The sequence below is a fragment of the Planctobacterium sp. AWH2_060 genome, assembly GCF_056158425.1.
The window spans coordinates 1384112-1441782 of the sequence record NZ_JBSWTG010000001.1 but is presented as its reverse complement, the minus strand read 5'-3'; the positions used below and the strand labels follow the sequence as shown (position 1 = coordinate 1441782).

At 45.0% G+C, this 57671-nt stretch carries 51 protein-coding genes (2 of these 51 running past the window's edge); 27 read left to right on the top strand and 24 right to left on the bottom strand.

Annotated elements, in window-relative coordinates:
* The 3 genes from fadR to ACXAD8_RS06320 form a co-directional block, all read left to right on the top strand.
* Positions 1-646 carry the 3' portion of a fatty acid metabolism transcriptional regulator FadR gene (gene fadR / locus ACXAD8_RS06330; RefSeq protein WP_475226275.1) on the top strand. 80 nt of this gene lie to the left of the window's left edge, so 646 of the gene's 726 nt are visible here — the last part of the coding sequence; its start codon lies off the left edge, out of view; the stop codon is at positions 644-646.
* Between the two features lie 224 nt (positions 647-870).
* Positions 871-1224, top strand: a complete 354-nt coding sequence (locus ACXAD8_RS06325) for a phasin-related domain-containing protein (RefSeq protein WP_475226273.1) — start codon at positions 871-873, stop codon at positions 1222-1224.
* A 68-nt stretch (positions 1225-1292) separates the two neighbouring features.
* Positions 1293-1835: a hypothetical protein gene (locus ACXAD8_RS06320; RefSeq protein ID WP_475226270.1), complete on the top strand. Its 543-nt coding sequence runs from the start codon at positions 1293-1295 to the stop codon at positions 1833-1835.
* Positions 1836-2177: 342 nt separating this feature from the next.
* Here the strand turns inward: ACXAD8_RS06320 and ACXAD8_RS06315 are convergent, their stop codons facing one another.
* From ACXAD8_RS06315 to ACXAD8_RS06305, 3 genes are all read right to left on the bottom strand, one after another.
* The gene (locus ACXAD8_RS06315; RefSeq protein WP_475226268.1) at positions 2178-3161 is read right to left on the bottom strand and encodes a transposase; all 984 of its coding nucleotides are present in this window, start codon (positions 3159-3161) and stop codon (positions 2178-2180) included.
* Positions 3162-3395: 234 nt separating this feature from the next.
* The gene (locus ACXAD8_RS06310) at positions 3396-6569 is read right to left on the bottom strand and encodes an efflux RND transporter permease subunit (protein ID WP_475226266.1); all 3174 of its coding nucleotides are present in this window, start codon (positions 6567-6569) and stop codon (positions 3396-3398) included.
* A 1-nt stretch (position 6570) separates the two neighbouring features.
* Complete coding sequence (locus tag ACXAD8_RS06305) at positions 6571-7809, bottom strand: efflux RND transporter periplasmic adaptor subunit (protein WP_475226263.1); 1239 nt, start codon at positions 7807-7809, stop codon at positions 6571-6573.
* Between the two features lie 125 nt (positions 7810-7934).
* Between ACXAD8_RS06305 and ACXAD8_RS06300 the strand changes: the two genes are divergently transcribed.
* Positions 7935-8888, top strand: a complete 954-nt coding sequence (locus ACXAD8_RS06300) for a LysR family transcriptional regulator (RefSeq protein ID WP_475226261.1) — start codon at positions 7935-7937, stop codon at positions 8886-8888.
* A 14-nt stretch (positions 8889-8902) separates the two neighbouring features.
* Here ACXAD8_RS06300 and ACXAD8_RS06295 read toward each other — a convergent pair whose 3' ends face one another.
* Positions 8903-10381: a DUF3336 domain-containing protein gene (locus tag ACXAD8_RS06295; protein ID WP_475226258.1), complete on the bottom strand. Its 1479-nt coding sequence runs from the start codon at positions 10379-10381 to the stop codon at positions 8903-8905.
* A 293-nt stretch (positions 10382-10674) separates the two neighbouring features.
* On the opposite strand from ACXAD8_RS06295, the gene ACXAD8_RS06290 reads away from it, so the two are divergent.
* The gene (locus tag ACXAD8_RS06290; protein WP_475226255.1) at positions 10675-11859 is read left to right on the top strand and encodes a DUF445 domain-containing protein; all 1185 of its coding nucleotides are present in this window, start codon (positions 10675-10677) and stop codon (positions 11857-11859) included.
* 88 nt (positions 11860-11947) lie between these two features.
* On the opposite strand, the gene ACXAD8_RS06285 is transcribed toward ACXAD8_RS06290, so the two are convergent.
* Both ACXAD8_RS06285 and ACXAD8_RS06280 read right to left on the bottom strand, forming a co-directional pair.
* Positions 11948-13465: an FAD-binding domain-containing protein gene (locus ACXAD8_RS06285; protein ID WP_475226253.1), complete on the bottom strand. Its 1518-nt coding sequence runs from the start codon at positions 13463-13465 to the stop codon at positions 11948-11950.
* Positions 13458-14798, bottom strand: a complete 1341-nt coding sequence (locus ACXAD8_RS06280) for a DASH family cryptochrome (protein WP_475226250.1) — start codon at positions 14796-14798, stop codon at positions 13458-13460. Before ACXAD8_RS06280 ends, ACXAD8_RS06285 begins: the two co-directional genes overlap by 8 nt.
* A gap of 140 nt (positions 14799-14938) precedes the next feature.
* On the opposite strand from ACXAD8_RS06280, the gene ACXAD8_RS06275 reads away from it, so the two are divergent.
* The 6 genes from ACXAD8_RS06275 to ACXAD8_RS06250 all read left to right on the top strand — a co-directional run bounded on the left by ACXAD8_RS06275 (position 14939) and on the right by ACXAD8_RS06250 (position 24335).
* The gene (locus tag ACXAD8_RS06275) at positions 14939-16363 is read left to right on the top strand and encodes a cryptochrome/photolyase family protein (RefSeq protein ID WP_475226247.1); all 1425 of its coding nucleotides are present in this window, start codon (positions 14939-14941) and stop codon (positions 16361-16363) included.
* Between the two features lie 2 nt (positions 16364-16365).
* The gene (locus ACXAD8_RS06270) at positions 16366-17931 is read left to right on the top strand and encodes a cryptochrome/photolyase family protein (protein WP_475226245.1); all 1566 of its coding nucleotides are present in this window, start codon (positions 16366-16368) and stop codon (positions 17929-17931) included.
* A gap of 9 nt (positions 17932-17940) precedes the next feature.
* Positions 17941-18090, top strand: a complete 150-nt coding sequence (locus ACXAD8_RS06265) for a DUF2256 domain-containing protein (protein WP_475226243.1) — start codon at positions 17941-17943, stop codon at positions 18088-18090.
* A 69-nt stretch (positions 18091-18159) separates the two neighbouring features.
* Positions 18160-19698, top strand: coding sequence for a methyl-accepting chemotaxis protein (locus tag ACXAD8_RS06260; protein ID WP_475226240.1), 1539 nt, complete (start codon positions 18160-18162; stop codon positions 19696-19698).
* Between the two features lie 190 nt (positions 19699-19888).
* Positions 19889-22987 carry an FG-GAP repeat domain-containing protein gene (locus tag ACXAD8_RS06255; RefSeq protein WP_475226238.1) on the top strand — a complete coding sequence of 1033 codons (3099 nt, stop codon included), beginning with the start codon at positions 19889-19891 and terminating at the stop codon, positions 22985-22987.
* A 220-nt stretch (positions 22988-23207) separates the two neighbouring features.
* The gene (locus tag ACXAD8_RS06250; RefSeq protein ID WP_475226236.1) at positions 23208-24335 is read left to right on the top strand and encodes an alpha/beta hydrolase-fold protein; all 1128 of its coding nucleotides are present in this window, start codon (positions 23208-23210) and stop codon (positions 24333-24335) included.
* 14 nt (positions 24336-24349) lie between these two features.
* Here the strand turns inward: ACXAD8_RS06250 and ACXAD8_RS06245 are convergent, their stop codons facing one another.
* Positions 24350-25114, bottom strand: a complete 765-nt coding sequence (locus ACXAD8_RS06245) for a ParA family protein (protein ID WP_475226234.1) — start codon at positions 25112-25114, stop codon at positions 24350-24352.
* Positions 25115-25414: 300 nt separating this feature from the next.
* On the opposite strand from ACXAD8_RS06245, the gene ACXAD8_RS06240 reads away from it, so the two are divergent.
* The 5 genes from ACXAD8_RS06240 (at position 25415) to ACXAD8_RS06220 (ending at position 29284) form a co-directional block, all read left to right on the top strand.
* Positions 25415-26044, top strand: coding sequence for a TetR/AcrR family transcriptional regulator (locus ACXAD8_RS06240; RefSeq protein ID WP_475226231.1), 630 nt, complete (start codon positions 25415-25417; stop codon positions 26042-26044).
* An 86-nt stretch (positions 26045-26130) separates the two neighbouring features.
* Positions 26131-27630, top strand: a complete 1500-nt coding sequence (locus ACXAD8_RS06235) for a wax ester/triacylglycerol synthase domain-containing protein (RefSeq protein WP_475226229.1) — start codon at positions 26131-26133, stop codon at positions 27628-27630.
* A gap of 555 nt (positions 27631-28185) precedes the next feature.
* A complete protein-coding gene (locus tag ACXAD8_RS06230) occupies positions 28186-28452 on the top strand; it encodes a hypothetical protein (protein ID WP_475226226.1) in 267 nt (88 codons plus the stop codon).
* Between the two features lie 218 nt (positions 28453-28670).
* Entirely contained in the window at positions 28671-29093 is a 423-nt protein-coding gene (locus ACXAD8_RS06225) for a hypothetical protein (RefSeq protein WP_475226224.1), read from the top strand.
* Positions 29090-29284 (top strand): helix-turn-helix transcriptional regulator, encoded by a 195-nt coding sequence (locus tag ACXAD8_RS06220; protein ID WP_475226221.1) that lies wholly within the window; start codon positions 29090-29092, stop codon positions 29282-29284. Before ACXAD8_RS06225 ends, ACXAD8_RS06220 begins: the two co-directional genes overlap by 4 nt.
* Here ACXAD8_RS06220 and ACXAD8_RS06215 read toward each other — a convergent pair.
* The 3 genes from ACXAD8_RS06215 to ACXAD8_RS06205 all read right to left on the bottom strand — a co-directional run bounded on the left by ACXAD8_RS06215 (position 29253) and on the right by ACXAD8_RS06205 (position 31631).
* Positions 29253-30203 (bottom strand): hypothetical protein, encoded by a 951-nt coding sequence (locus ACXAD8_RS06215; RefSeq protein WP_475226218.1) that lies wholly within the window; start codon positions 30201-30203, stop codon positions 29253-29255. The two genes, ACXAD8_RS06220 and ACXAD8_RS06215, sit on opposite strands and share 32 nt — an antisense overlap.
* 59 nt (positions 30204-30262) lie before the next feature.
* On the bottom strand, positions 30263-30769 hold the full coding sequence (locus tag ACXAD8_RS06210; RefSeq protein WP_475226215.1) for a Csu type fimbrial protein: 507 nt from the start codon (positions 30767-30769) through the stop codon (positions 30263-30265).
* Positions 30770-30899: 130 nt separating this feature from the next.
* Entirely contained in the window at positions 30900-31631 is a 732-nt protein-coding gene (locus ACXAD8_RS06205; RefSeq protein WP_475226213.1) for a YceB family lipoprotein, read from the bottom strand.
* Between the two features lie 135 nt (positions 31632-31766).
* Between ACXAD8_RS06205 and ACXAD8_RS06200 the strand changes: the two genes are divergently transcribed.
* From ACXAD8_RS06200 to ACXAD8_RS06190, 3 genes are all read left to right on the top strand, one after another.
* Positions 31767-32309 carry a GNAT family N-acetyltransferase gene (locus tag ACXAD8_RS06200; protein ID WP_475226210.1) on the top strand — a complete coding sequence of 181 codons (543 nt, stop codon included), beginning with the start codon at positions 31767-31769 and terminating at the stop codon, positions 32307-32309.
* A 249-nt stretch (positions 32310-32558) separates the two neighbouring features.
* Positions 32559-33404 carry a M23 family metallopeptidase gene (locus tag ACXAD8_RS06195; protein ID WP_475226208.1) on the top strand — a complete coding sequence of 282 codons (846 nt, stop codon included), beginning with the start codon at positions 32559-32561 and terminating at the stop codon, positions 33402-33404.
* A 76-nt stretch (positions 33405-33480) separates the two neighbouring features.
* Complete coding sequence (locus tag ACXAD8_RS06190) at positions 33481-34791, top strand: M20/M25/M40 family metallo-hydrolase (protein WP_475226205.1); 1311 nt, start codon at positions 33481-33483, stop codon at positions 34789-34791.
* Between the two features lie 54 nt (positions 34792-34845).
* Here ACXAD8_RS06190 and ACXAD8_RS06185 read toward each other — a convergent pair whose 3' ends face one another.
* The 4 genes from ACXAD8_RS06185 to ACXAD8_RS06170 form a co-directional block, all read right to left on the bottom strand.
* Positions 34846-35181, bottom strand: a complete 336-nt coding sequence (locus ACXAD8_RS06185) for a hypothetical protein (RefSeq protein WP_475226202.1) — start codon at positions 35179-35181, stop codon at positions 34846-34848.
* A 3-nt stretch (positions 35182-35184) separates the two neighbouring features.
* Positions 35185-35445 (bottom strand): hypothetical protein, encoded by a 261-nt coding sequence (locus ACXAD8_RS06180; RefSeq protein ID WP_475226200.1) that lies wholly within the window; start codon positions 35443-35445, stop codon positions 35185-35187.
* 142 nt (positions 35446-35587) lie between these two features.
* Positions 35588-36421: an MOSC domain-containing protein gene (locus ACXAD8_RS06175; RefSeq protein WP_475226198.1), complete on the bottom strand. Its 834-nt coding sequence runs from the start codon at positions 36419-36421 to the stop codon at positions 35588-35590.
* A 78-nt stretch (positions 36422-36499) separates the two neighbouring features.
* Entirely contained in the window at positions 36500-37465 is a 966-nt protein-coding gene (locus tag ACXAD8_RS06170) for a GlxA family transcriptional regulator (RefSeq protein WP_475226195.1), read from the bottom strand.
* Positions 37466-37660: 195 nt separating this feature from the next.
* Here ACXAD8_RS06170 and ACXAD8_RS06165 point away from each other — a divergent pair, with 195 nt between their 5' ends.
* The 4 genes from ACXAD8_RS06165 to def all read left to right on the top strand — a co-directional run bounded on the left by ACXAD8_RS06165 (position 37661) and on the right by def (position 42920).
* On the top strand, positions 37661-38590 hold the full coding sequence (locus tag ACXAD8_RS06165; RefSeq protein WP_475226193.1) for a homoserine O-succinyltransferase: 930 nt from the start codon (positions 37661-37663) through the stop codon (positions 38588-38590).
* A gap of 75 nt (positions 38591-38665) precedes the next feature.
* Positions 38666-39715, top strand: coding sequence for a homocysteine S-methyltransferase family protein (locus tag ACXAD8_RS06160; protein WP_475226190.1), 1050 nt, complete (start codon positions 38666-38668; stop codon positions 39713-39715).
* Positions 39716-39741: 26 nt separating this feature from the next.
* Entirely contained in the window at positions 39742-42363 is a 2622-nt protein-coding gene (gene metH / locus ACXAD8_RS06155; RefSeq protein WP_475226187.1) for a methionine synthase, read from the top strand.
* 11 nt (positions 42364-42374) lie between these two features.
* Positions 42375-42920, top strand: coding sequence for a peptide deformylase (gene def / locus ACXAD8_RS06150; RefSeq protein WP_475226185.1), 546 nt, complete (start codon positions 42375-42377; stop codon positions 42918-42920).
* Between the two features lie 15 nt (positions 42921-42935).
* On the opposite strand, the gene ACXAD8_RS06145 is transcribed toward def, so the two are convergent.
* Positions 42936-44018 (bottom strand): bile acid:sodium symporter family protein, encoded by a 1083-nt coding sequence (locus ACXAD8_RS06145; protein ID WP_475226183.1) that lies wholly within the window; start codon positions 44016-44018, stop codon positions 42936-42938.
* Between the two features lie 68 nt (positions 44019-44086).
* Here ACXAD8_RS06145 and ACXAD8_RS06140 point away from each other — a divergent pair, with 68 nt between their 5' ends.
* Positions 44087-44584 (top strand): WbuC family cupin fold metalloprotein, encoded by a 498-nt coding sequence (locus tag ACXAD8_RS06140; protein WP_475226180.1) that lies wholly within the window; start codon positions 44087-44089, stop codon positions 44582-44584.
* Positions 44585-44851: 267 nt separating this feature from the next.
* Here the strand turns inward: ACXAD8_RS06140 and ctlX are convergent, their stop codons facing one another.
* Positions 44852-45775, bottom strand: coding sequence for a citrulline utilization hydrolase CtlX (ctlX, locus tag ACXAD8_RS06135; protein WP_475226177.1), 924 nt, complete (start codon positions 45773-45775; stop codon positions 44852-44854).
* Between the two features lie 168 nt (positions 45776-45943).
* Here ctlX and ACXAD8_RS06130 point away from each other — a divergent pair, with 168 nt between their 5' ends.
* On the top strand, positions 45944-46390 hold the full coding sequence (locus ACXAD8_RS06130; RefSeq protein ID WP_475226175.1) for an Lrp/AsnC family transcriptional regulator: 447 nt from the start codon (positions 45944-45946) through the stop codon (positions 46388-46390).
* A 307-nt stretch (positions 46391-46697) separates the two neighbouring features.
* On the opposite strand, the gene ACXAD8_RS06125 is transcribed toward ACXAD8_RS06130, so the two are convergent.
* The 7 genes from ACXAD8_RS06125 to ACXAD8_RS06095 form a co-directional block, all read right to left on the bottom strand.
* Positions 46698-47555 carry a D-amino acid aminotransferase gene (locus ACXAD8_RS06125; protein WP_475226172.1) on the bottom strand — a complete coding sequence of 286 codons (858 nt, stop codon included), beginning with the start codon at positions 47553-47555 and terminating at the stop codon, positions 46698-46700.
* 75 nt (positions 47556-47630) lie between these two features.
* The gene (locus ACXAD8_RS06120) at positions 47631-48587 is read right to left on the bottom strand and encodes a 5-oxoprolinase subunit C family protein (RefSeq protein WP_475226169.1); all 957 of its coding nucleotides are present in this window, start codon (positions 48585-48587) and stop codon (positions 47631-47633) included.
* Positions 48577-49290: a 5-oxoprolinase subunit PxpB gene (gene pxpB, locus ACXAD8_RS06115; protein WP_475226167.1), complete on the bottom strand. Its 714-nt coding sequence runs from the start codon at positions 49288-49290 to the stop codon at positions 48577-48579. The genes ACXAD8_RS06120 and pxpB overlap by 11 nt, the downstream gene beginning before the upstream one ends.
* Positions 49287-50018, bottom strand: a complete 732-nt coding sequence (locus tag ACXAD8_RS06110) for a 5-oxoprolinase subunit PxpA (protein ID WP_475232893.1) — start codon at positions 50016-50018, stop codon at positions 49287-49289. Before ACXAD8_RS06110 ends, pxpB begins: the two co-directional genes overlap by 4 nt.
* An 11-nt stretch (positions 50019-50029) precedes the next feature.
* Positions 50030-50821, bottom strand: coding sequence for a putative hydro-lyase (locus ACXAD8_RS06105; protein WP_475226164.1), 792 nt, complete (start codon positions 50819-50821; stop codon positions 50030-50032).
* A 51-nt stretch (positions 50822-50872) separates the two neighbouring features.
* Entirely contained in the window at positions 50873-51718 is an 846-nt protein-coding gene (locus ACXAD8_RS06100; protein WP_475226162.1) for a glutamate cyclase domain-containing protein, read from the bottom strand.
* Between the two features lie 40 nt (positions 51719-51758).
* Positions 51759-52967, bottom strand: coding sequence for an acyltransferase family protein (locus ACXAD8_RS06095; protein WP_475226159.1), 1209 nt, complete (start codon positions 52965-52967; stop codon positions 51759-51761).
* Between the two features lie 238 nt (positions 52968-53205).
* Between ACXAD8_RS06095 and ACXAD8_RS06090 the strand changes: the two genes are divergently transcribed.
* Both ACXAD8_RS06090 and ACXAD8_RS06085 read left to right on the top strand, forming a co-directional pair.
* Entirely contained in the window at positions 53206-54183 is a 978-nt protein-coding gene (locus ACXAD8_RS06090; protein WP_475226157.1) for a DUF1852 domain-containing protein, read from the top strand.
* Positions 54184-54203: 20 nt separating this feature from the next.
* Entirely contained in the window at positions 54204-55238 is a 1035-nt protein-coding gene (locus ACXAD8_RS06085; RefSeq protein ID WP_475226154.1) for a methionine synthase, read from the top strand.
* 107 nt (positions 55239-55345) lie between these two features.
* Here ACXAD8_RS06085 and ACXAD8_RS06080 read toward each other — a convergent pair whose 3' ends face one another.
* Positions 55346-57671, bottom strand: the end of a protein-coding gene (locus ACXAD8_RS06080; protein WP_475226151.1) for an FG-GAP-like repeat-containing protein. The gene runs 2498 nt beyond the window's last position; the window shows 2326 of its 4824 coding nt (coding positions 2499-4824); its start codon lies off the right edge, out of view; it ends in the stop codon at positions 55346-55348.

Sequence of the window (57671 nt, the reverse complement as noted above, 5' to 3'; positions counted from 1 at the left end):
AGGCACGATTTTGCCAGCTGAAAGAGAGTTATCCGAGTTAATTGGTGTTACCCGAACAACCTTGAGAGAGGTTTTACAACGTTTGGCCAGAGATGGTTGGTTGACGATACAACACGGTAAACCAACTCGCGTTAATGATTTTTGGGAGACTTGCGGTCTCAACATTCTGGAAGCCCTGGCGAGACTTAATGAAGATGGGATCCCTAAACTGGTTGATGATTTGTTGGCCGCAAGAACTAACGTCACTAATCTGTTTATTCGTTCTGCCATCAAAAATGCCAGTGACAAGGTCGTGGCGTTACTAGAACCCCATTTGCGTAAATCAGAAGAGATTATGGCCGGAGACGGTAAATCGTTCGCGATATTGGATTATCAATTAACACATGATCTGGCATTAGCGTCAGACAATAAAGTATATGTGTTGATGATGAATGGCTTTAAAGGCTTATATTCTCGTATCGGTGGCTTTTACTTTGACAGACCCGAAGCACGTGAAATTGCCTTAAATTACTATTCACAGTTATTGGAGTTGGCCAAAAAGTCTGATTTTGAAGGCGTTCCTGCTGTGGTCCGTCAATACGGTATTGATAGTGGTAAGTTATGGGCCGAAGTTCGTAACGACCTGCCAGCCGGATTGGTGGATTAAATACTCATTTCTGCCTAAAACTCTCTCTGAGTTTTAGGCATTGCTTTCTAAACCACTTCTTTATACTTTTCCTGCATTAATTTAATTCTCTATTAAATTGTTAAAAATCATACAGTTAAAGTGTTTTAAGCCCTTTTTTGGGGTTTAGTATGCGATTTCTAAATTATGTCCTTAAACTGTGCAACATCAAATAACGAATCAACCACAAACTGAGGATTCAACAAATGACTAAACTTGAAAACATCAAATCAAAAGTAAACGACGCTGAAGAATTTGCACGCAAAATCTGGTTAGCAGGTTTGGGCGCTTATGGTAAGAGCCTGGATGAAGTTCAAAGCAACTTCGAAAAAATGAACACCGAAGCTACTAAAGTTTTCGACGACCTGGTAAACAAGGGCGAAGCTTTAGAAACTGAAGCTAAAGGTAAGTTCAAAGAAAAAGCAAACATCGAAGCTCGTGTTGCTGAAGTTCGTAAGAAGTTAGGTTTGGACAAGCAAACTGACGAAGACAAGATTGCTGAACTGTCTGCAAAGATCGACGCTTTGACTGACGTAGTTGCTAAGCTGTCTGCTAAGTAATTAAATTTCCTGGCAGAGGCGCTGCCTCTGCCACATCTGTTTTGCTTACCCAAAGACGGGAGTGTTTCATGAGTACTGTTAAGAACGTAGAGAAGGCTGGCCGTCAGTTTTGGTTAGCGGGATTAGGGGCGTGTATTGTTAGTAAAGAATACGCAGTTAAGAAAATGGACGAGTTGTTCGAAGGCACAAATACGCTGGTAAACGGTGTACTTGCTAAGGGCGCGACAATTGAAGGCGATTTGAAAACTAAATTTCAATCTGGTTTTCAGCAAGACGAGAAAATTCTCGAACTGCGTGAAAAACTGGGCCTTAATAAGGAATCTAAACAGGACAAGATTGCACGTTTAGCTGCGAAGGTTGACGCATTAACTGAGATCGTAGCGACGCTGTCTGTTAAAACTGAACAGGCGAAAAAAGCCGCTGCAAATCAGGCAAGTGATACTCAGGGCGCTGCTGCACCTGCATCGAAACCTGCTGCAAAACGCACTACAACACGTAAACCCAGAACAACCACTGCTAAGTCAACGTCTTCGACTCCAGCTGCAAAACCAGCTACACGTCGCACAACTGCAAAGAAGACAACGACAAATAGCAAAACAGACACCGAGTAGTAGATTATCCATTTGCTCATTGTGGATAATTCCTGCAACCCTCCCAACGCGGAGGGTTTTTTATTTTTCCTAATCAAGACACCCATCTTTTTAACAAGACACCCATTATAATTTGAACGAGACTGCCATCAGAAGCAGGCAAAATGTATTCACGGTCTTTGGTATGGCTTTGTGATTTGCGGAGAATATAAGTGAGACTTAGCTTTAATGCTTGGATAGCAGGATGAGATAATTGAAAGGTTGTAGGTTTAGTTGATTTTTAAGTCCCAATATAATCCTCAAGGCGACGTTGCCCCTTACAAAAACGTAATACTAAAACCACACCTATTTTTCTTATGGCGTTCAGCCAAATAGCCTTATCGCGGTGTTTTTATCCCTGAGTCGTTTTAATTTATGTCGATGCCCGTAAGCTTCCAGGTAGGACTCACTACCTGCGGCATGGTGAAAACAGTCCTCAAATTGAGTAGTGAGTTCTCGCCACTGTTCCGGTTTGAGGTTGAGACGCTGCAAAATGGCGGGGGTTGCTTCTTCAATAAATCCCTTTTTATCATGCTGTATAACACGGCCGGTGCTATCCACCAGCTCCAGATAGTCGGTTAAATGAAACGGCAAACTATGGCGCATTTCTTCTTTAAAATTGCCAGCCAGCGCTGTTAGATATTTGGGACTTTTACCAGCTTTAGCAGCATTTATTCGATACTGAATACTGGTGTGGTTCGACTGTTCCGGTGTTTTAGCTATTCCGGCTCTGATAGGGTTTAAATCCACATAAGCCATGCAGGCTGTTAGGGCAGCTTCATCCAGCAAGGCTTGTGACTTGAAGCGGCCTTCCCAGAATCTGCCGGTACACTCATCTTCTTTATTTGCTTCACGGGCAATATATTCATTCAAGGAGCGCATAAACCAACTGACATCGGTTAGACGATGTCGCCAAACATCTGCCGTCTCAACAAGGGTGAGCAGTTGTGATTCAGGCATATTTAGTCGCTGTTCAGGGTGCATGTATTGATGACTCAGCAAAGTGCCTTTATGCAACCGATGCCAACGGTGAATCACTTCCTCGGTATCCCAACTGTCAGATAAATCTTTATTAATGTGCAATACCAGATGGGTGTGATTGCTCATCACCGCATAGGCACATACATCTATGGCGAAAATTTGAGATAAAAAGTGAATACGATCCTGCACCCACTGCCGACGATGTTCATAACTCTTGCCGGTTAACTGGTCTTCACCGCACAAATATGCGCGGCGCACACAACGAGAAACACAATGATAATAGGGCGTATCTTCAAGGCAAACTTGTGCCTTCCTGGCTTTTGGCATTTGGACTCTTCCTGAGTCTGATTAACAGAACTCTACTTTTGCACAATCCTGTTAGTTTGAAAACTGTACTGAAGTACAGTTTTGGTGGCTGTCCATATAATTCAATATAATTTCTGTGGAAGAGCGTATAAAATTAGTTTGATTGGGAATGATATTGTCAAAAGTGGAACCACCCGCTGCTCCGTTGAGGAGATAGGGGTGCGAGCAACAGGGGTTCCAAAAAATTTTTAAGGCTTATATTGCGGGATTTACCTGTTCCGGAGCATCAACAACGGGCTCTGGATCGGCTTTTTTACGCCTTACCAGCTTGTAAAATACCGGGGTTAGTATCAAACCAAATAGTGTAACGCCGATCATGCCAGAGAATACCGCTACACCCATTGCCTGACGCATTTCTGCACCCGCTCCGGTAGAGAGTACCATTGGCAGGACACCCATGATAAAAGCGATGGAAGTCATTAAGATTGGACGCAAACGCAATCTACCTGCTTCTTTAATGGCCTGCATTGTTGTCAGGCCGCGGTCTTCTAACTCCTTCGCAAACTCCACGATAAGGATGGCGTTTTTAGTGGCTAAGCCCACCAATACGATAAATCCAATTTGCGTAAAGATATTATTATCACCACCCGAAATAATCACCCCGGTCATGGCTGAAAGTAGTGTCATTGGGACAATCAGAATGATAGCCATTGGCAGACTAAAACTTTCATATTGCGCCGCTAGCACCAAAAATACTAACAACACCACTAGCGGAAAGACCAGCATGGCGGTATCACCTGCCAGAATTTGCTGATAGGTGAGATCTGTCCATTCATAGTCCATTCCCAAGGGCAGGGTTTCCGCCAAAATCTGTTCGATCTTGGCTTGCGCCTGGCCTGAGCTAAAGCCAGGTGCAGGGGCACCGTTAATTTCAGCACTGGTAAAGCCGTTGTAGCGCATGACTCTGTCAGGGCCTGCACTTTGCTGCACATTGATGAAAGAACCTAAGGGGATCATCTCACCTTGTGCATTACGCACTTTGATTTGTCTGATTTGTTCAGGCTCCTGACGGAAGCTTTCGTCTGCCTGAACATTAACCTGATATGTCCGTCCGAACTGATTAAAATCATTTACATACAATGATCCCAGGTATGCCTGCATAGTGGTAAATACTTCATCGATATTTACTCCCTGGCTTTTAGCTTTGGTACGGTCCAGATCCACATCTAGCTGTGGCACGTTAACCTGATAACTACTGAATACACCAGTGAGCTCCGGTGCCGCCCAGGCTTTTTGCATCACCTGCTGCGTAACCTGATACAGTTCTTCGTATCCCAGATTAGCCCTGTCTTCGATTTGTAATTTAAAACCCCCAATCGTTCCCAGTCCCTGCACAGGTGGTGGCGGGAATATGGCGATAAAGGCTTCCTGAATCGAGCCAAATTGCTGGTTTAACGAGCCTGCAATAGCGTTTGCAGACAGCTCGGAAGTTTGGCGGTTTTCGAATTTATCCAAAGTTACAAACACGATGCCACTGCTGGAGCTGTTGGTGAATCCATTGATGTTTAAGCCAGGGAAAGCTACTGCTGACACTACGCCTGGGTGTTTAAGGGCAATGTCCGACATTTCTTTAATAACAGCTTCTGTGCGCTCCAGTGAGGCTGCATCAGGAAGTTGCGCAAAAGAAACCAGATACATTTTATCCTGACCAGGCACATAGCCGGTAGGCGTATCGTTAAACTGCTGCCAGGTCAACGCTAATAAGCCACCGTACAACAATAAGATAATGCTGCTTAAACGGATCAGTTTGCCGATACCACTGGTGTAAGCCGCCGAACCCCGCTCAAAAATACGATTGAAGGGCACGAATACGAAACGTTGCAATAAGCTATCCATGGTTTTGGTTAACCAGTCTTTAGGAGCGTCATGTGGCTTAAGCAACAGGGCCGAAAGCGCGGGGCTTAAGGTCAGTGAATTAATCGCCGAAATAATGGTTGAAATGGTGATCGTCAAAGCAAACTGCTTGTAGAATTGACCGGTTAAACCAGACATGAAAGCCGTGGGAATAAACACTGCCATCAACACTAATGTCGTGGCAACAATAGGGCCTGTCACTTCTTTCATGGCCTGCTTGGTGGCTTCAACCGGAGACAAGCCTTCTTCTATATTTCGCTCAACATTTTCCACCACCACAATGGCATCATCTACAACAATACCTATGGCTAAAACCAGACCAAATAATGACAGGGCATTCAAAGAGAATCCCAGCATTTGCATCATGGCAAAAGTGCCCACTAAGGAAACCGGGACGGCTGCCAGTGGAATAATAGAGGCACGCCAGGTTTGTAAAAACAGGACGACCACGAGTACCACTAACAAAACAGCTTCCAATAGAGTATTGACTACCGCTTTAATTGAGCCTCTGACAAATACCGTCGGATCGTAAACAATGCTGTAGTCTACGCCATCGGGGAAAGCCCGTTTCAGCTCAGCCATGCGTGCCCGAACATCATCAGAGATCTGAATTGCGTTTGAGCCAGGAGCCTGAAAGATCGGCAGTGCTACCGCAGGTTTGTTATTCAACAACGAACGCAATGAATAGTTATTGGCACCCAGTTCAATACGCGCTACCTCACTAAGGCGGGTTATAGCACCATTGGCACTGGTTTTAATGATAATATCTTCAAATTCCTGCTCATTGGCAAGGCGGCCCTTCATATTGATCAGCAACTGAAATTCGTTTTCACCTGTGGGTTGAGAGCCGAGTGTACCGGCAGCCGCTTGCTGGTTTTGCTCGCGAATAGCGGCCACGATATCGCCGGGATTAAGATTTAATGCTGCGACCTTGTCGGGATCTAACCAAACCCGCATGCTGTATTCACCGGCACCAAACAAGCGTACGCTGCCAACACCTTCGATGCGAGCCAGTTCGTCTTTTACTTTTAAGCGCGCGTAGTTGCTTAAATACAACATATCGTAGCGATCATCCGGTGAGGTTAAATGCACCACCATAGTCAGATCTGGCGAAGACTTTTCTGTCACTACACCTAAACGCTGCACTTCCTGAGGCAAGCGCGGCAAGGCTCTGTCCACTCTGTTTTGTACCAGAGTAGTGGCTCTGTCAGGATCAGTACCAATGGCAAAAGTGACAGTCAAAGTCATTCTGCCATCCGCTGTTACCTGAGAAGACATATAGAGCATGTCTTCGACACCATTAATTTCCTGTTCCAATGGTGAAGCCACGGTTTCTGCGATGACTTTGGGGTTCGCACCTGGGTAGTTAGCTGTAACCACAACCGTCGGGGGCACAACATCTGGGTATTCTGTGATGGGTAATTGCCAGACTGCCAGGGCGCCGGCAATAAATATCAGCAGTGATAAAACACCACTGAAAATAGGTCTGTGAATGAAGAATTGCGACAGGTTCATATTAGCCTCCTACCACAAAAGTATCTTGTTGCTTTTGCGCAAGAGTAGGGCGCTGCATATTGTCATCAATGATTTGTTGCATAACCTGCAAAGATTGCAGATGTTCTGGTTCTGTCATGAGGACAATCTGAGGCGATACGGTTGAACCAGGACGTACTCGTTGCAAACCGTTAACCACAATTTTTTCACCGGCTTTCAGACCGCTTTTAATGATGCGCAGACCGTTTACCTTTTCACCCAGTGTTACAGCGCGATACTGAACCTTGTTTTGCTCATCCAAAACCAAAACGAATTTATTGCTAAGGTCTGTACCTATGGCTTTGTCATCGATCAAAATACCCTCATAACTGGCGCTACCTACCAGTTTGATACGGGCAAACAGGCCCGGGATAAACTGACCGTCATTTTCAAATACCGCTCTGCCGCGAATGGTGCCACTGCTAGGGTTAACCCGATTATCAACAAAATCAATATGGCCCTGATAGGGGTAGTCTTTGTCTGAAGCCAGACCCATTAATACCAGGTTTTGGTGCTCCCTTGAGCTTGGACGACTACCTTCTCGGGCCAATTTTACATAATGCAGGTAGGTTTGTTCATCGGCATCAAAATAAGCATAAACCTTATCGGTTGAGGCCAGGTTCGTCAGCACAGACTGTCCGGCGGTAACAAAGTTGCCTTTGGTAAACACCGCACGTGATACGCGACCGGAAATTGGCGCTTCAACCCGGGTATAACTGAGATTTAAACGGGCCAATTCTAGTGCAGCTTCTACTGAGCTAACACGGGCCGTAGCTTGTTTTAATTGCGCACGACGGGTGTCGGCGATTTCCTGAGATATGGCATTTTTGGCCAACAGATTCTCTGCGCGTTTAGCTTCTGAGCTTGCCAACTCTTTTTGAGCGTGAGCATTCATCAATTCCGCTTCTAAACGGCGCACTTCAGCTTTAAAGGGTTTATTGTCAATGAAAAACAGCGGCTCGCCCGCCTTGACGATATCTCCTTCCTCAAATGCGACAATATCAATGTAGCCGGAAACCCGAGGACGCAACTCTACGTTTTGCGGCGCTTCCAGTCGTCCGGTGAATTCGTCCCATTCGGTAAGACGTTGCTCAATGACCTCCGCTACCGATACTGACGGTGCAGGAGTGGCTGAGTTTTCTTGTGCGTGAGTGCCACATGCGCTAATAATAGCGGCTGTAGTCAACGCGACAGATACTTTAATCCAGTTACTCAAAGTCATGTTAATGCTCCTCAACAAATTCTGACGGAGGCATTATGAGACTATACTAACAATAAAAATAATTATAAGATTGTATGTGATGTATTTATTTTTGTGATGTTTTGTTTTTCCGGCAGGAGGAAGTGATGCGAAACCAGGAACTAAACCTGTTGATGGTTTTCGATGCCATTATGACTGAAGGCTCAATTACCCGGGCAGCAGAGCGGTTGTCTATGACTCAACCTGCAGTTTCAAATGCCGTTTCCAGAATGCGGGTAGTGTGGAAAGACGAACTGTTCATCAAAGAAGGGCGCTCAATAAACCCGACTCTGTACGCCCGCAACCTGTGGGCACAAATACGCGAACCTCTGCAGGAACTCAGTAATGCGGTTGCACCGGAGAATTTCAATCCTGCTACATCACATCGTACTTTCCGACTAGCCGTCGCCGATGCCGTGGTGGATATCGTCTGGAAGCCACTGCGAAAAATCATCGAAAAGGAAGCGCCAGGCATTAATATTCACGCTATTCCCTATACCATTGTCAATGGTGAGCAGGTATTAATTGATGCCGAGGTGGACTTGGTTATTGGCACCATTATGAGTGGCGATCCGTCCATTATAAAAACCGAATATCTTTACACGCCCAAATACGTTTGTATCATGCGCCCAAATCACCCTTTGGCCAAAGCCAACCTGACATTAGAAGAGTTTGCGGCGGCAGAGCATCTTTTAGTTTCATTGTCAGGTGATACAACCGGATATACTGATCAGGTGTTAGCTCAACACGGACTGAAACGTCGTATCGCCATGACGGTCAATCACTTTTCAGCCGTTGCTGATCTTATTGCTGAAAGCGATTTAATTGCAGTTGTGCCACCCACGACTTTGGAAAAGGCAATATTTAGCGGGAAGTTGGCCGTAACGAAAACACCGGTGGAAATTCAGGGGGCTCAGTTGTGCAGTCACTGGCACAAGCGCCAGGAAAAAGACGGTGGGCTTTGCTGGTTACGTCATCATGTCAATAGCATGATTAAAACTCACGCAGAACGACATTTTGAAGAACTTAAAAAGCGCTTCTGCGGTGCAAAAGCGGCTTAATGTATCGGTTCTAATTAACCTGCTTTAACCAATCGCAATCCAGACTGACCCGACAGCAGTTGTTGCTCGCGTTTCTTCAACAATTTATTGTATTTTCTGAAGGTCTTACTAATTTGTGTGTTGCGTCGGATGTTATCCATCTGCGGCCAGGTGGCGCGCTCTGCGCTGTCTATCAGGTCCTGAATAGCACCCACTGTGGGATTAGAGAATATCTTGGCAATATTGCGAATACTGCGCTGTGGCAGGATGTTAATATCACCTACGTATTGTTGCTCGATGATCGAGCGCACTTTGTGAATTCCCAGCTTTAATATGCGGTTATCAATGGCGTTTTCTACCATGTCGAAGGCATAGATACTGTTCATCTTAGCCAGATTAAACAGGTGACGTTTAGTAATTGTACCCCAGTCATGAGAGTGTTTTTTGTTTCGCGACAAAAACGGTACCGCAATCGGATTGGTCTGGCTGACAATACTATGATTAACACCATAAAGCCTTGCTAATCGCTGAAAGGGCATATCCGCCATGATAGAGCCATCGCAGAATTTACGATTGGGAATGTAAGGCACAATTTGGCCACTGGCGGTTTTAGCGCGCAGTTGCACTGGCGAATAAACCATTGGGATAGCAGTCGAGGCTCTCACGGCCATGGTGATTATGGCATTGGGTGAGGTTTTTTGATTGAGCAATCGCGAATACTGATGCAGATCTGCTGGTGACACTGTGATGGTTATCTTGCGCCCGGTTTTCTTGAAGGCCTCTTCAAAGGTCATGTCACCAAATAATTCTATCAGGGCATTTTCAAGATTTGTGCTATCCAGTAATCCGTCTTTGCCCGGTCCCTGCCAGACAGACCAGTGTCTGAATCGTTCGTAAATAGACTCTGCTGTTAACACGTCTTTTAGTTCTTCATCAGTGCGGGTTCCCACCAGACCGGTAATAATCGAGCCTGCACTGGCACCGCTAATGATGTTGGGCATCAGATCTTCTTCTACCAGGGCCTTTACCACACCACAATGAAAGAAACCCAGGCCAGCACCACCACTTAACATCAGGCAGGATTTACCGTAGGCGTAATAGGTTTCTTCGAAGAAAGACAGCTTCTCGTAAAAATCGATATCATTCTCATCAGCATGATAAATCATGCTCAGTGCTTCGCAGACTTCGTCCAGAAACTCCTGAATGAGATTTTTGGTACCAATTTTACAATAATTATTCAGTTCAGGATTGGCGATGTTTCCCAGGTTGCCATGTATCCCTTCATGCAAGATAGACATCAATCCCGCAGGATCACCGTGTTGTCGGGCGAATTTCAGACGCTCCACACGTTTGCGGATCAAACGATAGTCATAGCCGCGATCTCTGTCTTTTGCTTTCCATTCATCAGCACCGGACAGCGCATCGTGAGCGATGCAGGCTTCGCGATATTCCTGATAAGAAGAAGCATGCTCAATGGCTTCTTCAATTTTACCCAACGTCAGTGGTCTTTGCATATATGTTGATCTACTACTTCGATGTTGCGTCAATATAAACTAATAAATTTAGAAAAGGCTACCAAATCCGTTAAATTCGTTAAAAATCGGTTAACAAACAACAAAATGTCACTAAAATGCGGTAAAAATGCTAACCGGTTGACTTTTAAAGTACCTCATTTGTTATTCTATACGGCAAAAAACGGTTTTTAGATTGACCATTCTAATCCCAATCGTTAGCCTGTCGCTCAAGCGCAATAAAAACAATATCAAACAGTCATATACCCATGATGGAATTCGTCCAGGAACACTTTATGCTTCTGCTGATCCCCCTTATCAGCGCTGTTGTTGGATGGTTTACTAATTTTCTCGCCGTAAAAATGATGTTTTATCCGATAGAGTTTATCGGTATTAAGCCCATTTTTGGTTGGCAAGGCCTTATCCCGATGAAACGTAGGGAAATGGCGGAAATTGAAGTTGAACTGGTACTGGGTAAATTACTCAGCGTCGAAGAAATCGCGGATCGCCTTGACCCCGATGAAATAAGTAAAAATATCCATCGCCGCTTAAAACAGGTGATTCGCAAAATCGTCAATGATGTTATGCAGGAAGCGGCACCGACAGCCTGGGCGGGTTTGCCGGCACAAGGTAAAAACCTGGTATATGCGCGAATAGAAATGGATATCCCCAACGTTGTGCGCAAAATTATCAGTGATTTCAAGCACAACGTTACTGAAATTTTGGACATTAAAGAGTTGGTGGTCACGCAACTGGTTAATAACCCCAAGCTCATTAATGAAATCTTCCTGAGTGCCGGTGCCAAAGAGTTTCCCTTTATCGAGAAATCCGGGTTTTACTTTGGACTCTTATTTGGTATCCCCACCATGGTGTTTTGGTATTTTTACCCACTCTGGTGGGTATTGCCATTAGGCGGACTAATAGTGGGCTATGCCACCAACTGGATTGCCATCAAGATTATCTTTGAGCCAAAGAACCCTATCAAAATTGGGCCCTTTACTCTGCAGGGCATGTTTTTAAAACGCCAGGAAGAAGTGGCTCGGGTGTATGCTGATATTGTTGATAAGAAAGTAATGAATTCTGAAAACATCACCGATATCGTGTTGCACGGTTCTGGTTCGAACAATTTATTAGAGCTGATTGAGTTACACGTTAATGATGCGATTGAACGCTATGTTTCAATTACGCAGCCTTATTTCGCCTTGGGAGTTGGCTCTAAAAACTATTACCGCATGAAGCAACTGGCTGCCCGTCGCTTGTTCGAAAATACCGGAAAGTACATGTTGTATGCCTACGAGTATGCACACGGCGCTCTACGTATTGGAGATGATCTCTGCGAAAAGATGCAGGCTTTATCCCCTGAGGAATTTGAAGGGGTATTGCGACCGGCTTATCAGGCTGACGAATGGAAATTGATAGTCACCGGCGCAATTTTGGGTATGGCTGCGGGCTTCTTCCAGATTTATTTTATCTTTAATTAGAGCGTATTGACCTTTGCGGTACAATTTTGTACAACAAAGGTCAATACGCTCAGATTTACCTCATTCTCATTTTGCAGGTTGCAAGCCGCTAACCCCTTTTATATTTGTGCCGTGTGGAAGGTACGGTATGCCGTTCCAGAATGCGCTTTGCTTCCTTTTTTACATCATCGCGCTTGCGAAAGGACCAGTGTTTTTGCTGGGCGTGCTTATAACTTTGCTCCGGCAGAATAATTGGGAGTGGATAGTCTATGCCGAGTTTAAAGTCAGCACATTGCGCTTCGATTGGTGATATCAGCCAGGGTTGGTGAATTAATGGCGCTTGGATATGGTTTAGTTCCGGGAGCCACTTTTTTAAAAATTCACCATTGGGGTCATGTTCCTGAGCTTGTTTTACCGGATTGTAAATGCGGATCATATTGGCACCTGTGACACCCGCCTGCATCTGAAATTGCGGATAGTGGATTCCGGGCTCAAAATCCAGGAAAAGCCGGGCCAGATGCCGCACCCCACGTCGCCAGTCAATGTCCAGGTGATGCACCAGATAACTCACCAACATGGCTCGCATGCGGAAATTGATATACCCCGTAGCCTGCAAACAGCGCATACAGGCGTCAATTAAAGGTATGCCTGTTCTACCTTCTTGCCATGCAAGCAGTTTTTGTTCAGATTGTGATGATTGGTCATAGTCAAAATGCTGATAGGCAATATTCACCGGGCGGAATTCCATTTCGCATTCAGATTCAAATTTTTGGATAAAATGGCAGTGCCAATGTAACCTGGACACAAAGGCGACCAATGCACGTCGCCAGCCTTTTACTTGCCAGTGTTGTAAGGTGAATTGATACACCTGACGCAGGCTGATGTTGCCCCAAGCCAGATAGGGTGAAATTCGGGAGCAGGCACGTCGAGATGATTCCGGTTTAGATATGCACCAGGCGTAGTCTTTGCCGCGTTCCTTGAAAAAATCATGTAATGTGTACCAGGCTCGTTTTTCACCACCAGGTTGAAAATGTGGGGCTTGTTGTTGCCATGATTCCGGTGGCTCATAGGCCAATTCTTTGTAGATACGCTTATAGCGTTGTACATCTAACCAGTTTATCTCGGTTAAAACCGCATCCTGAGTGGCTGCTCGCATAACCTGTTGCCAGTGCTTATCCCAATTATTTCTGTTTTTAAGCCCCCTGATGACCGCGCCGGTTGGGGATTCATGCCAAATAATCTGATGTTCACGACACCAACTGGCCACCTGACTGTCTCTCGCAAAGGTATTGGCTAGCCCAATTTCCTGATAACTAAACAGGTGCAGATTCGGAAATTGCCTGTGCAGACTTGCAAGGACATCCAGGATATCTCCGCTTGCTATTAATAAACGGCCGTTAAAACAGGCTAATTGTTGCTGGATGTCCTGCAAAGATTGCCAGATGAATCGCCAATGCCTTTGGTCCATGTGCGGGTCATTCAGCAAAATATCTTCTACGACATACAGCAACAGGGTGGGAGCCTGGTTTTTCTGTGCAAGTAAGAGTGGTTCGTGATCCCGCAATCGCAGGTCGCGCTTTAACCAAATCAGGTTGAGCTCTGATGTACCGGGTACAGTCTTAGTCAATCGGCCAGTCCACCATATCGTTGGAGTCGATTGGACGTTGTCGCAACTCTTTGATTTCTGCGTTACTCAGCCAGCTATTGATAAAAAGTCTGTCGGGATCGTAAATGTCAGTTTGTTTTTCTAGATCAAACTGTCTGTGGCCGCGAGGGTCGGCCCCAACACCTGCCAGATATTGCCAGTTACCCCAATTAACTGCCACATCATAATCCACCAATTGTTGTTCAAACCAGGCTGCTCCGTAGCGCCAATCCATATTTAATTCGTGTACAAAACAGCTGGCCACCAACTGCCGTGCCCGATTAGACATATAGCCTGTGTTATTTAATTGCCGCATGGCGGCATTCACTATGGGCCAGGGGGTCGTGCCTGTGCACCATTTCTGGTATCTTTCTGGCCAAAAGGTAGTCAGCGGTGACTTGTCTTTTATGCCGCTAAACCTGAAACATCTGGCTTGGTGTTTCTCCTGATACCACTGAAAATACTCCCGCCATAGCAATTCAAAGTACAACCAGTACGTGGATTCATTGGCGGCCACATCCCGCTCGAATTGTTTGATATGCCAATAGGCCTCCTTCACTGATAAATTACCATTGGCCAGCCATGGAGACAGTTTCGATGAATCATCGAAGTGCGTTAAGCCATTGCGTGTTTGTTTATAATTCAATAGCTTGTGACTTTCATAGCTGTAGTAACGCAAGCGTTGCTGCGCAGTGTCACCGCCTCCGGTAAAGGGAACGGACTTATTAATTGTCGATAATGCAATCTCTGAGAATAGGGGCTCAGCCTTTTCTGGTAACGGCGGCAAGCTGTCCGGAGCAGCAATCGGCCTGTCGATTTCGAGATGCTCTACCATTTTCCGAAAGGGCGTGAAATGAGCCGGCAGTTGCTCCGGTGTAAAGGGCAGACTGTCGCGATGAAACAGGGTGTGAGTCTCTTCCTGTATCAGTTTCAGAGTAGTAACCTGATTCAGAATGCTATCAACTTTTGCTTTTTCATTAACGCCGCAGTGATGAGAGCAGCCCAAAATGTTGATATCCAGCTCCCGAATTAGTCTTGGTAAAACGAGTTCAGCGGGACCGGCTATCACCAGCAGGTCGGAACCAGCGTCGCGTAAGGATTGTTGTAACCAGATCAAAGACTGCTGCATAAACTGCCATCGGAGTTGCCCCAATGGCTTGGCATGATAGTTTGTCGCTTCGAACCAGCCGGGCTCAACCACGAATACCGGGAGCAACTCATCAGACTGAGCACAGGTACGAAACAGGGCCAGATTGTCTGTCAGTCTTTGGTCATGACGAAACCAGAACAGACCATTTTGCTTAATATTTTTCATGCCTTTGATACATCAAATCGGCTCATACAGATCAGCGTGGCATTTCACTGTGTAAACTTTGGCCAAAAGCACCACTGTGCTGATCCGGAATCTGATATTGACGTACACTAAAGTTATTAGAAAACAAAAGAATATCCCAGATGACCACTTTGTACTGGCTCCGTAATGATTTGCGCTTGTCTGACAATCCGGCCCTAAGCCATGCCGCTGAACAAGGAGACGTATTAGCCGTATACATTTTTGATGAAACATTACAGCGGCAGATGGGCGCTGCTTCTGCGCGTTGGTTACATGATTCGCTGGAAGCTTTGCACGCTGCGTTGGACGGGCGACTATTACTGCTGACAGGTGATCCCAAAAAGCTCATTCCGGAACTATTGCATCAGCACCAAATTGATTCAGTTGTATGGAATCGCCTTTACGAACCAGAAGCCGTAAAACGAGACAGCAGTATTAAAAAGCAGCTTCAGGAAGATGGGATTCAGGTTAAAAGTTTTAATGCCAATTACCTATGGCAGCCAACTGAAATAGCCAAAAAGGACGGTACTCCCTACAGAGTCTTTACTCCTTATTACCGCAAAGGTTGTCTGGCTGCAGCTTCGCCCCGGTATCCGATCGCCAGGCCTGAAAACCTGACACTAGTGAAACCTGACAATAGTCTCAGTGTGCAAGATCTGAAACTACTACCCGAAGTAAATTGGGACGAGGCAATGATGGCTCATTGGCAGCCCGGAGAGGACGGAGCCAAAGATGCGTTGTCACAATTTCTTGATGGGCCATTATTTCAATATAAAGAAGAGCGCAATATACCCGCTATCCGGGCAACTTCGCGCTTGTCTTCCCATTTGCACTTTGGAGAAATATCACCTAATCAGGTTTGGTACGCCATTGTGGATAAATGCAATCGCGACGGCGTTTCACTGGACAACCCAGACGTTGACTGTTTTTTGTCTGAACTGGGCTGGCGAGAGTTTTCTGCTTATTTACTGTTTCATTTTCCGAAAATCGTCACTGACAATTTTAACGACAAATTTGATAAGTTTCCGTGGCGTTCTGAATCTGCACATCTGCAGGCATGGCAAAAAGGACAAACTGGCATTCCTATCGTCGATGCTGGTATGCGGGAACTGTGGAACACCGGTTATATGCACAATCGGGTACGAATGATTGTTGGTTCGTTTCTGGTGAAAAACCTGCTACTCGACTGGCGTGAAGGCGAAGCGTGGTTTTGGGATTGTCTCGTAGATGCAGATTTGGCCAGTAATGCGGCCAGTTGGCAGTGGGTGGCAGGCTCAGGGGCTGATGCGGCTCCTTATTTTAGAATCTTTAATCCGGTTACTCAGGGCGAAAAGTTCGACCCTGATGGAGAGTATGTGAAAAAGTGGTGTCCCGAATTGAGTAAGGTCCCCTCAAAGCTGATTCATAAAGTGTGGGAAGCGGATTCAAATGTGTTAAAAGCTTGTGGTGTAGAACCAGGGCAAAATTACCCTAATCCGATAGTAGACTTGAAAGCGTCACGACAAAGAGCGTTGGATGCTTTTGCGCAAATGAAAGAAGCGCAATAGGCATGGCGCAAGTTACTAAAAAGAATACTGGCAAAAAGCTTTGTCTGATATTGGGGGATCAACTCACTCACGACCTGGCTGCAATTGAATGCCTTGATAAAAAAAATGACGCGATTGTCATGGCTGAAGTCAGGGAAGAGGCTACCTATGTAAAACATCACAAGAAAAAAATCGCCTTTATCTTTTCGGCCATGCGCCATTTTGCTTATGAATTGAGTGCTAAAGGGTACAAGGTTTTTTATCGCAAATATGATGATAACAATAACAAGGGCAGTCTCTTCGCTGAAGTTGAACATTTAATCAAGACGCGGGATTTTGAAGAAGTTGTCGTTACCTTTCCTGGTGAATATCGCCTCTATGCTGAGATGCAGCAATGGCACAAAAAACTACAAATCCCAGTGACGATTAAGCAAGATACTCGCTTTCTGGCAGATGAGGCGTTTTTTTCAAGCTGGGCAAAAGGCAAAAAGCAACTGCGCATGGAGTACTTCTATCGGGAGATGCGGAAAAAGCATCGGATTTTGATGGATGGTGACAAACCTGAAGGCGGCAAGTGGAATTACGATGCGCAAAATCGCAATAAATTGGCGGATGATGTCAGTATTCCCGAACCCGATATATTCGAACCAGATGAGATAACTCAAGATGTGCTGGCGCTGGTGGAAGAACAGTTCGAGCAACATTTTGGGGAGCTGCAACCTTTCAACTTTGCGGTCACCCGGCAACAAGCTCTAACCGTTTTAAATAATTTTATTGAGCAACGCTTACCGAATTTTGGCACCTATCAGGATGCCATGAAGCAGAACGATGATTGGTTATTTCACAGCCACATCAGCTTTTATCTAAATATTGGTCTTTTAACACCTATGGAAGTGATCCGTGCTGCTGAACAGGCATGGTACATCAATGCTGCGCCACTCAATGCGGTTGAGGGCTTTATTCGTCAGGTTTTAGGCTGGCGTGAATATGTTCGCGGGCTTTACTGGCATTTGATGCCAGATTACAAAGAGCGCAATTTTTTGTCGGCAAAGCGGCCTTTGCCCGATTTTTATTGGGGCGCCAAGACACAGCTCAATTGTATCTCTGATTGTGTGCGCAATACCCGACAAAATGCCTATGCCCACCACATCCAGCGTTTAATGGTATTGGGTAACTTTGCACTGTTGGCTGGGATTGCACCCAATGAGGTTAACAACTGGTACTTGCTGGTTTATGCCGATGCTTTTGAATGGGTAGAGTTACCTAATGTAACCGGCATGATTCTGTTTGCTGATGGCGGCGTGTTGGCCAGCAAACCCTATGCCGCCAGTGGCAGCTATATCAACAAGATGTCGGATTATTGCAAGGGCTGTCATTATAATGTGAAGAAAAAACTGGGAAAAGAAGCTTGTCCTTTCAATTATTTGTACTGGAACTTTTTAATCGAAAACGCAGAGCATTTCTCGAACAATCCGAGAATGAGCATGATTTACAGCACCCTCGATAAAAAAAGCGCAGAAGAAAAGCAGGAAATTCAGCAACAGACTCTGGCGTTTTTTAAAGAAATCGGCATTCAACAAGAACTTTGATCGATATCAATGAAAAAAACTAACCTTCCCAGTAAGCTATGCCCGGTTTGCAAACGTCAGTTTAATTGGCGAAAGAAATGGCGAGCCTGTTGGGAGGAAGTCAAATATTGCTCAAAACGCTGCTCAGGCGAGCGACACAAACAAATCAGTAAACGCTGATTTGTTTGTTTTGTGGAAACAGTGCTACCATCCAGGCATATAACACACGTAGTAATAAAAGGAATTACCATGGCCCGCAGAAACCAGCAAGTTGTTGATAGTGAAGTAACATTTTCGGAATCCGAGGAGTTGGTATCTACTACCGATTTGCGCGGTATCATTACTTATGCCAACGATGTATTTTGTCGCGTTGCGGGATATCAGGTCTCTGAACTTGTCGGAAAAAATCACAATATTGTTCGCCACCCGGATATGCCCAAAGCCGCATTCTCGGATTTATGGGACAGCTTAAAAGAAGGTGATGCCTGGCGTGGTGCGGTAAAAAACCGTTGTAAAGATGGTCGCTATTACTGGGTAGATGCTTTTGTCACGCCGATTTTTGAAAATGGCAAAAAAGTGGGTTATCAATCGGTTCGCAGAAAGCTTAAGCCCGAGTATCGAAAACGCGCCGAACAGTTCTATAAAAAGGTCAATGCGGGTAATGCCGGACCTGGATTCTTACAAAAGCTTCTTGCCCTTAAGCTACCAGGGTTTGTTGCTCTCTCTGTTTTGCTGTTGTGGTTGGGAAGCTCCTTCTACTGGGCTACGCTGTTGATCCCTATTTTAGCATTGGCTTTGTTTTACCCGGAAATCATTGCTCAAGGCCAATATAACAAGTCGCTAATGGCAGATTACGACAGTGTTTCCCGGCTGGTTTACACCGATTCCGGAGCAAACAGCGCTGCGCAGTTTCACATTGCACTGCTCAAGGCTAAAGTCAGAACAATTTTGGGACGTGTGATCGACAGTACTCATTCGCTGGATGATGGTGCTAAAAATCTGATGACTGCAGCACATGCAGCGAAAGAGGGCGTCGAAAAAGAAACCCACGAATTGCACCAGGTATCAACTGCCGTTGAAGAAATGGTGGCCACTATCAGTGAGGTAGCACAAAACACTATTGAAACCAGAACACGAGTTGAATCGGCGCACGACTATTGCCAGCAGGCCACAAACGCTATGAATCACACCATGAAGGAAGTGTCCTCACTGGCGGATGAAGTTGCAAAATCTGCCAGTTCTGCTGGCGAGCTGGCCCAGGAAGCGGAAAAAATTGGTGGTGTGATGAAGGAGATTCAGGGGATCGCTGATCAAACCAACTTACTGGCATTGAATGCCGCAATAGAGGCTGCCCGTGCGGGAGAGCATGGGCGGGGCTTTTCGGTAGTAGCGGATGAAGTAAGAGCACTATCCAGTCGCACTCACAGTGCTACAGAGCAAATCCAGTCGTCCATATCAGAGATCCAGAATACCCTGTTAAACTGGGCGACAACCATGGAATCTGGCAAGCAGGCAGCTGACTCTTGCGTTGCTGAAACAAAACAAACTCAGGACATAGTATTTAAGGTGTATGACGCTATAACTGCAATTTCTGATTTAGCTATTCAGATTTCTACGGCGGCAGAACAACAAAGCAGTGTCTCTCAGGAAATAAGCCGCAATATTGTAAATATCAACGAGGCATCAATGCAGAACCTGGAACAGGCTGAGTTGGTGGAAGTGGAATCACAGGCGTTGGACGAACGGGCGAAAAAACTGGCGAGTCTCGGCTTGTCTTTTGGGGAGTGAACTGGTTTACAAAAAAAGCGTAAAATACCTTAAATACGCATTGATTCTTGCACTTTTTCCAGAAGTTAGAATAATTTTCCGGTAAAAAGTGCAAATTTAATCAACTATTCTAATCACCGCTTGTCAATCTTTTAGAGCGGTGCCAAAGTTCTGGGTATTCCTTACTTTCGAAGCGACTTCCGGAACTTGCATGTCCCTGTTTAATTCAAGATTTAATTATCAAATTAATCTGCTGCTTGGCATCTTACTAAGCAGCAATGCTGTATTTGCCGCGACTGACTATGATTATGACGGAGACGGTATTGCCGATATTGCCGTCCGGCGCGCCTCAAATTATTACTGGTATATTCAAAACAGCGGCGACGATAATTTTAATTCCACAGCTGAGGATGGTATTCAACGCATTCAGTTTGGCAAGCAAAGTACAGATATCCCCATTCCAGCGGATTATGACGGAGATGGTATCACCGATATCGCGGTCAGACGTCCAGCAACTTACACCTGGTACGTGAAAAACTCCTCTGGTAGCAATTACAATTCTTCAGTTGGGGATGGGATTCAGCGCGTTGTATTTGGTAAACAAGCCAGCGATATTCCGGTTCCCGCAGATTATGACGGCGATAATATTGCCGACTTTGCGGTTCGTCGTCCATCCACTTACACCTGGTACATACTCAATTCCAGTGGCAGTAATTTTAATTCTGATAATCAGGATGGTATTCAGCGCGTTGTATTTGGTAAGCATGAAGATGATATCCCAGTAAAAGGGGATTTTAATGGTGACGGTATCGACGATATCGCTGTGCGTCGCGCTTCAAATTATACCTGGTATATTCGCAACTCGGATGGCGGTAACTATAACTCTGGCGTAGGCGATGGGATTCAAAGAGTGGTTTTTGGCAAAGACGTCAATGACATTCCTGTTCCCGCAGACTATGACGGTGATGGTATTACCGATATTGCCGTGAGAAGACCGGCTACCTACACCTGGTACATTTTGCAATCCTCAGATGGGGAAATAAAAAGCTTCGTCTTTGGCAAGAACGAAGATGATATCCCGGTACCTGCGGATTATGACGGCGACGGTAAAGCGGATATTGCAGTCCGGCGTGACGGCAATCAGTACTTTTATATTCTGAACAGCTCAGACGGTGAGATTCAACGCATTAATTTTGGAAAGCAATCGGATGATATTCCCGCCAATGCGCCAGTCACAGAGATTACTGACAAGCTGAATACTATTAATGACACCGGTACTAGTGCGAATAGCGCTCCAGTTGCGGATGCCGGAGTAGAACAGTCGGTTACGGTGGGAGAACAAGTGCAACTTGATGGCTCTGCCAGCTTTGATGCTGATGGCGATGCATTAACTTACTCCTGGTCTTTATCTTCTGTGCCAGAGGGCAGTCAGGCGGTGTTATCAAATTCAACCAGTACTTCCCCGACGTTTACTGCTGATACAGAGGGTGAATATCTGCTGCAGTTGGTAGTCAATGATGGCCTTGATGTGAGTCAGGATACCGTTACCATCATCGCCAATGCTGCAGTTGTTGATACTGGGCCCGATTTTTACACGCCAGCCCCTATAGTCGATATTCTAAGCAATGATCGCTCAATTGAATGGGTGGCTATCAGTACAGCTGCCAATGATTTAATGCGCTTTACCTTCGGTCCGGCCAGTACCGATGATGTGTTTATTATTAACGATGACAACAATGTGGTAAAAAGCTCGTTGGGTATTACGGCTTCCCTGGCAGCGGATAGTAGCAGTAGCGATGAAGTCTTGTTGCGTTCTATGTTTAAACTCATTGCCGAAGGCAGTGATACTTACCGCATTGTATCTACTAAACACAGTAATTATGTATTGGATAGAGATGTTGACTCTGATGCTGTGGTATTGAGGGATTATCGCAGCGGTAGTCGCGATGATGACAATGCCGGATATCTGGTATTTAGTTTGGTTGGTACTTCGCCCCTGACTTTAAGCGCAGTCGAGCGATATCGTTATGACAGTGAGTCTGAGACATTTGTGTCAGACGCGAGCTGGACTGAACAAAGCCTGCTATTTCAAAACGATAGTTTGCAGCTAAGCAGCACCAGTAGCAGTGAGTTTTATTTTTATGAACCTCCCATCGATTTTGATGTTCCATTTGATTTTAATCCTGAGCAAATTGAGCGCGTCAGCAATGATGAATTAACCCCAATTACTAAAGATGGTGACCTCAGTGATCTACAAAGGCAAATAGCCGCAGAATATGCTGTTCAGGTCGCCACCGCTGGGGTTGATGAGGCAACTCATGCTGCGGCGGAAACTATGCTAACCACAATACAGGATACTCTGGAATCAGAAGGGGCAACTATGCGTTACTCCTCTGATTTTTATCTGACTGTCAGAGAAGGCATGCTAAGCCGGATTTACGAATCGTCAGATTCAACTGATGGGCAGCTGGGGCAAAATACCATTCCTTTTGTGTATTTTACTAACGAAATGGATGACGACGGTGTGCATCATCCCTTTATGGTTATCGCAAGTTATGGGTTACCTGACAGTCTCACATTGTTGTGGGATGTGCCCAAACCGCCCGGTGGAGGGGATGGAGCCACTTACGATGAACAACAGGTAACTCGAAGTATCCACAAGGAACTGTTTCTGATCAAAGTGCCCATTCGGGATTATGGGGAAGTAGACAGTCTGACAGAAAACAATATGGAAAACGATTTGGCCAGTGATGTGGGCTCTGATGTGCTGACTCATCATACTTATGCTTCCGTTTCATCTACCGGGGTCGCTATTGATGGCGTGTTGATTTATCCCTCATATAACAACAGTTTGCACGTGTCCCAGAATGAGGCGGAGCTTTCTGCCCATGGTATGCACTCAGGCAGGGGGCTTGGTGCACATTATCACGCCGATGCTTTTAGTGCTTATGCAAAAGGGCTCAATATGTACAATATCGAGGACTATGAAGGCCACACGCACCCGCCAATAATTTCTATGGGATTCGATGGAATTGCCGGCTACGGCATTTACCTTAATGGTGACACCAGCAGTGACGGCGTTGATGTAGCACTGGATGACTTTGGGGGTCACGAACACGGGGAGTACGGTTATCACTATCACTCTTATGCAGTCGATGCTGTCAGTGACAAAGAGCAGGTGTCCTTTAAGGCGCACCAGTTACCGCCATTTGGTGCATGGTCTGGCCGTATTAATGACATCCCGGAATTCTGGGATGGCACCGCTCCTAATGTTATCGGCGGACGAAGCAAGTGGTTGGGGAATGAATAATTAAACCGGTTCTAATCATGTTTTAGTTTTTTGGGTTGTATAATAGCTGGTTGGGCAGGGGCCTTATGTCTCTGCTCAAACTTGTATCTGGCTACTTCCTTTTTTCAAGCTCTCACCTTTTAAACCTTAAAATCAGTAAAAATTCAGGCAAATATCAGTTTTTGTTTGATCAGATAGCTTAATCTACGTTTTTCTAATCCACTGAAACAAGGAAACATGGATGATTCGATACCTAAGAACACTGTTCACATTTAGTCTTTTATCTTTCTGCTTTTTACCGGAATTTACGGCCAGCGCCGAACCAGTTGTTACCCTGGGGGAAACCCAGATTGTCAGGTCAACAGTATTGAATAAAGAAATGTCTTTGTCAGTACATTTACCTGAAAACTATGACGTTTCTGTCCATTCATATCCAGTGATGTATATGATGGGGTCACATTATCATGCAAGATTTGCAATGCTGGCTGCTACCCTGGATTACATGGCGGGCTCTCAAATTCCGCCCACAATTCTTGTTGGTATCGATTTGCCTGAGGGTAATAGAATGTTATTGCCAGACCGTCAAACCGGAGATATCAGTATTGCGGATAAGTACATAGGGTTTATAGAAAAAGAGCTGATTCCTTATGTTGATGGTAAATATCGAACAGTACCATTCAGGACGCTTTACGGTGCATCCAATAGTGGCTTTTTCAGCACTTATTTTTTACTCAGTAAACCAGAAACCTTTAATGCTTATTTTGCCAGCAGTCCCAGCATTGGAGCAGCCCCTGAGTTGTTAAAAAAACAGATCAAAGACGGGCCGTTAAAGCAATTCTCAAAAAAGCGATTTTTTCACATTCTCTATAGTGATGATGATTTCGATGATGTGACGGATTATGTTCCCAATTTTTCTGACAATTTATTAAGTCAAAAGCCAGACGGACTGACATACAAGGTTGATGTCTTGGTTAATCAGGGACATGTACCAGCGGTGGATTTTATTACTTTTTTGCTAGAGCTTTATCCAGATTACAACCCGCCAGAAAAGATTTATAGCATGGACAATATTAAACAACACTATGGCACATTGACGCAAAGATACGGGTATCAGGTAAATCCACCGTTTTCGCTGCTTTATGATTTGGGAATAGATTTAGCGTTAGATAACGAGCTTTCCGAGGCCGACAAGGTTTTTCAATATTGTTTGCAGAACTACCCAAATAATAAGAAGTCTTACCTGGGAATGGGAGTGGTATTCCGGGAGCGACAAGACGTTAAAAACGCCGGCCTGATGTTTGAAAAGGCACTTGCCATTGACCCGGATTACGGCACTGCTAAAAGATTGTTAAATAAGCTGGGAAAGTAAGTCAAAAGAGGGGGTTACCCCTCTATGGCATCAAAAACAGCGACGATAGACTGGGTTAATTTATGTTTTGGTGCGTAGTGGATCAGCGGTTTTTGAACCTGGTGGGATTCTCGCATTTTCACCGATTGGGCGATGTATTGCGGGATGACCGGGTAATCCTGCTCCAGCAACTCGTCAATGATTTTGCCAGGTAATTTAGCGTTCGCCATATATTGATTTGCAACAATGCCTTCGATTTTCAGGCCTTCGTTGTGATCTTCTGTTATTTCGGCAATTTGGTGATGCAGGCTCAACAAACCCTGAATAGCAAAATCGTCACAGTCAATCGGAATCAAAACTGAATCTGCCCCAATTAATGCGGATAAGCTATAAAAGTTCAGGGCTGGTGGCGTATCAATAAATATGCGATCAAACTCCTTACTGAGTTTTTGCAAGGCTTCACGCAACTTATAAATCTTATGGCGACTATCTAACTCACTCTCAATATCTGCCAGATTGGGGGAGCCAGGTATGATAAACAGGTTTTCGTATTGGGTTGGCTGACAATATTCGATCGCTGGTTTTTTGCGAATATGAAATGTGATGGTCTGGTCAAAGAGTTCAAAAATGCTGTCTTCTTTATTGGCATTTTCTTTTTGCAGGTAGCGGCTGGCATTACACTGAGTGTCTAAATCCAACACCAGTGTCTTTAATCCTTTGCTGGCGGAAATTGCCGCCAGGTTTACGGTTAAACTGGATTTTCCTACGCCACCTTTTTTGTTAAACAAGACTCTGATCATGTTATTTCCCATTTCTCACTTTCGGTCATTGTGATGCTTGTCTAGAATTAAGCTCATTGATAATGATGATAATCAGCATAGTCATGCTTTTGTTGCTGATTGTACTTTTAGCAGGCTACTATCGGTGATACCTATTCCAATAATCATTCGTTTTGTTTAAAACAGTTCTGCATCTCGCCGGGTAGTGCAAATGTTTACTGGAATTGGTATAACAAGTCCGACCATTGCGTAATTTACGGAACCTTAAACAAAAGCGCAATGGATTCCTGATACTAATACAGCTCCGCGCTAAGGATACTCATGAAAACAGCTGAACGAATTTTACTCACCGCCTTAGAGCTTTTTAATGATAGCGGTGAAAATAATGTAAGTTGCGTGGATATAGCACTTGAATTAGATATTAGTCCGGGTAACCTTTATTACCATTATAAGGGTAAGGAAGTGATGGTGATTGCGCTGTTTGAAATGTACAAAGAGCGCATGGATAAAATATTGAACTCTCCACAAGATGTTGATTTAAAAATCGAAGAGTTCTTTTACTTTTTGGTTATGGTGCTGCAAAGCAGTCATATGTTTCGCTTTTTGTATCATAATCCGGCCGATTTAATGGCCAAGTACCCTTCCATAGGTAAGGGCTTTAAGCGACTTATTCAAAGCCGGGAGAAGAGCTTCAACCTGTTGCTGTCCCGTTACGTTTCTCAGGGAAATATGCAGTTGAACGCCAGTCAGCAACACCATCTGGTTGGTTTGATTTCTATGGTTTTCACTCAGGCGACTAACTACTATTTACTTAAAGGCGAAGACATCGAGAGTGAACATTATATTTACGAGTGTCTGGGAGACGTTTTGTTTGCCTTGACGCCATATATGAATATCGATGAAGCTGAATTAACTTCGCTGTACGCAATGATAGAACGTGAAGAATTCTAACTTAGCAATATACTATTTTAAAAAGCATACTTACAGAACACACACGATAGCTATCGCTCACGAGCCGGGTGAGCAGGGATTACAAAATGAGCACAAGCATTCCTTTTCTGGATAAAACCTTTTGGATCACTGAGTCAGAGGATAATCCAAAGCACGTCGCCAGTTTACAGTTGCTGGAAATGCCAGAGGGGGCTCCCGATGATTACATCGAGCAACTGGTGACTAAACTACGTAGTTACAACAAGGCCGTAGCGCCCTTTAATTACAGAGTTAAGTCTATCGGGCCTTATCCCATCAAGTTTGCTCCGCTGGATGAGCTGGATATGGAATATCATGTTCAGGTGAAAGAGGTGGATGATGTGTCGGATAAACAGGCACTTCACAAACTGGTAGCACGCTTACATGAGCCACGTCTGGACCGGAAAAAGCCCCTTTGGCAATACACAGTGATCAAAGGTAAATCAGGTAAGCAGTTTGCCATGTATGCCAAAATTCACCATATGTACGGTGATGGTGCCACCATGGTGAAGTGGTTTCAGGCCGGTTATTTACCTGATCCTCAGTTGGATGAGTTTACTCCTGTTTGGGCAGTGGAGCGCAAACGCAGGCAGAGACTTAAAGTTAATCCAGTGCTTGGCTTTTTCAAAGGACTGTGGGAGTTTTTAATCGCCTTTAAAGATATCCTCATTATTTTGTTGCGTCTGTTAATGAAGATTTTGCGAGTGAATCCAACCTACATGCCAATCCCATTTTCCGGCACTAAAACCTTGCTGACCGGTCAGGTGAAACGAGGTCGAACTGTGGCAACAGTAGACATGGATTTTGCCCGAATTCAAACAGTAGGGAAGCGCCTCAGAGCAACAGTGAATGAAGTGTTGCTGTGCTGTTTCGACATAGGCGTACACAAGTTTTTAACGGATCACGGTCATACTTTTGAAAAAGCTTTGTTCACCAATATGCCGATTAACTTGCGCAAGCCTGGCGAGCAAACCAGTGGCAATAAAATAGCGATTGTGCCGGTGAAGTTGGCCCACGGTAAATCTGATCCTATTTTGCGCTTGCGTCAGATAATAGAGAATCACAGAGTGGTAAAGCTAGCGGCTAAGCGAGCTCACTCAGGTGCATTTAGTTATTATACTGTGCTCATCCAAACATTCGCCTTGCTGTTTGAAGTGTTGAGAATATCCTCTTTGGTTAAACCCATCGCCAACATTCTGATATCAAATGTCCCCGGGCCAGCAGAAACTCGCTACTTTGGCGATGCAAAGTTGTTAGCCGTGTACCCCATTTCCACTATAGTCCCAGGTGGAGGTGTTAATATCACGTTACTCACATACAACAACACTGCCAATGTCGGTATTGTTTGTTGTGATACCAATATAAAAAGTCTGGAGAGCATGGCACTGTATTTCAACGATGCTTTTGAATTGCTGGAAAAGGCGATTGATGATCCTACATTGACTATCGAAGATATCGGAGAGCGGATCGTTGACATGCCAAGAACCTTGGTGGATGACGACCCTTACAAACATGACGACGATGAAGAACATCATGCTCCTCAACCAAAGTTGGAAAAGTCTGCCTGAAAATGACTTTGTAGATAGCCACCGCGAGGTGGCTTTTGTATAAGTCATTAGCGCCTTAGAACAGCCTCAAAATTTGTTGATGCGACGAAGCAGCCAATTTTACCGTTCAATAATCCTACAAAATATGCCTTTTATCGATTCATCGAAGATATCCCTTCGCTGGTAGCATTTAGCGCGATTTACGCGATTTTTCTGGATATGATCTAGAGCGTGTTCACCTTTTCGGTACAATTTTGCAGCAGTCTGTGTGCAATTTAGACAAGGCGAATGCTTGATGGTCTAGTGGTTCTAAATCAAAAGCATTCAACGCGGTATAAATTGCACACAGGCGCTGCCCGATGGGTTCGTCATATAAGCGCTTTACTCTTTGTCGCAGTCCTTTGACTTAGCACCACTAGGCCTGTAGGACTGTTCCGCGATTAAAGCGCTTATATATAGAACAAATTTCGTACAGCAAAGGTAAACACGCTCTTATCATCAAAGCGCGTAACCAAAGTCATTTTAGAAAACGTGCTTTACAACAGAGTTATTTTTGTCCTGAGTCGGAGATGGGTTATGAACAAGGTTATTAAAAGAGTTTTTGCGGTTTTTTCTGTGGGATTTGTGGCGCTATCGTCACTTTCTGTAAGTGCTAACGTGACGCTGGATAACGTCACTGATTACTATCTGTATGGCACGTTAATAGAGACAGAATTTGATATTGACAATCACGTTAGTGAACAAATCAGTGATGCCTCTGAAACTGTGTTAGCAAGTGAGTCAATGATGTTGGCCGGGGTTGAACATGAGCAGGCGGAAGTCGTACAGGTTTCTGCGGAGTAAGCGTTTGTCAGATTCATTCATTTCAGGGCAGTGGTGCCTTATCATTGCCCGTTCTTTCCTGCTTTCCTCTTAAATAATTCTCACTTCTTTCAAATAACTAACGCTTATAAAGTTTGGTGTGTTTGTCTAAAAGTAATGTTTGCTTGACATTTGGGTGAGCGGGGCTTACTCTGAATAAAGTTAAGTTTGCTTTACTTAATATCAAAGGAGATAGACAAATGCACAATATTGACAGTGGAAATACAGAACTGGATAAACGCCTAAAGCAGGGTGCCAAAAACGTATTTATCTGGACTTCAGCCTGGCTACTTTGTACCGCATTACTGGCTTTCGGTCCTAAATTACTCTGGGACTTCAATACCAATATTACACTGGTTGTTGTTGCGGTTAATGTCTTGAGTGGCGTAAAAATGTTATTGGTTAACAAGCAACATTTGGAACTGATGGATGAGCTACAACGAAAGATTCAGATGAACGCAATGGCCGTATCATTAGGACTGACAATGATTTTTGGTTCTCTGTATGGTTTGTTACAACCCGCTGGGTTAATCGAGTATACACCTAACCCCAGTAATATTTTGTTTGTATTGGGAATTAGCTATATGGTGGCGCTGGTGATTAATCACAGGAAATATGCATGAAGAACAGGCTTAAAGTTCTCAGAGCAGAACGTGACTGGACGCAGGCTGATTTAGCTCAGGCATTAGATGTTTCCAGGCAGACCATTAACGCCATAGAAAAAGGCAAGTTTGATCCTAGTTTACCATTGGCTTTTAAAGTCTCACGTCTGTTTCAGATGCCTATTGAGGCGATATTCCAGGACGAAGTTTAACCAGCTTTTTTCTGTGGGACTTAAGTTCAGAACTGGCATTGAAATCTGAAGGTTGCAGCCATAGCGAATCATCCAGAGTATTTAACCCCTCGGGCAAATAGGGGTTAGCCACCTGAATCAGGCGAGTCTCTTCTGGTTGTTGTAACGGAAATATATGACGGGTGAGTTCGTGTTGCTGCATGTGTTGAGTTATTGCTCCCTCTAATGCCAATTTAGCCATGCCATTTTGTAGCTTTTTCGCTAGCTCAGGCGAGGACTGAGAGACATAGAAAAACACCGCAAAGGGATAGTGCAGCAACAAGGCATCATAACTTTGAAACTGAGGGTATTGATCAGCTCTTAACTGCACTTCTTTGGTGTAATCATGGTATCCCCGGGGAAAATAATCGCAACGTGCTGCGTCCAACATTTTAAACAGGTCTTCGTATACTGTGGAGGTGGTGACCTTTAGTCTGGCATTTTGCAAAATTTTGGTATCTGGCCAATAAGTCCCCTGGCAGGCGGTCAACTTTTGCAGTTGCTTCAGATTGTCCACTTCATCAAATAGCGTCTTATTTCGCTGATGAATAATGAATTTTCTGTAGCCGATTAGCCCTTTTGTGGTAGGTACAGTAATCGGAATTAAGGATTTTGACAGCGACTTTTCTGCGCCTAACCAGTATACATCCACCAGATTGTGCTTAGTCATTTCTGCCATCACACGCATCTCACTGACAAAAGGCACTTCAATGAGTGTTATCTGACTGGACGGCTCAGAGTTTTGTAAAGCCATTTGCAGTAATTTAGTGTGATAATCATGGGATATATCGAGCTGTGAGCGGGGACCGGGGATACGTATTTCGGTCGAGATTGACTCCGGGGATTTTGCCCAAACAAAGGTGACCGATAACAACAAAAAACAGGCGATGAGGTATTGCATGAAGCAGAGTATAGCTTGAAATTTATCTGTGGTTACAGTGTTTTATAATAGAGTTTGTATCAATCAAAAGAAACAGTGACTTCGATTGTATCCCGGTAAATGCCTGCATATTCATATCCATTTACCTGCGGCGTTATTTTTATTACCCGGCCTTTTTCTTTGCCTGCTTTACCTGAGCCAGTTCTTTGGCTTACGGTTTGCGGCGTGGCCAGTGATAAGTTGCTTGCTGTGTTGGCAACGGTAAACAGATAAGGGATCAAGTCACCATTTTCATTTTTTAAATAACCGCCATTTAACGAGCTATAGGTAGCCTGAGCTTTGTTTTGTCCGGTATTACACCAAATAAAAACATTGTTAGTTTTTTGCGACCTTGAAGAACTTAAATCCAGATTCAGCGAACGCTGCTTAACATTGTTGCGCACTTTACAGGTGGGCTCTATGGTGCCGCCCATTTCTATGCTAGTGCTATTTTCAGTAGCTTCACTTGCCAAAACGACAGTGCTACACAGTCCCAGTATCAGGGGCAGCGTGAACCATGGCGTATTGAAAAAAGCTCTAAATCTCATCTTTCCCGGGATATTTGTAAGGGACGCCAGAAAAGTGACGATATTCCCTGCATATTGTGGTTTTAGGGTTTAAAGCAAAGATGAGGCCAACTTTCTATTGGTACGCTAAAAATTATCGCGAGTGTCAGAGCTATCCTTTGTCTGGGTGAAAAATAAAGTGTAATTGCCCATTTTTAACCTGGATATCCTTACCCATTTCAGCAAATAGCTGCTCTTCAAAATCTCCATCGTTCAACTGGTACTGTAATTCCGCATCGTCATTAAGACGCGCCACGACTTTCTCCAGTTCCGGTTTGTGGAAATCCAGAACTTTCTGTTTGTTACCCAGCATGTAGAGAGACAGGTATTCTCGTGCTTCCCTATAAGTTCCACTGCTCAAAATGTTCAAGGTGGTTTTCATAGTCGCGCCGAACACAGTTCTGATTGGATTGGGTACCAGTGTCGAAATTAGTTGTCTGGTATCTTTTAATAAAGAATATTCATCCTGGACCAGGGTGATCTTTTTGACCTGAATATTCTTGAGGTAAATTAACTTTTTATCCTTGTTATAGGCGGGCCAGGCTATGCCTTCGATATCCACATGTGCCCGATAGATTGGGTTAGCCATGGAATCTACGTGCAAGGCACAAAAAAGATTGATCGTAAAATGGTCTGCCAGTTGTGGCATGGCAATTTTGGCTTGCTGAATAACCAATTCGCCCTTTGCACCCGGCACTGGAATGGCAAAGGTTTCAGGGAGGCAATGACTTAACATGGTATTCAGTTCATCGGCTTCCATAGTGACAGACTTTATCCGTCTCAATTTGATCATCCACCGGGCAAGCCATTGTTGTATTTTGGTTTTATCTATTTTTAATACCATTTGCCTTTGTGTACTCGGAATATGCCTTGTATTGTGTGCCTTGTTTGAATGCATAGGCCGAAAGTGTTAATTGTTTCCGGCGTTAGCAGCAATGGGGCAAAAATTGATTATAAGGTTAAAATTAGTGGAAAGGGTATGTTTGAAACAGAAAGATTGATACTTCGGCAGTGGCGAGAGGATGACTTTCCACTGTTTTGCGAGATGAACGCAGATCCTGAAGTTATGTCATTTTTCCCAGCGACCTTATCAAAGCAGCAGTCAGCGGGTTTATTCAGTAAGCTTCAGACTATGATTTCTGACAAGGGCTGGGGCTGGTGGGCATTAGAGCTTAAGTCTAATGGGGACTTTATCGGCACAGCAGGGCTGATGCCGGTGAGTTTTGATTCCTGGTTTACGCCTGCTACTGAAATAGGCTGGCGTCTCAGAAAAGCTTATTGGCGCTATGGTTATGCCACCGAAGCTGCCAGCGCAATCCTTGGATTCGCCCGTCAGCAATTACAGTTGCATCGTGTGGTGAGCTTTACTGCCTGTCAAAACAAACCGTCCATTGGAGTAATGGAAAAGCTCGGCATGCACCGATGTGACAATACCTTCATGCATCCCGGTGTGGCAGATGACAGCGAACTAAAAGAACATGTTTTGTATGAGATTAAGTGGCACCAAGATGATGCTTCGTAATATCTTCCTGTAAATGCAGTTACTGAGAGCTGGTTCACAGTATTTGGCTAATAAATATTCAACTTGTGGCCGATAATTTAAATAACGGTTAATGACCGTTATATGTGTGTTCCTATTAGGTGTGTTCCCTGGGCCGCTTCTTTTGAAGCGGTCTTTTTTCGTTTGCGGCAGAATATTTGTTACACTTTGGATGAAACCAAAATGCCGTTTGTTGGGTAATCTGTATAGGCGTAAACCCGAATTGTTTAAATGAAAAATATTGTTAGCTTAGTTTGTTTATTGCTGATTTGGAGTTTCCCTGTATCAGCCACTTATAAATCATTCTGCAGTGATGAGTGGGCTTGTGCTGGCGCAGATAAGAATGCATTCGGCGAGATTGATTATTGGGTACAAAATAAAAAACCTTACCCGATAACGATGACACTTTCCGTCAGAACCACTAATTTGCAGTCAATAGACGGCGTTGTTCAGGATAAATGGGAATTTACCCTTGTGTTGCCCGGACAACAAAAACGCACGGTACTGCAACTGCGCAAAGTGATCAGTAACAGGTTAAGCCGTGACAGTTATGAGTTTAATTGGATCCCCGGAGATAAAAATGCAAGTCATGACAACCAGTATCGTTATGCAAAGCCTTTTGCGACAGACCGAGACTATCGGGTAGTTCAGGGCTTTAACGGCAATTTCAGTCATAGTGGAGCATCCCGTTACGCGGTGGATTTTGCCATGCCGGTTGGTACGCCCATTCATGCCGCCCGTGAGGGGGTTGTCATTGATGTTGAATCTGAAAATTGGCGAGGGGGAGCTTCCCGTCGTTATGCCAAATATGCCAATTTCATAGTGATCTTGCACGATGACGGTACGACGGGGGAATACTATCACCTGAAACAAAATGGTGTGGTGGTTGCTGTCGGGGAAGAAGTAACAGCTGGACAACTCATCGGCTACTCCGGTAATACCGGTTTTTCGTCTTTGCCGCATTTACATTTTGCGGTATATAAGGCCCGTAGCCATGGTCAATATCAATCCTTGCCCATTCAATTTAACAGTCCGCTAAATACCTGGAAAAGAAGAGGTCTGGGTTTATCTGAGTAGCGGCCAGCTACGTCATAAACTTGTTATTTGTCGGACAGCTGATAGGCTTATTCGTAAATCAATAAGAATGATCGTTATGAACCGCACCACAACATTTAGTCTGTTTTTGCTTCTGTTTACTTTCAATAGTTTTGCTGATGCTGTCACCGACAGTACCGAGCAAGAAATACTCAAACTTATCGAATCCTATCAACCTGATGCCCGTAAACTATTAAAGGAATCGGTTCTTATAAACAGTGGCACCATGAATTTTGATGGCGTTCGGGAAGTGGCAAAACACCTACAGACAGCCTATGCACAAGCCGGTTTTGAAACCCAATGGTTGGATGGCAAGGAGTTTGGTCGGGCAGGGCATCTCACTGCTCAAATGGGAACTGAGGGTGTAAAATTTTTACTAATTGGTCATTTGGATACCGTATTTGCTAAAGACAGTGAGTTTCAGCAATACCAGGTTATAGATGAATACCACCACAAAGGGCCGGGTATTACTGATATGAAAGGCGGTAATATCATCATGTTGCAAATATTAAAAGCATTGCAGGCCAGTGGTGCTTTGAGCAATATGCAGGTCAGAGTCATTCTTACTGGTGACGAAGAAAAAAGTGGTGAGCCTCTGAGCGAGGCTCGAGCAGCGTTGATTGCTGCGGCAAAATGGGCGGATGTCGCCATCGGGTTTGAAGACGGTGACAGCGACCCGACAACGGCGGTGATTTCCCGTCGTGGTTCTATTAGTTGGTCTTTGGATGTCAAAGGGCGTCCGGCTCATTCTTCGCAAATTTTCAGGGAAGGCTATGGAGATGGCGCCATCTATGAAGCCGCCAGAATTCTGAACACCTTTCGCGAACGATTATCTGTTATGCCTAATCTGACTTTTAATCCGGGCATTATTGTCGGTGGAACCGAAAGTCACATAGGTGAAGATGCTAATGCCACAGCATTTGGTAAGGGGAATGTGATTGCCCAAACAGTTAAGGTAAAAGGCGACTTACGGGCATTGAGCCCAGAGCAAGTGGATATGGCAAAAAATACGATGCAGGCTATCGTGCAGCAAAACCTGGCTGAAACCAGCGCCACCCTCACGTTTGATGATGGCTATCCACCTTTAGCGCCCACTGAAGGCAATAAAAAGTTACTGGGCTTGTTTAATCAGATAAGCCAAGAGTTGGGTTATGGTGAAGTCGTGGCGGTTAATCCCAGAAACGCTGGCGCTGCAGATATCTCCTTTACTTCCGGTTATGTTGATATGGCAATCGATGGCCTGGGCTTGATGGGCGATGGTGGTCACACCATACACGAAGTCGCTGATATGCGAACGTTTGAACAAAATATGAAGCGCGCAGCACTGTTGATGTACCGGGTAGCGAATACGCCTGATTTTGTGGAATGATGGAATAATTCATGCGAGTGTATGGGACAAAATAGTCTGACTTTGGTTTGGAAACTACCAGGGCCATTGGCCCTGAATCACATTCAATTCTCTTGTGGAGATATCCAGTTCCAGTAGCGAAAAATCTTCATTGCGTTGTACCTTTTCTACAAACGGGATAAACCACTTAACCCGGTCCTTAAAATATTCGTTAAAGTAACCGTGATAGTGGGCCAGTGCTCCGTCTGCTGAAACCGGAAAGTTGCCATCGTAGTCCCCGCCTACCCGAAACGGATACTCCAGATTGGTAGGGCAAAATGCAAACCCTTCAGCCTTATCGTAGATTAAAACGATGTAATTGATACCACCTCGCACCGCCTCTTTGTACCAGGTGGGAAGTGGCTCTGCCATTGCTCAGGAATCCAGCCGGGTGATCAGGTTGTAGCCCTGAGCTTCGTAGTCATTAATGCATTTTTGAAAATTATTCTGGATCTTTATTTCATCAAAAAAACCAAGAGCATAGGCGTCGCATTTGACTTTCATTTTTTCCTGGTTTTGCAGTACTGCCACCATTTTAAGTTCTGCGAAACCCAGTTTATAAGCCAGCTCTACAAATTGAGTGTGTAATACAACGAGTAGAACAAGGGCCAGTAAAATAGAGAGTAGTTTATTCATGTGTTTTTATTATTTGTTTTTAATGTTGCCAATTAGCTTACCGAATAAACAAGATATTTTACAAAGATAAGTGTGTAAAAATTTTTTAAAGCCAGTGGGCAAAGGTCTACACACTGTTGTCGAAATACAACGCAAAGACGTTTTAATTACCAGTGATTATGCGCAGTGATTGACCGACAGAAAGTGACCCCGTTTCTTTGCCAGGCAAATGCGCGTGCTGTCCGAAATAGGGCAGGTTTTTATCGCCTACCGGGAAGCTCGCCATTAATGTTTGCAGTGGCTGCCCTGGTGTAGCGACAACGCCCTGTTGCTGATCTACCGATGTCATTGGGCAGCGTTGGCAGGGACCAATCATGGAAAATTGCAATGATTCTGAACTCAGGCTTTGCCAATTATATTCATGCCATGGATGTGTATCTGCAAGGATAATATTGGCGCGAAAACGGTCCATTGGCATAGGTTGTGGTAGCTGTTGATTTAGATCTTCCAAAGAGGATTCGCAGGTGATCAGGAATGGACAAGCATCCGCCAGTTTTAATGATGATTCTTGATTTTCCAGGTACTTGGTGCCTACCTGACGCTCTGTCGCGTTGTTAAATCGCACCAGACGCAGTTTCCCACCGCGAAATTCGTCCAGTACGGCTGTTAACCAGTTACTAACTTCTGGCGATTCCTCGAAGCCCTCTACGGTATCTTTCCAGATTTGCCATAATGTCGGAGTTGCACTGGCATCGCTCGTCACTGTTATTGAGCCATGTTGTGGGTGACTAAGGCTCAGTTGGCAATTTTCATAGTGAGTTTTAATGGTGGCCATTGCCGGAATTTGTCGCTGAGTGACAAACTTTCCGGAAGCGTCCACAACCATCCATTGGCGGTCGCCTTCCAAACCTGTTGGCAACACAGTTGCTTCTGTAAGGCTGACTCCGGCTAATGATTTTACTGGATAGATGTGTAGTGCTGAAATGGTTGCATTCATTGAAATATCCTTAAGGCTTGTTGTTCACTGGTGCTAAAAATTGTCCTATTTAAACAGGGTTTATATAACCAAATAGTGCTACAAACCCTGGCTAAAATATTGCTGCCAGAGGCTCGGTTCAATACCGTATTTACGCTTAAATGCGCGTCTGAAACTATCTGAGGACTGATAACCTACCTGAAATGCGACATTTTTAATACTCTTTGCCGAGCTACTCAGGAAAGTTTTCGCCTGTTCCAGTTTGATGTGTTCCAGCCAGGCCCTTGCAGTCATTTTGTAATGTTGTTGTACCAGGCGATTAAAATGCCTGTCGCTCATGGCGCACTGGGCCGCCAGATCAGAGACACTGATGGGTTTTTGCAAATTATCCAATAACCATTGATAACCCATTCTGAGTCGATTGTTGTCAATGCTTTGAAATTTTAAAGGCTCGGAAAATTGGCTCTGGTTGCCCGAGCGTTTGAAGTAGGTCACCAGATATTTAGCCGCAGAAGTGGCTGCGCTGACACCGTAATCTTGTTCTACAATATGTAAAGCTAAATCAATGCCGCTTAACACTCCCGCAGAAGAAAAAACGCTATCCTGTTGGATAAATAGTCTGTCAGCATCCACCTTAAGGTGAGGATGACGGCGTTGCAGTTCTTCGGCAAAGTGCCAATGAGTAGTGACCTTCAGCCCCCTTAACTGTGGCAATTTAGCCGCTAAAAAGACACCAGTACAGATGCAGACAATGCGTTTATCTTTGGCTGCTATCTTATTCAGGAAGGGCGATACAAGTTGCTCTGTGACTTCTTGTCTCGCGCCGGTGCCACCGGGGATTACCAGGGTATCGATATCAGGGGCATCACCAAAGTCAAAATCAGCTTCTAACTGAATGCCGGTTTCACTTTTTATTTTCTTTTGTGGCGCGATGATGCAACAGTCGTAGACGGGCTTATTATTTAGCTGAATCAAAGAAAAACACTCCAGTGGCCCGACCAAATCCAGTAACTGAATATCGTTGTAGGTCAGAAATCCTATGCGATGCGGGGGAGATGAACTCATATTGCCAGTGCTTTGCTCAGTAGATAAACGCACTATAACAGTTAAATTGAGGTCTTAAATGCTAAATGCACGACAATTTCGGACATGATGTCGTTTGGACGTCCAGATGTTTAGACGTAAAGATGTTGACAATGACTACCATTAAGGCACAATGCCGCAATACTAACGTTTCACTATGAGATTGAGATAATCATTATGCCCATTCGAGTACCTGCTGAATTACCTGCACAAGCTGTTTTAGACAAAGAGAATATCTTTGTCATGGATAGTGAGCGGGCATCTATGCAGGATATTCGCCCCTTGGAAGTGGGTATTCTCAACCTGATGCCGAATAAGATTCAAACTGAAACGCAACTTTGTCGGCTATTGTCCAATACTCCGCTACAGATCAATGTGGATTTAATTCGCATTGATAATCATGTTTCCAAACACACACCTGCGGCGCATATGGATTCCTTTTACCAGAATTTTGATGACATAGCTGGCAAACGCTACGATGGCCTAATAATTACAGGTGCCCCAGTGGCGTTGGTGGATTACGAAGAAATATCCTACTGGGACAAGATAACGACAGTTATGGATTGGGCGAGACGCCATGTGCAATCTACTTTGTATTTATGCTGGGCGGCACACGCTGCCATGTACCATTTTTATGGTATAAATCGTCATATCCGTGAAGAAAAGCTATTTGGTGTCTTTGAGCATCAGGTTAACAAGCCTCTGGATGAACTGGTGCGAGGTTTTGATGGCCGATTTTATGCGCCTCATTCCCGTTACGGTAATATTTTGGTTGAGCAATACGATTCAGTGCCTGAGTTAGATGTCCTGGCCAGCTCTTCGGATGCCGGGGCTTACATTGTTGCATCGAAAGACAAACGCCAGGTGTTTTTGACTGGTCATCCGGAATATGAATTAGAAACTCTCAATGACGAATACACTCGTGATATTAGTGCTGGCTTAAATACTCCTATCCCGACGAATTATTTTTCGGAACCTGATAATCCGAAGTCAGATCCTGTTTTGAGATGGCGAGGTCATGGTACTTTATTGTATACTAACTGGCTAAATTATTATGTGTATCAGGTAACACCTTTCGATTTGACTCAATTGAGCAATCAAACCTGATATAAGCAGATAACAATAGAATTGTTGGTTATAAATAATCTCCAGTTTTTGGGCTAAGGGAGTAAGTAAATAAACATGAGTTCAAGGCAGCTAATATTATCTTGTTTGGCAGAGCGGATCTTGATTTTGGATGGTGCCATGGGGACCATGATCCAACGTCATAAGTTGGAAGAGCATGACTATCGCGGCAAACGCTTCGCTGACTGGCCTTCTGATTTGAAGGGCAACAACGATCTGCTGGTATTAACTCAGCCAGATATTATTCGTGAAATTCACGGTCAGTATTTGCAGGCCGGGGCAGATATTTTGGAAACTAATACCTTTAACGCCACCAGCATCTCTATGGCGGATTATGATATGCAGTCATTGGTGACTGAAATCAATGTCGAAGCCGCCAGGCTGGCGCGTCAGGCAGCTGACGAGTACACAGCTAAAAATCCCGATAAACCGCGCTTTGTCGCCGGGGTTCTTGGGCCCACAAACAGAACGGCCTCCATTTCACCTGATGTGAATGATCCCGGTTATCGCAATGTTAGTTTTGAGCAACTGGTAGAAGCCTATAAAGAGGCTACCCATGCCCTGATTCAGGGTGGTTCTGATTTGATTTTGATTGAGACCATTTTCGATACCTTAAACGCCAAAGCGGCAGCGTTTGCAGTGGATGAAGTGTTTGACGAATTAGGCTATCAATTACCTGTTATGATTTCAGGCACTATTACCGATGCTTCCGGACGCACTCTGTCAGGACAAACTGCAGAAGCCTTTTATTATTCTTTGCGTCACATTCAACCGATTTCGTTCGGTCTGAATTGTGCTCTGGGTCCTGACTTGTTAAGGCAATATGTAAAAGAAATATCCGATGTAGCGGAATGTCATATTTCTGCCCACCCCAATGCCGGATTACCCAATGAGTTTGGTGAATACGACATGGAAGGACCGGAAATGGCGGCGCACATTAAAGAGTGGGCAGAGTCAGGTTTGGTGAATATTGTCGGCGGATGCTGTGGTTCATCGCCAGAGCATATCAGTTCAATTGCCAATGCGGTTTCTGCAATCGCGCCGCGCAAATTGCCCAAACCAGAGGTCAGAATGCGCCTGTCTGGTTTAGAGCCATTTATCCATTAATACGCCCACGAAGAGAGACAGAGACTATGAACCAAGCATCATCGACATTTGTCAATATTGGTGAGCGTACCAATGTTACCGGGTCGGCCAGATTTAAACGTCTAATCCTCGAAGGGGATTATGAAACTGCATTGGATGTAGCACGTCAGCAGGTGGAAAGCGGCGCTCAGGTCATCGATATCAACATGGATGAAGCCATGTTGGATTCTGAAGCAGCCATGACTCGATTCCTGAACCTGATTGCTTCAGAGCCTGATATTGCCCGGGTTCCCATTATGATTGACTCTTCTAAATGGTCAGTTATCGAAGCCGGACTAAAGTGCGTTCAGGGTAAAGCCATTGTTAACTCCATCAGTTTGAAAGAAGGGGAAGAACCCTTTTTGGCGCAAGCTAAGAAAATCAAACGCTATGGCGCTGCAACTGTGGTGATGGCATTTGACGAAGTAGGGCAGGCTGATACTGAAGAGCGCAAGTTTGAGATCTGTGAGCGTTCCTACCGACTATTGACTGAAAAAGTGGGTTTTCCACCGGAAGATATCATTTTTGATCCCAATATTTTCGCAGTAGCTACGGGGATCGAAGAGCACAACAACTATGCGGTTGACTTTATCGAAGCAACCCGTCGTATAAAGCAAAACCTACCACATGCTCATATATCCGGTGGCCTGTCTAACATTTCGTTTTCTTTCCGTGGTAATAATCCGGTACGGGAGGCCATGCACTCGGTATTCTTGTATCACGCCATCAAAGCCGGTATGGATATGGCAATCGTAAATGCTGGCCAGTTAGAGGTCTACGATGAAATACCGGATGAGCTGCGCAAGGCAGTTGAAGACGTTATTTTGAATCGTCATCCGGATGCCACCGAAGTGCTGGTAAATCTGGCACCTAAATACCATGGTGATGGTAAAGAAGCAGTTAAAGAAGATCTGAGCTGGCGTGAACAGCCGGTCAACAAGCGACTGGAACACGCGCTGGTTAAAGGTATTACTGATTATATTGTTGAGGATACCGAAGAAGCACGCCTACAAGCAGAGCGCCCATTGCACGTGATTGAAGGTCCGTTAATGGACGGCATGAACGTGGTGGGAGACCTGTTTGGTGAAGGCAAAATGTTCCTGCCTCAGGTGGTAAAATCGGCACGGGTTATGAAAAAAGCCGTCGCTCACCTTGAACCCTATATCGAAGCCGAAAAAGAAGAAGGTAGCACTAATGGCAAAATCTTGCTGGCTACTGTTAAAGGTGATGTTCACGATATCGGTAAGAACATCGTTGGCGTGGTGCTACAATGTAATAATTATGAGATTGTCGATCTGGGTGTCATGGTGCCATGCGCCACCATTTTGCAAGAAGCAAAAAATCACAATGTCGATATCATCGGTTTGTCGGGCCTGATCACGCCTTCACTGGATGAAATGGTGTTTGTTGCCAAAGAAATGGAACGTCTGGGCTTTGATATTCCACTACTGATCGGTGGTGCCACTACATCTAAGGCACATACTGCGGTAAAAATTGAGCAAAACTACAGCCACCCTGTGGCTTATGTGTCGAATGCTTCTCGTGCAGTAGGCGTTTGTCAGAAGCTACTGTCAGCCACTCATAAGCCTGATTTCGTAGCGCAACTGCAAAAAGAATATGACACGGTACGGGAGCAACACGCTCGCAAAAAGCCGCGCTCTAAACCAGTCACACTGGAGCAAGCCCGCAGTAACCCGGTTGTTATTGATTGGCAAAACTATCAACCACCAGTGCCAGTAAAACTGGGAGCGGAAGCTGTTGAAGCCGATATTGCTACCCTGCGTCATTACATAGACTGGACACCGTTTTTCATGACCTGGTCACTGGCCGGTAAATATCCACGAATTCTGGAAGATGAAGTGGTGGGAGAAGAAGCTAAGAAACTGTTTGCCGATGCTAATTCGCTGTTAGATGAGCTTCAGGCGTCGGGTCAGTTGCAGGCAAAAGGGGTCTATGGCCTATTTCCGGCTAATGCAGTAACCGATGATGTTCAGATATTCACTGATGAAAGTCGTTCGCAGCTGTTAGCCACCAGTTGTCACCTCAGACAGCAAACCGATAAGGGTAAGAACCCCAATTATTGTTTGAGCGATTATGTTGCGCCTAAAGATTCTGGCAAAGCCGATTATGTCGGGGCTTTTGCGGTAACGGCTGGTATTGGTGAGGACGAACTGGCTAAAGCTTACAAAGATGCTGGCGATGATTACAATGCCATCATGATTCAGGCGGTGGCCGACAGGTTAGCTGAAGCCTTTGCTGAGTATCTGCATCAACAGGTCAGAAAAGTATATTGGGGCTATGCGCCAGATGAAGCGCTGGATAACGACGCCCTTATTCGTGAAAAATATCAGGGGATTCGACCGGCACCAGGTTACGCCGCTTGCCCAGAACACACTGAGAAACAGGTGATCTGGGACTTGCTGGAGGCTGAGAAGCACACCGGCATGAAGCTGACGGAAAGTTATGCCATGTGGCCCGGTGCATCGGTATCCGGCTGGTATTTTTCTCACCCTGATTCTCGCTATTTCGCAGTGGCACAAATCCAACAGGATCAACTGCAGGATTATGCACAGCGCAAGGCGATGAATATCGAAGAAGCTGAGCGCTGGTTAGCGCCAAATTTATCCTGATGGAGGTCATTATGAATGAATTTGAACATTACCCTGACGTGTTAACAATTGCCAAGCTGGGCGAACCGGTTTTGCGTCAAGCGGCAGCCCCCGTGACCGAATTTGATCAGGAATTAGATAAGTTTGTGATGCGTTTGCAAGACAAAATGGCCGAAGCTGGCGGTGTAGGTATTGCCGCGCCTCAGGTATTTTGTGCAAGACAAGTTATGATTATTGTCTCCAGGCCCAATAAGCGTTATCCCGATGCACCGCAGATGGAACCTTTAGTGGTCATTAATCCGCGTATCATTGCGCAATCAAAAGATACCGTCACGGATTGGGAAGGTTGCCTGAGTATTCCAGGAATTCGCGGTCAGGTGGCAAGAGCCGACTGGGTTGAAGTGTTCTTCCAAAATACCCATGGGGAAATGCAGCGCAGACGCTTTGACGGCTTCTTAGCCCGCATATTTTTACACGAGTATGATCATCTGATTGGGCGCGCCTGGTTGGACTCAGTGCAAAATAATCGCGATATCATCAGTGAAGATGTTTATCTGAATCAGGTGGCTGCCGCCTGATTCAGTTCAGTGTTTTTACTGATTGGCACTGCTGCGCCACCAGGTGGCCAATAGTGAACCGGTAATGTTCATTGCCGGGCTGAAAAACGCAGGTGCCAGTCCCATAGTGGCCAGTTTTTGCATGGATAGAGCGATGCCGGACGCTAATCCGGAATTTTGCATTCCTACCTCAAAAGCAATTGTTCGGGCGTCCTGTTCTTCGAGCTTCAGCAGTTTTGCCAGACTATAACCCAGGCCAAATCCCAGCAGGTTGTGCACTAAGACAATGGCGATCAATAAAAGCCCAATGCTCAGAATAGCCTCTTTTCCCGCCGCACCAATAATCGCCAGAATGACCACGATACCCGACATAGAAATCAGAGGAAAAATTCGCTTCAACAGTTGTATCTTTTGCCGGAAAAAATGATTTATCACTAAGCCCACCAGTACCGGCAGGAACACAATTTTAAGCATACTGAAAAACATGGCCGAGCTGTTAATTGTGATCAATTCTCCTGCCAGTAGCTGCATTAAAAATGGCGTAATAAATGGCGAAAGTAGTGTGGCGATGGCGGTTAATGTTAAGGATAAAGCGACATTGGCATTAGCAATGTAGCTCATTACGTTAGATGCCAGGCCGCTGGGTGAGCAGCCCACTAAAATAATTCCCGCAGCTATTTCCGGTGGCAATTGCGATAGCGTTGCCAGTGCAAAACCAATGAGTGGCATTAGACTGAATTGGCACAACAGACCGATGACGACGCTTTTAGGCATGGACAAAACCCGAACAAAATCAGCGAAGCTAATGGTACAGCCCATACCAAACATGATCAGCATTAAAAGCGGAATAATGAGTTGTTTGGTATCGAAATCCTTAACCTGCAAAATGGTGTCTGGAAACAACAGCCCGAAACAAAAAGCGACAAATATCCAGAGGGTGAAAATTAGATTGCGGGTTTGCTGTACCTGGTAAAGAGCTAAAGACAAGAGCGTAAACCCCGCCATCATAGCCGAGAAAGTAGAGTTTTTAGCATCCAATTGAAAATAGAAGATGGCTGCCATCATAAAACTGGCTATTGCTGCAATAGTGAAATTTCTGGATGTTTGGGGAATTGACATTATCGTTTTTGAATTTATCGGATGTAGCTTTTAATCTAGCAGAACTAAACATTCAGAAGAAGCATCGAATGACCATTAAACTATTTGATAATCAGTTATTTGCCGAGCTCGATGAGAAAGCCGCCAGCAGCCCTCGCAAGCGTAGTAACTGCAATATTCACCATGGGCCAGATGCCGCCGTCCAGCGCCTGTTTATCACCCTGTATCCAGACTCTTATGTCCGACCTCATAGACATCTGGAGTTGAATAAATGGGAGTTCTTTTTGATGGTTTCCGGCGAAGTGGCTTTTTTAATCTTTGATGAGCAGGTGGTATGCCAGGAGCGTTATCATTTGTCAGCTAATGGTGATATCAAAGGTTTAGAAATTCCTCCTGGTGTCTGGCATACAGTGGTACCTTTGCAGCAACCCGCCACCTTTTTCGAGGTAAAACAGGGGCCTTATACCCAAACCACCTCAAGATACTGTTTCAGAGCTATCACAGCGCTTTCAGTACAAGGCGCATGTGAGAAGGAATGTCGGCTACCTTTCAAACACATGCAACACAGTAATGGAAGTGCTGTGTAGCTCCCGAAGGGCGTGGCTAAAAAACGTTTATACTGCATTAAAATGACTTGACGTGAGAGCAACCATGCCTACGTCATTTTTACTTGTCTAAACGTTTTTTATCTCACGCTGAAAGCTAGCATCTTGAGGTGATTTGGGTATATATCCCATTAGATGACAAGGGCTTTGCCAGCTGGGCGCCAGAAGAAGGCGCAAACGAAGTGCCAGCATTTTTAGCTCGATTGAAAAATATTGAGCCGGGCCAATCAATAAACTGACCCTGACAAATTAGCGTTTCGATAAATGAACTCCTGCCAACATGCAACGTATGGAGCCACCCGCTAATTCCAGCATGGAAACATCCAGTGGCAGCAGTGTGACATGTTGTTCCAGTTGCCTTATTTGCTCTTTATCAAGAGCCTTGAATGCGGTTTCGGATAAGGCCAATAACCGACCTTGTTTGCTTTGCAGTTCCAGCGCATTACCGCAAAATCGGTTGATTTGCTGCTCGCTAAGAGAAATGATTTGTCTGCCGCTGTTTTCAAAACGACGGATAATTTCCTGCCGACGCGGCAAATCCTGCATCATATCAAACCCAGCCATCACAAAATCTGTACCTATGCACATGAGCACATTGGTATGGTAAATGGGGGCGCCACTGCTATCGGCTGCTTTAAATACCATGGGTTCAAAATTGAAGTGTGAACAAAATCGCTCAAGGGCTATGGAATCCGTTCGGTTTGATTGTGCTGCGTAGGCGACTCGCTCCAGATGGTCCAGTACCATGGCACCGGTGCCTTCCAGAAACAAGTTGTCATACTCCAATCCAGAATAGTCCACCACGTCTTGCACCCGATACTCTCGTTTTAGCATTTCGATAATGTCGGAGCGCCTTTCCTTGCGTCGGTTTTCCGTATACATAGGGTAGATTGCCACCTGTCCACCGGTATGAGTGGAAAACCAGTTGTTGGGAAACACCGAGTCTGGTGTTTCGGTGCCGGTGTCTTCGAACAGATGCACGCCAATGCCATGGTGTTGCAGTGTTTTCGCTACCTGACTGACTTGTTGATAGGCGATACGGACGATTTCTGGTGTTGGGATACTAACTTCTGAAGGTTGAAATTTATTGTCACTCAGAGTTTGTGGGTTAGGGCAAAATTGATGCGGCCTGATCATCACCACAGACGAAGGGGATTGCGGGTTCATCGCCATTGTTTATTCTCCACGTTTGCTGGATTTATTCTTTTTGTTGGGATAAGCGTACTACGAATAGTGGATTAGTATAAATGTCAAAAATTTGTATAAAATCTGGTTTATTTTTGCAGTTTGCTAGGTGTAATCTATCAAAATGAAATATTTGTATAAAAGTTGGGTGAGACAATGAGTAGTCAAAAGAGCGTACCCTATTTACATGATAGTCTCGACAGACAATTGTTAGCGCTGTTACGCAGTGATGGTCGCGCTTCAATTTCCCAATTAGCTGCTGAGCTTAAAGTATCCCGAGGAACTGTACAGAATCGTTTAGATCGGCTGGTGTCCAGTGGTGCAATATTGGGTTTTACGGTTCGCGCTCATGAAGAAATTGAAAGCAATGTTGTGCGGGCGATAATGATGATTGAGGTGGTAGGCAAGTCCACTGCACAGGTGATCCAAAAATTAAAAGGTATCCCCCAGTTACAAAAACTACATACCACTAATGGTGCATGGGATTTGGTGGCTGAAATCGTGGCAGGAAACCTGGTGGAGTTTGATCACGTATTACGGGATGTCAGGTTGATTGATGGGGTGCTGAACAGTGAAACCAGCATACTATTAACCAGCGCGTGAAGAGCATATACCCAAATCACCTCAAGATACTGTTTCAGAGCTATCAAAGCGCTTTCAGTACAAGGCGCATGTGAGAAGGAATGTCGGCTACCTTTCAAACACATGCAACACAGTAATGGAAGTGCTGTGTAGCTCCCGAAGGGCGTGGCTAAAAAACGTTTATACTGCATTAAAATGACTTGACGTGAGAGCAACCATGCCTACGTCATTTTTACTTGTCTAAACGTTTTTTATCTCACGCTGAAAGCTAGCATTTTGAGGTGATTTGGGTATAAATAAACGGAACCGGGGTTCCGCTTATCAGATATTAATAGTCGAACTTATGTATCGAATATAATGCCTGTGCCTGCTGCCAGATTTCTCCTGGCGTACCGTTATTGATCAGCTTATCGTCAACCTGAACTACCGGCATGATTTCTTTGGAAGAGCTGCTGAGCCATACTTCGTCTGCGTTTAAAACATCATTTTTACTGATTTGAGCCTCAGATACCCAAAATTCGCTGTGCTTCTTTAAGATATCTAAAATCAGTTGCCGGGTAATACCTGGCAACAGCGCGTTACTCAGGGGCGGTGTCACGATATGGCTGTTTTTAACAATAAACACGTTTGAAGAGCTGGCTTCGGTCAGATAATCAGATTGGTCAAACAGCAAGGTTTCATTGGCATCACTTTCAACGCCTTGTTGATAATGCATTACATTACCCAATAACGACGTAGACTTTATGTGGCAACGTTGCCAGCGTCTGTCCGTGGTAGTAATGACTTTAGCAGTTTTGGCGTTGTTGATATCAGCCACTGGCGCAGCGGGGATTTCAAAAGCAAAGGCAAACACAGTGGGGCTAATTCCCTGAGGATAAGCGTGACTGCGTTTGGTGTCGGCTCCACGACTTATCTGAATATAAATACCCAGGTTACCTGAGCCATTTAAAGACAATAGCTTTTCGCACAAGGTCCGCCAATCCTGGAGTTGGGTGGACAACGGAATCTTCAGCTCTTTCAGGCCGTTATTGAGACGATTGATATGAGGTTCAAAACCTACCATTCTGCCCTGATAGGATGGGATTACTTCGTATACACCATCGCCAAATAAAAAGCCGCGATCCATAGGGGAGATTTTTGCTTGCTCAGCAGGTAGGAATTCCCCATTTAAGTAAACCTGATTCATTGTTTTCTAATTCCAGAAAGAAGATTAAGTCTATTCGTTTTTATTGCGCTATTGAATGTCACTCTGAGCGATGGATCACTCAGCGTATTGTTGCATAGTCGTGTTGTTGAATTTCGCCCGGGCAAGATGAAGCTGGTTGTGAGCTTCTTCGATAGTGATAGGGGTAAATTCAACTGTTGCACCTGCTGTGGTTTGCATTAGCCTGCTTAAGTCTAATGATAATACACTGCCTATTTTGGGGTAACCCCCAATCGTTTGTCGGTCTTTACCTAAGACAATAGGTTGACCGTCTGCTGGTATCTGCACCGCCCCTTGAGCTATGCCTTCTGACAACATGGTGCGGGTAGGAAATTCAATTGCTGCACCGGTTAGCCGGTAGCCCATTCTGTCGGCTAGTTGGCTTACTATATAACTATTACTAAAAAAGCGGGCTTTTTGCAGACTCTCGAAATTATCATATTGATAGCCCTTTACCAGCCGTAATTGCAGCTTTTGTGAGTAATCCGGGATATCTTCTGGCTGCATACCCAATAAAGGCTGGGGTTGATGAAAAAAGCGCTCTAAAACTTGGTTTGCCTTTAATGGTTTGCCGTCAAAGCCACCGATACCCTCTCGTACTACAGTGGCGCTGCTGTTAAGTTGCGGCGTCAGACTGAAACCGCCGCCCACTGCCAGGTAGATTCGACAGCCGGCAGTGGCAAAATCGATGTTGAGAATATCGCCTTTAGCGATATTGTAGCTGCGCCATTGTGCGATTTCCGTGTTATTCAAACTAACCTTGCATGTTGCACCGGTAATACAAATCTGCCCTGCGTCTAGTGATTCAAGTTGCAGTCCGCCCATGGTTATTTCAAGGGTGGAACTGTTGCTGGGATTTCCCAGCAATCTATTCGCCCACATAAAGGCCAGTTCGTCGGCCGGACCACCGGTGGTTAAACCTAGTCGAGCCTGACCAAATCGACCGGCATCCTGGATCAGACTGAGCATACCAGCGTTAATAATTTTAAAAGCTGGCAGGGATTTAGATGTCATATAGTTCGCCTCCAAGTGCCAGATATTCGGCTCTGTCTATCGATTTGAAGCAAACCCTATCACCGACATCAAATGGCATGGCTGGTGTTTGGGATAAATCAAATAAGGGAGTGGGGCAAAGACCAATGATATTCCAGCCGCCGGGGCTTTGTGACGGATAAACTGCGGTCTGTCTATCGGCGATAGCCACTGCGCCTTTGGGCACTTTTTTACGAGGTGTTTGCAGGCGTGGCATGGCAATTACCGGGTCGACTTCTCCCAGGTAGGCGAACCCTGGTGCAAAACCGATAGAGTACACCTGATACTCTATAGCGCTGTGACATTGTATTACCTCATCTACTGATATGTTTTTTTCGTTGGCAATAACTTGCAGATCCGGACCTGATTCCTCAGCATAATATACCGGCAGGGTCACCAGCTTGCCCTGCGCTTGCTGTACCTCTAATTGCACCGCTTTGCTATAGGCCTGTTCAATCGCATGGCTTACATAAAAATGGTCAGTATTCAGGGCATCATAAATAACCAGGAGTGAGTTAAACGATGGCACGAGATCCAATAATTTATCGTTTAGCGTTTCGCTAACAATGCTCTGTACTGCGGTAATTTGAGCGGAAACTGTTTTGCTTGGAGAGTCCGCAAAATACACCATCAGGGCATTTTCTGAAGCAACAACAACCTTTGAAAAGCGGGTGTTGCTGGTCATTTTTTGCTGCATAGTTGTTTTAGGCGTTTAATCAGATTTATTGATTCCGGGTTATCCCCGTGTACACACAGAGTATCGGCTTGTATAGCCAGGCTTTTGCCGCTGCTGGTAGCAACCGTTCCCTCTCGCACAAGTTGTTCAACCTGTTCGATGATTTGTTGTTCATTGAGCACAGCGCCTGGCTGACTGCGGCTAAGCAGATGGCCTTTGTCGTCATAACGGCGATCTGCAAAGGCTTCAAACAGCAATCCGATGTCCATTGTTTTCGCTTGTTGAGCGTGCTGCTCCGCTTGTTGAGTCGCCAGTAACATCAACTTTAGCGGAGTGGGATATCTGGCTATTGCTTCCATAACTGTGGTCAGAATTTGGGGTTCTGCCATCATTTGGTTATACAGGGCGCCGTGAGGTTTTACATAGGTAATTTGTTGCTGTTGAGTTCTGGCCATACCCTCCAGTGCGGCTATCTGGTAGTGCAGTAAATTAATGAGTTCGTTAGCAGCGATATGCATGGTTCTGCGTCCAAAGCCTGCGAGATCCGGATAACCTGGATGGGCGCCAATTTCGGTTTTGCATTCCCCTGTGTGTTTTAACGTGGCCGCCATTACGTTGGCATCACCAGCATGAAAACCACAAGCAATATTGGCCATATCAATATGCGGGATCACCGCGTGATCCATGCCCATTTGCCATGCACCAAAGCTTTCGCCTAAATCACAGTTGAGTTTAATCATGGGAGTTTTCAACCTTTTGCAAAATCACTATTTTTCAGATCAGTCACCAACATACTACCCGGACTATGGGTAATGCAAAGTTCTGGTTTTGCATTCATGATGGCTAGTTGTGGTGTGACACCACAGGCCCAGAATAAGGGGACTTCATCGTCGTGAATTGTAACCGCGTCGCCAAAGTCAGGTTGGCTCAAGTCTTTAATGCCAATTAAAGATGGATCACCAAAATGTACCGGAGCACCATGTACTGACGGATAACGCCCACAAATCTGAATGGCATTGATTGCGTCAGCTGCTTTCATGGGCCGCATACTCACCACCATATTGCCACTAAATCGCCCGGCAGACTGACAGGGAATATTGGTTTCATACATGGGGACATTTTTTTGTTCTGAAATGTTCCGTATTTCAATTCCTGCGCTAATCAATGCTTCTTCAAAAGAAAAAGAACAGCCTAACAGAAAAACCACAAAATCATCGCGCCAGATATCCCTGATATCTGATACTTCAGCACTGAATTGTCCATCTTTAAACACCCGATAGGAAGGGAAATCCGTTCGGATATCGATATCTTGTCCGGCATCCGCTAACTTAAAATCACTGGGAAATTGGCTGCTGGCAATGATGGGGCAGGGCTTGGGATTAAGTTGGCAAAATTGGGCAAATTCATCCGCCAGTTCTTTGGGCAAAATCACCAAGTTGCATTGTACAAAGCCCTTTGCCAGACCAGATGTGTGTGTACGATGTTCACCACGTCTTATCGCCAGGCGTATCTCTTGGGGTGTGGATTGTGCTGTCAGCATTATTTACGGGCTCTTATTCAATAAATGTTGAACGTGTCTATGCTAAATAAGCTAGATTTTGGCATTGGCTATGATCTTTCTGATTTGATTGAGAACGTCATACCCTGCAGTAAAGCATAAACTGTCTTCAGTCAGCTCGTTTCGGCGGGTAACACCATCGACACTGCCTCTGAGTGAAAGGTATTTTAATATACTTTCAACGTCCAGAGTTCCCAGTAGATCATCAGGGTGCCAAAGACTCATCAATCCAATCAACCCATAGGCTGCCCAATTCGAGACATCGGCTATCAAAAGTTCATCACATTGAGTGATGGAAGGAATGATATTCAATGAAGCCAGAGCGGGGGCTATATTGCCCATACCAATCTCGTTGCCGCCATCACCAATAGCGATGGTGGGGCAATTTGCCTGACTCATAAAAAAATCAAAACTGGCACAGCGGATTGAAATATCTTCACCACGCATGTTGCAGTAACTACCGGCGGCATTAAGTCCGGGTCTTTCGATAGACACAATTGCACCTGGTTTAAACCGGGTCAGGACTTGCTGTGTGTAAAGTGGTGCTCCCAGAATATCATTAACATTAATAGGGATTACCCGATAATCCTCTTTAAGCTGAGAATATAGTGGGTCACCACAAACCAGATGAGGTGTTTTCCCCAAAGATTGTAGCGATTCATAAAGTAAAATAGCGGCTACCGGCCCATCAGTTTCAAAAGTGTGATCTACAGGGAACCCGGTGCCAATGAGTATATTACCCTGACAGTGGAATAGCGTTTTGGCGGCCCGTAAAAAGTAACCAGGACGCAACTCTGACTGCATGGCTTTCATGCCCCTGAGATTGCGGGCCACCAGACAATCTTCGACTTGTTGACTGATCTCAAGAAGGTTCGTCATAAGCCTGTGCTGAATCTCATTCCAGTAAAATTAGTATCTATTACACTTTCCATATAATGTCCTTTTTATACATATAGTGAAACACCCCATAAGACATAATCAGAAAGGTGAATGACCAGGCTAGTGAACCATTATAATTGCCCAGCAAGGGTTGATAAACATGTGAAAACAGGAATTCTTTCAATGCCATGTTTTGCGCTGGTACCATGAGTAACACACGTTCAACAATGCCCGCAAACATGTAAAAAGCAATGGAGTTTGCGCCAAAAACAATAAAGGGAGCGGTCCATGTTTTCATGCTGTGATAATCGATAATATAGATACACAATGCCAACGACAGAATGGCAACCCCGGAGGACAACAATACAAAAGTAGGAGACCACAATTGTTTATTGATAGGAAAAGCGCCATCCAGAAGCCAGCCCAAAACAGTCAGTACCACTCCCCATGCCAGTAATTTTTTTATTTGTATCGACAGTGGAGTCTTACTTTGAGTGGAGTTTTGCAAATACTCCCCAACTGCTACCCCAGATATGCAAGAGACTATAGCCGGTAGGGTACTTAACAAACCTTCAGGGTCGTAGCTAAATGGATGAGTGGTGTTATCGTATACATGTCTAGTGGTCAGTATCATGTGATCCAACCAAGCCGCCAGATTATTACCTTTAACCAGTAAGCCTTGATAAACATTACCCTCGGCATCGCTGTATGGCATGTAAAGCATCAAACCAGTATAAATAAGGAGTAGGGCAGGAGCCAGACTGTAAAAGTACCGTTTAGGTAAGTACAGGCAAGCCACCACGCAGAACAGGTAGACAATGGCGATGCGCTGTAGAACCCCTAAAATGCGAATGGAATACAAACGTTGTTGCAACCAGTCGTAGTTACCGGCTACAAAATTAAAGTAAAACAGGGCTAAGAACAGTCCCAGGGCAAACAATTTTGCGGCACGAATTGCTGATGCTCGTGTGATATCTGATTTAGTTACCCCTTTCCTTTGCATCACAGCCACAGACAAGCTGATGGATACCCCGACGATGAAAATAAAAAATGGAAAAATCAAGTCGGTGGGTGTCCAGCCATGCCATTGCGCATGGCTTAAAGGTGCATAAACATAAGACCAACTACCTGGATTATTGACCAGAATCATTGCGGTTATAGTCAGTCCACGAAAAACATCCAGAGATAACATCCGGTTCGAGGGGATCTTGCCAAGAATTGTTTCAGCGTAGCGATTGAAAAATACCATGACGCATTTCCATTGTTATCAGAGCTGTATGCTCTGGCAGGTATATCAGCAGTGCAATAATGTATCCGTCATTGCGCCAATAAACTTATGAAAATAATTCATCTTTAAATGAAATAAAGTCATTTTTATTCATGTATGTGAATGGGTATAAATATCTCCATGGAATAACATCGAACTCACTACAAAGGCAATGCCGCGCTCTGTTCAGTAAGTTCGTAAGACTGGATTGAATAGCACTATGAGTAATGACTTTATCTTTACTATAAAAAAACAGCTTTTTGATGAAAACTATCAACCCGCTGATAACACTCGCATAACCACCAATTTCGCCAATCTGGCAAGAGGTGAGCGGCGCCAAGAAAACCTACAAAACGCCCTGCAGATGGTCGATAACCGCTTTAATGCACTGGCGAACTGGGATAATCCCAATGCAGAACGCTATGCATTGGAACTGGAAATCGTCTCGGTAGATATGGAAATTGCGGGTAGTGGCCAAAGTTTTCCCACTATCGAAATATTAAAAACCAACATCCTGGATCGAAGAACTAATAAGCGCACTGAAGGCATCGTGGGCAACAACTTTTCTTCTTATGTTCGGGATTATGATTTCAGTGTGGTGCTGCCAGAGCACAATAAAGGCCGCAACAGTTTTAGTATTCCTGAAGGCTTTGGCGAGCTTCACGGCAAGTTATTTAAAAACTTTGTGAATTCTCCGGTTTATCAACAGCACTTTGCTAAGCCTCCGGTAATCTGTCTCAGTGTGTCAGACAATAAGGTCTATCACCGCACTGAAAATCAGCATCCGGTTCTGGGTATAGAATATCAACCCAATGAGTCTTCACTTACGGAGCAATATTTCAAAAAAATGGGCTTACAGGTGCGCTACTTTATGCCGCCGGACAGTGTTGCCCCGTTAGCCTTTTATTTCTTTGGGGATTTGCTTTGCGATTACAGCAACCTGGAGTTGATCAGTACCATCAGTACCATGGAGACCTTTCAAAAGATCTACCGCCCGGAAATCTACAACGCCAATGCCGTGGCAGGAAAACGCTATCAGCCTGATTTAAAAAACCGAGACCATTCACTCACACAGATCGTTTATGACCGTGAGGAGCGTAGCAAATTAGCAATTAAACAAGGCAAATTTGCAGAGCAATATTTTATTAAGCCGTATCAGGCCTTGCTGGAACAATGGTCTGCTAACTACGCCCTATAACTCACAGAGATATCTTAATTATGAAAACACTTTTACCTACGTCTACTGCCGGTAGCTTGCCAAAACCTGCGTGGCTAGCTCAACCCGAGCAATTATGGTCTCCCTGGAAATTACAGGAAGAGGAACTTATCGATGGCAAGCAGGATGCGCTGCGTGTGTCATTACAAGAACAACAACAAGCGGGAATTGATATTGTGAGTGATGGTGAGCAAACCCGTCAGCACTTTGTTACCACCTTTATCGAACACCTTAATGGCGTGGATTTTGAAAATCGTAAAACAGTCAAGATCCGTGACCGTTATGAAGCCAGCGTGCCAACTGTTGTTGGAGCGGTTAGTCGCACTAAACCGGTGTTTGTAGAGGATGCTAAATTTTTGCGCCAGCAAACAGACAAACCCATCAAGTGGGCATTGCCTGGTCCCATGACCATGATCGATACTTTGTACGATGCGCACTATAAAAGTCGTGAAAAGCTGGCCTGGGAGTTTGCCAAAATTCTCAATCAGGAAGCGAAAGAGCTGGAAGCCGCAGGGGTTGATATCATCCAGTTTGATGAGCCCGCATTTAACGTATTTTTCGAAGATGTCAGTGCCTGGGGTATAGCGACATTGGAAAGAGCTATCGAAGGACTTAAATGTGAAACCGTGGTGCACATTTGCTACGGATATGGCATTAAGCCCAATACCGACTGGAAAAAGACGCTGGGCTCAGAATGGCGACAGTACGAAGAAATATTTCCAAAACTGCAAAAATCCGCCATCGATATTATCTCTTTGGAATGTCACAACTCCAGAGTGCCGATTGAATTACTGGAACTGGTGCGAGGTAAAAAGGTGATGGTAGGGGCCATTGATGTGGCGAGTAATTCTATTGAAACACCGGAAGAAGTGGCCGACACCCTGCGCAAAGCCCTCAGATATGTGGATGCCGATAAGCTGTATCCCTGCACCAACTGTGGTATGGCACCACTATCACGCAAGGTGGCAAGAGGTAAACTCAATGCTTTGAGCCAGGGGGCAGAAATTGTGCGTAAAGAGCTGCAGGGCGCCTTGTAGTCTTGCGTGTTTTTCCCCTCATTTCCCCTCATTTGCCCTGTCCGGTAGTGGTTTCCAGGCATTATTGCTGAATTCCACCACCGGTTAATTGTTGTCACCCTCCTGGTTTACAGCCAGCCGGACAACCAGGATGCTTTTTTGTCAGCAAGGCGATTCCGCAGTAATTCGGTATTGCCCTGCAACATGTTCATTCTGGTGGAAATCGGCGCAGCCAAAGGAATGTCAGTTGCCTGTTTACCAAAGTTGGCTCGCTGAATTTCGCCGTTTGAACTATTGAGGATATACCACATCTGATTGGAGGGGCGTCTGACTGCAACATCGGCTTTGCCATCGCCATCGTAATCGGCAACAACCGGAATATCCTCAGCTTGTTTGCCAAAGTGAATGCGTTGTATCTCACCATTTGAGCTATTGAGGATATACCACATCTGACTGGATGGTCGTCTGACTGCAATATCGGCCTTGCCATCGCCATCATAATCAGCGGCAACCGGGATGTCTCCGGCTTGTTTACCAAAATTGAAGCGTTGTATTGCAGAGTCTGAACTGTTGTAAATGTACCACATCTGATTAGACGGACGTCTTACGGCAATATCCACTTTACCATCGCCGTCATAATCTGCCGGGACCGGAATATCTTCACTTTGCTTGCCAAAATTCAGTCGACTGATGCCATCACTAAAGCCCGTTAATGAGTCAACGCCAGAGGAGTTTCTGATATACCACATTTGATTTGAGGGACGTCTGATTGCGATATCTGCAATACCATCACCGTCATAATCGGCAGGAACCGGAATGTCCTCACTTTGGGTGCCGAATTTTACCCGGCTGATGCCATCAGCAAAGCCACTGATGTGATCTACACCAGAAGAATTTTTGATATACCAATAGTGAGTGGATGGCCGTCTGACGGCAATATCTGTTATGCCGTCACCATCAAAATCACCGGATATCGGGATGTCTGAGGATTGGGTACCGAAGGAAACTCGTTGTATTTCATCGTCACTGGAGTTGGCAATATACTGAATGTGGCTGCTGGCTCTTCTCACTGCGATATCTGCCAGGCCATCACCATCATAATCATAGGCCGTGGCAGGAGTTGAGTCCTCTATTAAGATACTGGCACTGCCTGAGTTGCCGTTGTCTCCTCCGATGCTGGCCCAGGTTTCAGATGCCAGATTGTGGGATGTGTTTAGAGCAACTAACTCGCCTTCCTCTGTCAGGAAAATGAGCTTTTTATCCATTAACACCAGTGGGGAGGTGACCCGGCCGATGTCAGTATAGACATCTCGCCAATTATTTTCGGCTTTTACATTGTATTGCCATTGTAGCTCGCCAAATCGCGTCGCTTCAGGTAAAAGTGCACTGACGTAACCACTGCGAGTGCCTGAGATAATGGCACCAGCTTCATCACTCACAAAGCCTGTGATATCACCAGCAGAGCGAACCTGACGAATTTCCTCGCCAGTTACCGTATTAATGGCGGTCATTAAACCACCTTCACCTGTCCAAAGTGTACCGTTTGCATCGATAACTATACCTGCGTGAGTACAACAACTGCTATTGCGCCATAATTCGTTGCCTGAGGCATCAAGGGCGATTAAATAGGTGCCATTATCATAGGCGGCATAATAAAGATTGCCGTTGTTGTCCAGGGCGATGGTGCCGTAATTACCGGCAAATGCAGTTTGGGACGGAGGAGTGTATTGCCAGTTTACCGAACCGTCATTCGTTACCTGTAATACAGTGGCATTGTCCAGTACCACGTAGTAGAGCTGATTAACGCTGCCAATGGAGCTGATGATTTCATCCGTTTGTAGTTGCCACAGTTTGTCACCCTCAAGATTCATGGCGACCAGGTAAGAACTGCCATCAATTTGGGCTGATGTGAGCAGTGTGTCACCGTTGGAACGTACCGGTGTCAGGCCTTTTTCTAACCAACTGGAAGCAAAACGCTGTTCCCATATTTTTTCACCTTGTGACGAAATTGCTTCTACAGAGCTATAATCGCCAGACAAATAAATAACGTCATTGATGACAGATATTTCAGGGTAGTAGGAAAGGGTGCGATAGCTCCAAAGCCAATTTCCGCTGCGGTCATAGGCGCTGAGCTCTCTGCTGCCGGTTAATAGGTACAACTGTTCAGAGCTTGCCGCTAGTTTATTATTGGCAGTAGTGCCAATCGCGTTTTTCCAGGCCAGCTTGCCGACTTCACTCGAAGGCTGTTCTGCTACTTGTTCACTTCGAGTAGCATCGTTAGGGTAGGCATCTTCGCTATCCGGTATACCATCACTATCGCTGTCTTCTGCAATTGGCGAAGTTCGGTTTTGATATTCTACCAGGTTGGAGATGCCATCATTGTCTGAATCCAATTGGCTATCATCGATGCTGGGATCCAAACCGTACAACACTTCCCATTCATCTGCCATACCA

Excerpts from the sequence above, each read along its gene's own strand:
- ACXAD8_RS06325 (WP_475226273.1), top strand. The coding sequence starts at position 871 with ATGACTAAACTTGAAAACATCAAATCAAAAGTAAACGACGCTGAAGAA.
- ACXAD8_RS06320 (WP_475226270.1), top strand. The coding sequence starts at position 1,293 with ATGAGTACTGTTAAGAACGTAGAGAAGGCTGGCCGTCAGTTTTGGTTA.
- ACXAD8_RS06315 (WP_475226268.1), bottom strand. The coding sequence starts at position 3,161 with ATGCCAAAAGCCAGGAAGGCACAAGTTTGCCTTGAAGATACGCCCTAT.
- ACXAD8_RS06310 (WP_475226266.1), bottom strand. The coding sequence starts at position 6,569 with ATGAACCTGTCGCAATTCTTCATTCACAGACCTATTTTCAGTGGTGTT.
- ACXAD8_RS06305 (WP_475226263.1), bottom strand. The coding sequence starts at position 7,809 with ATGACTTTGAGTAACTGGATTAAAGTATCTGTCGCGTTGACTACAGCC.
- ACXAD8_RS06300 (WP_475226261.1), top strand. The coding sequence starts at position 7,935 with ATGCGAAACCAGGAACTAAACCTGTTGATGGTTTTCGATGCCATTATG.
- ACXAD8_RS06295 (WP_475226258.1), bottom strand. The coding sequence starts at position 10,381 with ATGCAAAGACCACTGACGTTGGGTAAAATTGAAGAAGCCATTGAGCAT.
- ACXAD8_RS06290 (WP_475226255.1), top strand. The coding sequence starts at position 10,675 with ATGCTTCTGCTGATCCCCCTTATCAGCGCTGTTGTTGGATGGTTTACT.
- ACXAD8_RS06280 (WP_475226250.1), bottom strand. The coding sequence starts at position 14,798 with ATGAAAAATATTAAGCAAAATGGTCTGTTCTGGTTTCGTCATGACCAA.
- ACXAD8_RS06275 (WP_475226247.1), top strand. The coding sequence starts at position 14,939 with ATGACCACTTTGTACTGGCTCCGTAATGATTTGCGCTTGTCTGACAAT.
- ACXAD8_RS06270 (WP_475226245.1), top strand. The coding sequence starts at position 16,366 with ATGGCGCAAGTTACTAAAAAGAATACTGGCAAAAAGCTTTGTCTGATA.
- ACXAD8_RS06265 (WP_475226243.1), top strand. The coding sequence starts at position 17,941 with ATGAAAAAAACTAACCTTCCCAGTAAGCTATGCCCGGTTTGCAAACGT.
- ACXAD8_RS06260 (WP_475226240.1), top strand. The coding sequence starts at position 18,160 with ATGGCCCGCAGAAACCAGCAAGTTGTTGATAGTGAAGTAACATTTTCG.
- ACXAD8_RS06255 (WP_475226238.1), top strand. The coding sequence starts at position 19,889 with ATGTCCCTGTTTAATTCAAGATTTAATTATCAAATTAATCTGCTGCTT.
- ACXAD8_RS06250 (WP_475226236.1), top strand. The coding sequence starts at position 23,208 with ATGATTCGATACCTAAGAACACTGTTCACATTTAGTCTTTTATCTTTC.
- ACXAD8_RS06245 (WP_475226234.1), bottom strand. The coding sequence starts at position 25,114 with ATGATCAGAGTCTTGTTTAACAAAAAAGGTGGCGTAGGAAAATCCAGT.
- ACXAD8_RS06240 (WP_475226231.1), top strand. The coding sequence starts at position 25,415 with ATGAAAACAGCTGAACGAATTTTACTCACCGCCTTAGAGCTTTTTAAT.
- ACXAD8_RS06235 (WP_475226229.1), top strand. The coding sequence starts at position 26,131 with ATGAGCACAAGCATTCCTTTTCTGGATAAAACCTTTTGGATCACTGAG.
- ACXAD8_RS06230 (WP_475226226.1), top strand. The coding sequence starts at position 28,186 with ATGAACAAGGTTATTAAAAGAGTTTTTGCGGTTTTTTCTGTGGGATTT.
- ACXAD8_RS06225 (WP_475226224.1), top strand. The coding sequence starts at position 28,671 with ATGCACAATATTGACAGTGGAAATACAGAACTGGATAAACGCCTAAAG.
- ACXAD8_RS06220 (WP_475226221.1), top strand. The coding sequence starts at position 29,090 with ATGAAGAACAGGCTTAAAGTTCTCAGAGCAGAACGTGACTGGACGCAG.
- ACXAD8_RS06215 (WP_475226218.1), bottom strand. The coding sequence starts at position 30,203 with ATGCAATACCTCATCGCCTGTTTTTTGTTGTTATCGGTCACCTTTGTT.
- ACXAD8_RS06210 (WP_475226215.1), bottom strand. The coding sequence starts at position 30,769 with ATGAGATTTAGAGCTTTTTTCAATACGCCATGGTTCACGCTGCCCCTG.
- ACXAD8_RS06205 (WP_475226213.1), bottom strand. The coding sequence starts at position 31,631 with ATGGTATTAAAAATAGATAAAACCAAAATACAACAATGGCTTGCCCGG.
- ACXAD8_RS06200 (WP_475226210.1), top strand. The coding sequence starts at position 31,767 with ATGTTTGAAACAGAAAGATTGATACTTCGGCAGTGGCGAGAGGATGAC.
- ACXAD8_RS06195 (WP_475226208.1), top strand. The coding sequence starts at position 32,559 with ATGAAAAATATTGTTAGCTTAGTTTGTTTATTGCTGATTTGGAGTTTC.
- ACXAD8_RS06190 (WP_475226205.1), top strand. The coding sequence starts at position 33,481 with ATGAACCGCACCACAACATTTAGTCTGTTTTTGCTTCTGTTTACTTTC.
- ACXAD8_RS06185 (WP_475226202.1), bottom strand. The coding sequence starts at position 35,181 with ATGGCAGAGCCACTTCCCACCTGGTACAAAGAGGCGGTGCGAGGTGGT.
- ACXAD8_RS06180 (WP_475226200.1), bottom strand. The coding sequence starts at position 35,445 with ATGAATAAACTACTCTCTATTTTACTGGCCCTTGTTCTACTCGTTGTA.
- ACXAD8_RS06175 (WP_475226198.1), bottom strand. The coding sequence starts at position 36,421 with ATGAATGCAACCATTTCAGCACTACACATCTATCCAGTAAAATCATTA.
- ACXAD8_RS06170 (WP_475226195.1), bottom strand. The coding sequence starts at position 37,465 with ATGAGTTCATCTCCCCCGCATCGCATAGGATTTCTGACCTACAACGAT.
- ACXAD8_RS06165 (WP_475226193.1), top strand. The coding sequence starts at position 37,661 with ATGCCCATTCGAGTACCTGCTGAATTACCTGCACAAGCTGTTTTAGAC.
- ACXAD8_RS06160 (WP_475226190.1), top strand. The coding sequence starts at position 38,666 with ATGAGTTCAAGGCAGCTAATATTATCTTGTTTGGCAGAGCGGATCTTG.
- metH (WP_475226187.1), top strand. The coding sequence starts at position 39,742 with ATGAACCAAGCATCATCGACATTTGTCAATATTGGTGAGCGTACCAAT.
- def (WP_475226185.1), top strand. The coding sequence starts at position 42,375 with ATGAATGAATTTGAACATTACCCTGACGTGTTAACAATTGCCAAGCTG.
- ACXAD8_RS06145 (WP_475226183.1), bottom strand. The coding sequence starts at position 44,018 with ATGTCAATTCCCCAAACATCCAGAAATTTCACTATTGCAGCAATAGCC.
- ACXAD8_RS06140 (WP_475226180.1), top strand. The coding sequence starts at position 44,087 with ATGACCATTAAACTATTTGATAATCAGTTATTTGCCGAGCTCGATGAG.
- ctlX (WP_475226177.1), bottom strand. The coding sequence starts at position 45,775 with ATGGCGATGAACCCGCAATCCCCTTCGTCTGTGGTGATGATCAGGCCG.
- ACXAD8_RS06130 (WP_475226175.1), top strand. The coding sequence starts at position 45,944 with ATGAGTAGTCAAAAGAGCGTACCCTATTTACATGATAGTCTCGACAGA.
- ACXAD8_RS06125 (WP_475226172.1), bottom strand. The coding sequence starts at position 47,555 with ATGAATCAGGTTTACTTAAATGGGGAATTCCTACCTGCTGAGCAAGCA.
- ACXAD8_RS06120 (WP_475226169.1), bottom strand. The coding sequence starts at position 48,587 with ATGACATCTAAATCCCTGCCAGCTTTTAAAATTATTAACGCTGGTATG.
- pxpB (WP_475226167.1), bottom strand. The coding sequence starts at position 49,290 with ATGACCAGCAACACCCGCTTTTCAAAGGTTGTTGTTGCTTCAGAAAAT.
- ACXAD8_RS06105 (WP_475226164.1), bottom strand. The coding sequence starts at position 50,821 with ATGCTGACAGCACAATCCACACCCCAAGAGATACGCCTGGCGATAAGA.
- ACXAD8_RS06100 (WP_475226162.1), bottom strand. The coding sequence starts at position 51,718 with ATGACGAACCTTCTTGAGATCAGTCAACAAGTCGAAGATTGTCTGGTG.
- ACXAD8_RS06095 (WP_475226159.1), bottom strand. The coding sequence starts at position 52,967 with ATGGTATTTTTCAATCGCTACGCTGAAACAATTCTTGGCAAGATCCCC.
- ACXAD8_RS06090 (WP_475226157.1), top strand. The coding sequence starts at position 53,206 with ATGAGTAATGACTTTATCTTTACTATAAAAAAACAGCTTTTTGATGAA.
- ACXAD8_RS06085 (WP_475226154.1), top strand. The coding sequence starts at position 54,204 with ATGAAAACACTTTTACCTACGTCTACTGCCGGTAGCTTGCCAAAACCT.